Genomic DNA, 43,037 nt, shown 5'->3' on the forward strand with positions numbered 1-43,037 from the left:
GAGCCGCCTGACGGAATCGAACCGTCGACCTACGCATTACGAGTTGATCGCATCATCGGACCAAGGCGCAACATAGCTGATCATGGTGTCGCCCCTCCCCTGCCAGGAACGTCATTATCAACTATGGCAAAGCATGTTCACTTTCGATACTGCAACCTTTTGGTGCAACCCACAGTCAGGTGATTGTCCGCAGGTTGACCGTGTCGCCCTGGTCGTCGTCGCCCCCACCGAGGGCATCCTGGGCGGCGTCGCCGTAACCGCGGTAGTAAGCCTCGCGGGGGGCCCTGGCTACCGCAACGGTGACGTGGCGGACGCTGCCGGTGGCCACCTGGCGCACGTTGACCGCGAGAGCGGCGACGGTGAGCGCTCCGGCCAATCCGACGATCGCCGTGCGGGTCTGCCCGCTGAACAGACCGGTTCCGAGCCAGGTGACGACGGCGGCGATGATCAGGGCGGTGGCGGTCTTGCAGGTGCTGCGCATGGTGCTCCGATCTGGGGCTGTGCGGTGGCGGTCATCGCGGAGGTCGGGGTCGCCTCCAGCCGGGCGCACCACAGGCGGCCGGCACCGTATCCCACCTCCCATTCTGGTGGGCACGGCCGATCAGGCGGGACGCGGATCCAGGTGGGTGCTGCGGGAGACCGGGAGGTCACCGCGAGCGCGCAGGGCATACAGCCGGTGCAGGGTGGGCCAGGTGAGCTGAGCGACACCCTCGCCGGACACCTGGTCGCCGTGCTGCGGACTGCTGCCAGCGACTGCGGTCATACCGCCGGCCTGGGCGACGGGTCCGGCGGGGCCACTCGGGCAGGGCCAGTCGTCGCGGGTGGCGGTGCGGTCGAGCCGGGGCGCGGTGTGGATGTCGGCGCCCTCGCGGATGGTACGGCGCAGTTCGTCGAGGCTGCGCGGCGTGCCGTCGCACTGGCGGACCTCGCCGGCGTGGTGGTCGACGGGGTAGGCGGCGGGGCTGGGGTCGTCGAGGGTGCGGCCGACGGCGGGCCCGATGGGCACGGGCAGGTCGGCCGGCACGGGCTCTGCGGCGGCCGGCGCCGGCACGGTGGCCGCTTCGGTGCCGGACTGGGTGGTGCCCGTGCCGGCCGTGGTGGTCGTCGGCGCCGGGGTACTGGTGGCCGGTGCGGGTGTCACCACGACGGGCGGGACGACGACGGGCGGCGGGGTGGTGATGACCTCGACGACCGTGCCCACCGAATCGACGACCTCGCCCACCGTGCCGGTAACGCCGTCGAGGATGTGGCCGACCGGGTCGGGCTTGCTCTCCGGCTCCGCACTACTGCCGCCGCTGGGGTCGTCGGCCGGCCGCTCCGGGTCGGGCTCGGCGGGCTTGGCCGGCAACACCTGGTCGACGACGTCGCCCACCGCGTCGGAGGTCTGGTCGAGCACATCGCCGAGCAGACCTTCCGACTGCTCGGCGATGGCGGCGGGCCGGTCGTCGGCGCGGGCGGTGTCGGGGTCAAGGGTGGCGAACGCGCACCAGGCAGCTCCGGCGAGGCCGCAGACGAAGGCGGCGCGGGCGATGGCTGGTGCTACGCGCAACGTGCCTCCCCCCGGCGGTGCCAATCCCATGTGACGGGACTGCGAGGCAGCCATCGTGACGCAGATGGGCTGGCAGCGCACTACCAGTGAGATCGATTCACATCAACGCCATCTAGGATATGTGCGCATTTGGATGCATTAGCAGGGGCTGCAATGCGTCATCTGCAAAATGCACCCTGTCACTCACGTGGGGCAGATCCGTCACCCGGGCATGATTCGTTCCGGAATAATTCCCAAGATCGACGATCAACGTCAGCGGATCGTCAGCTCCACGCGGCTCGCCGGATGCACCCCGGTGACCCGGCCGCCCATCGAGATCACCTGCACATGCTCACCGACCGGCAGCCCCAACTCGGCGCGCTCAGCTGCCGTCGCCGGCCGGCTGATCACGGTTGATCCCCGGGCGACGGACACCTGCCTGCGCTGCTCGGCCACCCGCACGCGCGTGCCAAGGCTCGGCTCGGTGACCACCAGGCCCTCCGCGCGCAGGACCGCCAGCGTCCGGCGAACCGTCTCGCGGCTCACTCCGTAGGTCTGCTCCAGCGTCCGGCTCGACGGCAACAGCTGGCCCGGAGCGATGACACCCGACGTGATCGACACGCGCAACGCGTCAGCGACCTGCTGGTAGACAGCACGCTCCGACTGGGGATCGATCACCCTGCGCACGGTACGGAGCAGTTGTCCCCACAGGATCCGGGGATCCGGGGGTCCGGGGATCCCCGGAACGTGGCCGGGGGCCCGGTGACGCGTACCGGGCCCCCGCCGCGCCCGACCCGCGTCGAGGGGCAGCCTCCAGGGTATCGGGACGCACCGACGCTGGTCACTACGCCGGAGCGTGCACGATGAGTACGCTCGATGCCGTGCCGACAGGCATCATTCGTTTCGGCAAGGAGGCCCGGTTGACCCCCAACCCGCTGGCCAGGACCCGCAGACTCGGCGCCGAGCTGCTCAGGTTGCGCACCGAGCGCGGCTACAGCCACGCCGAGCTGAGCCGCAAGAGCGGTGTGTCTGCCTCGGTCATCTCGCGCACGGAAAACCCGCTGGGCGATCCGGGCCGCAAGCCCGGCCTGCTCTCCATACGCAGACTGCTCGACACCCTGGACGTGCCCAGGGGTAGCCGAGAGTGGACCGTCATCGAGAGCTACGCCGAGGATGCTGCCACCAGCCAGTGGTGGGACGCCGCGACATACACGCGGATGGGCGACGGGCAGCGTACCTACGCGCTCGTCGAGGCCGGCGCGAGCACGATCCGGGAGTACTCCGGACTGCTGCTGCCGGGCCTCGTTCAGACCGACGCGTACGCCCGGCATCGTGTGCTGGCCCTGACCGGTGACGCGCCGGTCAGCGACCCCGACCCGATCGTGCGCGGACGCCTGGAGCGGCAGCGGCAGACCATCGGCAACGGCCTGGCCCAGTACCACCTCGTTCTGGAGGAGCAGGCGATCCGCCGCCGGCCGGTGCCGGGTGACGTGATGCTGGAGCAGCTGCGCCACCTCCTGGACCTGATGTCCGGGGACGGGGTGAGCGTGCGCATCGTGCCGGTCGACGCGCAGCCCGGCGACGGGTACGCGCCGCGGGCGCCGTACGCCCACGTGACCTACCCCGACACCGATGATCCGCCGATCGTGGTGGTTGACAACGTCACCAAGGCGTTGCTCGTCACCAAGCCGGCGGAGGTGACGGGGTATGCGCAGCTGCACAAGCGGTTGCGCGAGGCCGCACTGTCTGACGCGGACAGCGCGGCGTACATCCGGCAGGCGGCCGACGAGCTGGCTGCCACGACCCGAAAGGGATGACCGATGTCCGACCCGCAGCAGTTCAGCACGACCGATCCCCGCTTCGTCACCTGGATGAAGAGCCCGGAGTCGGGCGGCAACGAGGGGTGCTTGTACGTCTCGACCGCCACGGATGGCTCTGGTGACGTGGCTCTGTCCGAGAGGGCCGAGGCCGGTGCCGACGCGCCGATCCAGGTGGTCCCGAGAGCGTCGTGGGCCGCGTTCTTGCAGGGCGCGAAGAACGGGGCATTCGACCACATCTGATCTAACTTTTCCCGAGGGCCGGCACCGATTGGTGTCGGCCCTCTTCGATATCGCTGGCCGTGTCGGTCTTGTGACCTTGGGCGAACGATGCCAGGGTGACATATGCCGGAGCGAATCATTCGGCAGCGGATGCGGCGGCACGAACCCCTCAGCCCCAGTCTCGGCTGCGGTCGCATCCACCCAGCAGGGCACGGCGTGAGCGACGGCCCCCCGTCCGCGAGCACCGGGCCCAGGGCAGGGGGCGGCCGGCCGGACGGGACCGGCCGCCCCCCAGTCCCCGAGGCGAGAGGGCAGCGATAGCGATGAGGAATCCGTTCCGCCGGCGCCGCCGGCAACCCGTGCAGCTCGACCAGACCGGCCCAGCCACCTGCTACGAGCAGCGTGCCGGTGCGCATCCCGATGACCGGCCAACGTGGGCCGGCCCGACGATCCCCGTCGCCACCGGCTCTCCGCTGATGACCCGTGGCCAGCGCTACCGCAGCGGCGGCGACCGGTGAGCCAGGGCCAGGGCCAGGGCCAGGCCATCATCCGGTGGGAGACACCCCCGCCGGTCACCCGCCGACCCGCCACACGCGACGGGATGACCCCGGTCGAGCGGGTCCGGCAGATGGCCGCCGAGCTGCGCGCCCGGCCCGGTGAGTGGGGCGTCGTCGCCGAGGGCAACAACGCCCGCGCCCACGTCACGCGCATCCGGGAGGGTGCCGTGCTGGCGTGGCGACCGGCCGGCGCGTTCGAGGCAGCAGCCCGCACCGTCGACGGGCGGATCACCATTTACGCCCGCTACGTCGGAACAGCCCAGTGATGGGCGAAGAGCCGACCACGGTGCGGGCGGCCCGGGACTACCTGGCGCAACGGTCGGTCAGAGCGCTCGGCGAGCGCCTGGAGGGCGAGCACCTGCCCCGCACGCCGACGTGGGACTGCCAGACATGCAAGCAGCCGTGGCCGTGCGCGCCAGCGCGTGATCGGCTGACCGAGACGTACGGCGAGAACCGGGTCAGCTTGTCGATGTACCTGGCGTCGCTGCTGGACGCCGCCCTCGTCGAGATGCCGGACACCCCAGCCGCCGAACTGCACGAGCGGTTCGTGTCCTGGACCCGGTGACCCGCCAGCAACGCGACAGCACTCGGCCCCGCCCTCCGGAAGGAGAGCGGGGCCGAATCGCGCCTACTGGCCGTGCACCTCGCGGCGCGCAGCCAGCTCGCGCAGCACGTCCTCGGGGTGGCATTCGCGGTGCCGACCTGTGCCGGAGATGCGCCGGTAGCGGATCTCCGGCGGGTCGGCGTTGAGCATCCGGACCACGGTGCTCTTGGAGACGACCAGGAGCAGCGCGACGTCGCCAGGGCGCAGCCACTCGCCGGCGCGCACCGCGCGCTCCAGCTCGTCCACCGTCCTGGCCATCGTGCCGATCGTAGCGGGCGTGTCGCGCGTGGCGGTGATCGACACCTGCCCTCCCCTTCGTCATGCCTAATGTGTCTAACGTGCCTAGTGTGTCATACTGATCGGCATGACGATCGACCCGACCAGCGCGGCAGCCTGGCTCGACCTGGCCAGCCGCCACCGCACCGCCACCCTCGTCGTCGGCGGCCTGGTCGTCGGGCTCCTGCTCCTCGCCGCCCGACTCCTGCGTAAGCAGAAGCGCCGCAGTGCCGCCCTGACCTTCGCCGCATCCACGGTGGCCCTCGTCTTCTCCGCCGAGGGCATGTGGGAAGTCGCCCGCGGCGCCCTCCACCTCGCGAAGTGGCAGGCCGTGCTGCTGTTCACGTTCGCCGAGCTGCTGATGCTCTTCGAGGCCGACCAGGCCCGGCGGAAGATCGCCGAGAATCGCGACCCGAGCCGGCACATCCGCGCGGTCTGGATCATCGCCGCCGTCGCTGCGCTGGCCGCCGCGAGTCACGCTGACAACGCCTCCGGGCAGGTCGTCCGGTTCTTCATGCCGATGGCCGTGGCGTGGCAGTGGGCGTCGCGGATCAAGGACGACCTACCTGAGGCTGTCCGGCAGGAGTCCCGGTGGATCTGGACCCCCCGGCGCATCGGCATCCACCTCGGGCTACTCAAGCCCGGCAGCGTCGATGACCTCACCGCAGTGTTCCGGCAGCGACGTATCGCCGCACTGGTCAACGCCGGGGTGGCGTTGTACGCCGAGCAGCAGGCCGCGAAGCTGCACGCCGGAGCCGAGCCGACCGGTCGCCGGTGGTGGCCGCGCCGCGACCGGCTCGCCGCCGCGACCGCCAAGTTGCAGCGCCTGGCGAAGACCACCGACCCGGCCGCCGTCGCTGAGGCGCGCGCTCAACTTCGGCTCACGTTCAGCATCGAGCAGGCACTCCTCGGCCAACCCGGCGAGGTCGACGACTGGACCCGCGAGCAGCTCGACCAGACCAGCGCCGAGGCACGCCGCGCCGCCCTCCGGTCCAAGATCGCGCTGGCCCGGAGCCACGCCGCCCTCACCCGGCCGCCGCGTACTGAGCCGATGGTCGAGCTGGGCGCCATCCGGGTGCCGGCTCACGTGGCCGCCCAGCTCGAGCAGATGACGCCCGACGAGCCGGCCACGCCCTCACCAGCCGTGGCCACCGAGCCGACCACCGCACCGGCCATGGGCCCGACCACGACAGTGGCCATCGCGGCCACGAAGCGGTCGACCGTGGTCACCAAGACGGCCACGAAACCGGCCACCAAGCGCGGTCGGAAGCCGGCCACGAAGGGCACCGAAGCCGAGCGCACGGCCACCGCGTACGTCGACCTCATGGCCACCCTGCACCGGCCACCGACCGGGAGCGAACTGGCCACGGCGGCCGGCGTCAGCCGGTCCTACGCCAACGGCTGGAAGCGCGACAACACCCCGACCGCGAAGGAGAGCTGACCCATGCCCGAGAGCAAGAACCAGAACGTCGCCACGAGCGTAGTCACCCGGCAGGCGGACCTGGACGACGCCAAGGCCATCACGGCCCAGGCCAACCGGACCGACGACCGGACGGAACGCACGGCGCTGTACGCCCAGGCCGCCGAGCTGCGCAAGCCGCACGGACAGTAACCCAAGCCGCGGGTGCCCGGCCCCACCTCCTACAGCCGGACCGGGCACCCGCACTCACTCCCGAAGGAGAACAACCATCATGACAACCGCCCACCTGGACCAGGACATCGACCTGGACCTCGACGAGCCGAAGGTCAGCCGCCCCGGCTCGCTCCACCGCGCCACCCGGGCCGCACTCGCATTGGCACTGGCGTCCGTCTTCGTCGCCGCGCTCGCCGGCCGTCTCACCCTCGACGGCAAGGCCCTGCCGGCCGTGTTCGCCCTGGTCGCGACCCTCGCGGCCTGCACCCTCGCTACCCGCCCTACCAGCAACTGACCCCGAGGAGCATCGTGAATCAGCAGACCAGGCAGCAGACGCGTTCGTTCTTCGCCGGAGCCGACGCGCTCACCGACAACGTGGCCCTGCTGGAGTGGTGCGAGAACAGCCGCCGCATCCTCCACGCCGGGGCCCTCGAACTGGGCATCTGCGCCTCCGAGCTGGACGCCCGCCTGCGCGCGGTCAGTCGGGGGCCGATGGGCGGCATGTCGGGCCGGGCCCGCGCCCGACAGGTCGCCCGCCCCATCCAGCAGGCGTCCGAGGCACTCGTCATCGCGTCTCGCTACATCGTCACCGCCGGCAGCCGCTTCCAGGCTGTCTACCTGCCTGAGCTGGAGACGGCCGGGCACCGGCCGCGCCGCCAGGACTTCAAGTTCAAGGCCTGAACAGGAGCACATGGTGAAGACCACTACCCGGATGCCGAAGAACGCCGGCTACGACGGCGTGGCCACCGTGCACACGGTGAAGCTGCCGCTATGGCCGTACCTGGTCACCCCGGTCAGCGCGGTGGCCGCCCTGCCGATCACCTGGGGTGCCCACCACTGGTACGGCAACTCGCCATGGACCGGCGTCGCGCTCGCCGCCGCCGACGCCACGGTTACCGGTTTCACCTGGTGGGCGGCCCGACCGCGCGGGCCGCTCATGCAGAGCATGTCCACCGGGCTGGCACTCGCGGGCAGCGCCTGGACGACCATGGCCGTCATCGAAGGGCCGTGGAGCAGGGGCATGTTCGGCGTCTGGTTCATCGGGACCGTGGTCGGCTCCGTGGTGGTTGGGGTCCGGCGCATCATGCACAAGGCCGGCGGCGATGGCGACGAAGCGTCGGCCGGTGGCCTGGCCGACGCGGTGAAGAGCCTGCGCGGCGCCCGCCTCGGCCGCACCACAATCGACGGCGCCCGAGCCACCGCGACGGTCGTCCTCGAATCGGGCACCACCGCGAGCGACCTGGCCGCCGACCGGGGTGCGCTCGCCTCAGCGCTCGACGTGCCGGCCACCGCAGTACGGGTCATCCCCAACCCCGACTCTGCCCGTCGGGCCAAGATGTCCGTGGTGCCCGTCGACCAGCTCCGCGAGACCCGCTACTGGCCTGGGCCGTCCGCGCCCGGTGCGTCGATCGCTGACGCACCGATCCGGCTCGGTGTGATCGAGGACGGTGAGCCGCTGGATCTGTGGCTGCCCGGTGACCACAAGGCCGGCCGCAACTCGGCTCACCTGTCCGTGGTCGGCATGTCCGGCGCGGGCAAGACCGAGTTGGTGCTGAACCTCTGCGCCGATGTCCTCACCCGCAACGATGTCCGCCTGGTCGTCACCGACACGCGCAAGGGCGACCAGCTGCCCGAGTGGCTGCGACTCGGCGCGCACGAGACGTACCTGACTCCTGAGTCGGCCGAGGACTACATCGAGGATCTGCCGCGGCTCATCGCCGAGCGGGCCCGCCACCTCGGGCAGCGCGGACTGAAGCAGTGGGTCAAGGGCTGCGGGCTGCCGTACCTCGTGCTGGTGAACTTCGAGGCTGCCCGGCTCGTCGCCGACAGCAGCTCCTTCGTCGACGTCACCGAGTCGGCTCGGTCGGTGGGCATCTTCCTGCTGGTCGAGTTGCAGCGGGCGACGCACGATCGGTTCCCCACCTCCGCCCGGGCGAACATCTCCGCGAAGATTTGCCTCGGTGTCGAGCGTGACACCGACGCGGAGGCGGCGCTCTCGGAGCGCACCCTCGACGCGGGCGCCGCGCCGTGGGAGTGGAAGAACAGCCGCCCGGGCTACCTCTACGCCGAGTTCCCGGGTGTCGATCCGGAGCGGTGGTCGATGCCGGCCCGGGCCTTCATTGCCCGCAGCGAAGAGGACCGGGCAGCCGCCATCGCTCCGTTCCGTCCTGTCGCCGTGTCGGCGCCCGCAGCACGACCTGCCCCCGTTCAGCGTCAGGAAGGACAGCCCGTGAAGCCGAGGGACGACCAGGACGATGAGCGGGAACTCAACCAGGCGCTCAACCTGGCCGAGCCGCCCGACGACGTCGACCCGGCCCAGCCGATCGAGGTCCCCGCCGACATGCCGCGGCTGGCGTTCGGACAGCTACGTAAACCGCCGATGGGCACGGCCGAGGCACGGGCGTGGATGCGGGACTACCTGCTGCGGCTCCCCGAGTCCGGGACCACCGCGGTGAGCCCGGCCGAGTTGGGCGACGTGATCGAAGCGACCGGCCTCACCGCGAGCTGGGTGGGCAAGGAACTGCGGCGGCTCTGCTCGGGGCCCGACGCGATCCTGCGGAAGACCGACCGCGGCGTCTACAAGATCAGGGTGGCCGAGCCAGCGTGACAAACAGCGACCACCAGGGCGTACGGACCGTCCGGACACACACCCGTCCGGACGGCGTCCGTACGCCCATCTACCTGGACCGGGCGAGGAACGTGCGGACAGTCCACACGCCCCCGCCTGCCAAACACGGAGAGTGAATCATGAGGAGCCTCGTCATCGCGTTCAGCGCCGGGGTGATCGTCGGTGCGTTGGTCACCTGGGAAGCCGCCCGCCGGTGGGAGCGGGCCGCGTGGGCGTGGTCCTGGGCGGCGGCCTGGATCGCTGAGGCGGCCTGGCTCGCCGGGCAGGCCGCCGGCTGGATCACCATGGTGGTCGTGACGCTCGCCATCGCGGGCGCGGTGGTCTGGCTCGCGCTTTGACCCCCCAGCACAAAGCGGCCCCGCCTCCAACCGGAGGGCGGGGCCGCGGAGGTCAGTCGTCGGGCTGCTCGGCTGCCTTGATCTCGGCGATGAGCGCGGCGCGGAACGCGATCGAGGTGCCGACCCGGATGCCGGCGATCTCTCCCCGGTTGTAGCGGTTGAGCAGGGACTGCTTGCTGGCGTAGCGCAGCTCGGTTGTGGCCTGCTGGAGGGAGAGCAGGTCGGGGATCTCGGGGTCGCGCACGGGGCCAGTCATGCAGGCAGCGTACACCCAGACTGGACGAACGTCCATAGGAAAGCGCATTCCTGAGGTGACTTAAAAAATGTTCGCCAATTCCCTTTCCTGACTGGACGATCGTCCAGTCCCTGTGTTACGCTATAGGCACAAGGGAAACGGGAGAGGGAGAAAGAAAATGCGAAAGATGACCACCGAGCGAGCCGCCAAGGAAATCCGCCGAGCCTACGGAGCCCTCGCCGGCACCACCCCCGACTACCTGATGAGCCTCGTGGACCTCCGCAACATGGTCGATCTCACGACCGACGAGATCACCGCCGGAGTGATCCACCTCCTCCAGGCAGACCGAAACTTCGTGTGCTGGCCGGAGAGCAACCAGAAGGTACTCAGGCCAGAGGAGCGGATCGCAGCGATCCGGGTCGGCAACCAGCCCAAGCACTGGATCGGCTGGGGCTGACCCCCTCCGGGGGTCGGGCAACCGGCCCCCGGAATTGCTTGATATTCCCCATTCCTGGACTAGACGATCGTCCATTCGCGCTGCTATACTTTAGGCACAGGGGAACGAGAGAGGGAGAAAGAAAATGATCCGCACCAAGGCCCAGCACGAAGAGCTCCAGATCAAGATCGTCCGCCTGCACTACGGCCTGGAGCGGATGCTCTCCTACTCGCCCTGCCAGATCGACCTCTACGGCCGGTACCTCCCGGCGCCGGTGGCCATCCAGTCTGAGGTGACCGCCGCCCGAGGCCTTCGCCTCCCCCGGCGGGTGGTCGTCAACCGGTTCGGCCGCCGGGTGGTGCTGCGGGGCTGACTCCCCGACCGGGGGCCGGGCGGCCGGCCCCCGAGCAGCAGGAAAGCGCTTACCTCTCCCGTTCCCTGAACACGACAACGCCCCACCCGGCCGAAGCCAGGTGGGGCGTTTCGTGCTTTGGTCGGCGCTGCCCGGGACGTCACCGGGGAGCACCGCGCCGACGATCCTACCGGCGGCCCGTTGGCCGCGGCGGCCAGGTCGTCACCGAACGGACCTGCGTGAGCTTCCCGTCCACGTCGTACTCCGCGGTCGACTGGCTCTCGGCCGGCGGCAGCCCGTACACCGGCGCAGCCGGCTTCCCCAACAGCACCCCGAGGAACGGCCACCGCACCTCCAGTCCACGCACCAACGCGTAGTAGGCCAGGACCACGAGCGCCACCACAGCGGCGACCAGCTGGGTCGACGAGTCCCCGTCGAGGACGATCCCGGCCCGCGACGCGAGCCAAGCCAGCACCGAGCCGATCGCTACCGGAACGGCCGTGCGGATGAACGAGATCAGGTAGTCGTGCAACATGACGAGCCTCCTCAGACTCTCGGCGGCCAGCACCAGGTGCCAGGCGGAATGGTGCCGACAGTGGAGTCCGTGTGGTCGGAACCGTCACCGGGCGGCACGTTGAACTCGGCGAAGCCACCAGACGTGCCGGGGGTGAACACCCACAGGTGCACGTGCTCAGGGCTGTCGAGTGCTGGCACGTCGCCGGCCTCGATGCCGCTCGGGTCGAGGCTGTCGATGGTGCCGGTGACAATCGCGGCACGTGGTGCCAGCCGCCCCTGCTTGCCTCGGTAGTGGACGATCCGGCCAAGGGTTGGTTGCTGCACGGTTCCCTCCTCCTATTCGGCGACGCACGCGGCGATCTGCCGCGCCCCGCTGGTGGTGACCACGGTGACCGTCTCCGCCGCCGTCCCCTCCGGGCACTGCGCACCGGCCGGCCCCGCCTCGCCCTGCGGGCCTTGCTCACCTTGCGGCCCCTGCTCGCCGCGCGGACCGGCCGGACCCTGAGGACCAACCGGGCCCTGCGGACCCGTCGCCCCAGCAGCACCCGCCGGGCCCGGCCCGCCGGCGGGCCCCGTCGATCCGGCCGACCCGTCCTCGCCCTTGGCGCCACTCGGTCCGGTCGCACCCGGGGCGCCGTCGGAGCCGTCCGACCCATCGAGGCCAGGCACACCGGGCGGGCCCGGCGGGCCAGCTGGTCCGGCCGGCCCGGGGTCACCACGCAGCTCGGCCGGATCAACGACACACGTGCCGCCGAGCTGCCGCACCTGCTGGCACAGCTGCTCGGCCCCCGACACCGCCGTGTCGGCGCGCTGCTGCTCGGCAGTGGCCTGCCGGCCGAGCGACGCTGCCCACCAGGTGACCGCCGACACGATCAGCGCCGTGGCCGCCACGGCCACGATTGCCCGCCGGCGGCCGCGGCGGTCCATGCGGCGGCGCAGCTGCACAGTCTCATCCGTCACGGCCCGCCACCGTCCGGTCGATGGTGCGGCAACTCCCGCTCCGCCGCGGCGGCCCGATCCTCCGCTGCCCGCCGTGCGGCACGTTCGGCGTCAACGGCCTGCTGGAGTCCGTCCATGCGGGCCTCGGCGGCGGACCTGCGCGCCTCCGCCGCATCGGCACGCACCTCGGCCCGGTCGACGGCGTCCTGGTACTCCTTGCGGTCCTGCCGGTTCGCGTTGAGCAGGTACACGACGACTGCGAGGAGCGTGCCGCCGACGGTGGCCGCGCCGAGACCACCGGCTGGGATGAGGGTCGCGAGGTCCACACGACGTCAGGCGGCCAGTCGGCGGGTCAACTCGTCGACGACCTGCTTGGCCTGATCGGCGGGGAGCGCCTCGACCACCTCGTCCGCGATGGCCGCCGGGGTGAGCGCCGCCAACGCCGCGGTCGCAGCCTCGGATGCACCCTGACGGGCGGCGTCAACGATCTGCTGCAACTCGCCCTCGTCAACACCCGCGACGGCGGCCATTTCGGTCATCCATTTGCCGACGTACGCGCCGGACCCGGACGGGCCGTGAACGAACACCCAGTGCAGGTCACCGAGTTGCCGGGCAAACGCCGCCATGGCTTTGTCCACTCGGGCCAGTTGCGTTGCCTGATCAGGGGTCATGTCGTCGTCCTCCAGGAGTCCGATGGAGCTGAGGTAGCGGCGGAACAGGGGCCGCTGGTCACGGCCCGCCTTGATCGAGTCGCGGAAGAAGCTGAAGTGGGTATGCCAGCGGTGCGAGCTGTCGCCACTGCTGCGTTTGCCGAGGCGGTCCCACCGCTTCACTGTCGAGCCGTCGGGGCTGTAGATGATCTCGCGGATGTCCCGGGTGTCCGGCGCGTTCGCGGCGCACTGGCCGACGCACCAGAGGCTGAAGCTGGCCAGGGTGTGCGTCCGGCCGCCGGAGCGGACCTCGAAGCCGCCGACGTCCAACGCGGCCGCGTCGAGCGTCAGGCCGCCCTGGTCCCGGGGTGACTCCACCACCGAGTAGTCGCCTCCGACCACCCGATCCGATCCGCAGTGGTAACCACCCCGGTGGGCCGGGTCGCCGACGATGCCGACCTCCGCCGGCTCCAGGTCGGCGGCACGGTAGGTCCGCTCGTCGACGTTCAGGTGAGTGAGGAGCAGACTGCGGACCTGGAGAAGGTTGCTCGGGGCGCGGGTCATGGCAGCATCGCCACCCACAGCACGTTCATCGTCGGCTGCTCATCGTTCCCGACGCTGGTGGTCACCCCAGATCCTCCAGTGTGGTAGATACGCATCTCGATGTAGTCGCCAGTCGTGGCTGGGATCAGTTCGGTTCGGGCGGGCACCCGGGTGCTGGTCCCGCTCACCGCGGGCAACAACGAGTCCGTGCCGACATAGATGGCGCTGTTGAGCGACCAGTCGACCAGCCGAAAGCCGGCGGCCGCCGAAAAGGAACAGCCACCGGACACCTGGTAGATGCCGGGATACCGGACCGTGTACCGGCTGATATTGACCGACGTGGAGTGCCCACCAATGCCATCAACGTCGGTATCGAACACCTCCGCGTCGAAGGTAATCGCCACTGCCGTGGCATTCGGGAGGGCCTGGGGCACGGTCTGACGCAGCCGGGCGCGGGGCGGGTTCATCAGGAACCGGATCGGATCCCGCACGTAGGCGTTGAGGTTGGTGGAGTTCAGGGCGTCCAGCTGGTTGGTCCACCCGGCCTTGGTTTCGGGTACGGCAGGCACAGAGCCTCCTCAGTAGGCGATCAGGGCCGCGTTGCCGACAAAGTCACCGACGACCGGGCACGCCGGCGGCGCACCGGGGACCGGCCCGAGCAGTGGGCTCGTGTTGAACTCGAGGAGCCGCCGCCGGTGAGGGCCGATGACGTGCCGGATGCCCTGCACGATCAAGTGCGGCACATCATCCGGGCTCCCCACTGGCATGCCGGTGAGCTGGATCCGGTCACCGACGCGCAGCCGCAACAGCGCCTTCCGGGCAGCGATGGTGCGGTTGAGCAGGTTGATCCGCAGCAGCGGGCAGCGGGTCCGCGGCTGGCCGAACGCCGCGAGCGTCCAGGCCGCCCAGTTGGCGGGGTCCGCGTCGACGTCTGTATCGAGGGCGACGGTGCGGGCCAGCACCCCATACCGGGCGCGTTGGGGCCCGCTGACGCGGCGGGCGGTGCCACCGCCAGTGCGGGTCGCCACCGTGTCCGTGACGGGCCGATCCGGCCGGTATCGGATCCCACCCCGCATCAGCCAGCCGAAGGGGATGGCCAGGGTGACCGGCTGGTTGTAGCGGCGGACCCTTGGGACCAGTGTGATCCGCCCCTGCGGGGTCGTCATCAGGATGTCCTGACCGGTAGTCGCCGCTTCCTGCATGGCCTGCGCCGGCGTTTTGCCGCCCAGTTCCGCGACCTGCATGGGCGTGGACGCCTCAGCTGGTAGATCCAGGTCGGTAGGTGCCAGCCCGGCGAAGGCGGCCAGGGTCGCGATGCGCTCCGCGACGGTCTGCCGGTGCAAGCCCCGGCATCCGTGTGCGTACTGCTCCAGGTGCATTGTCCGACTCATCGTGGTCGCGGCCGGCCCGACGCGAATCTGTATGTTGCCGATCGCCCCGGACCAGCCAAGTCCAATATCGAGGTGGTCAAAGGTCTGAACGCCGGGGGTCACCCCGGTGGCCTGCGACGCGGTGGCGTCGTGGCCAACCCACAGCTCGTGCACGCCCGTGCCGGTGTGCAGGCGGGTCGTCACCAGACGCCACTGGTCCCGAGGCCAGACTTGCCCGGTGTCCATCGTCCGCGTCGTATCGCCCGGGACGTAAACCTGGCCGCCCTGCATGAAAAGGTCAGGGCCGGGCACGCTGAGCGTCCGCCGGATGATGCGCAACGTGGCCGACGTTTGGGCGCTGTAGAGGCTCACAATCCAGCCACCAGGCTCCTCCGACCCGGCCGCCATCTCGTAGGCGCTCAGGTTGACCCATGCGGACAGGGCGATAACGTCACCGGCGGCCACAGTCACCGGCTGCTCGAATGCCGCGAGCAGGGTCGCCTCAGCGAACGACGAGAGGCCGGCGGTGTCGCCGACCGGGTTCCACCTGGCGTACGACTGGTCATCCCCTGGCGGGCCGGCCATGGACGCCGCCGTGATCAGCTCTTCTGGCTCCGCTGCGATGGGCACGGCTCCGCCGAATCCATGGACGACGCGGCGGGTGACCGTACCGGATGTGGTGGACAAGTACTCGCCGGCCGTGGCGGGCTCAGATAAAGGGAACCATTCGACGAGTGGACCGCCGTATGTTCGGATGTGCTCGGCGAGGGTGCCGTCGAAGCTGGGCGCTCCGGCGAGACGACCGAGGCGATCCACCGCGCTGATCGAGCACGGCTGGTCGACATTTGGTGAGTTGACCTGCACGTCAGGGATCTCCAGGAGGCCCGTCGCGAGGTCGATCTCCTCGCCACCGACCGTCTCGGTGATCCGAACCTGCCGGCCCTGCTCCCACGTGCCGTAGTACGGGGAGGCGGGATTGCGGGGGGTCAGCCAACCGTCCCCGTTCTTCAGCACTGCGGCGATGCGGGTCGGCTCGATGTCCTGCGACTCGGTCTGCCGGCCGATGTCGATGGTGAGCGGGCCGCCGCCGTCTCCGTAGTGCAGCCGGCCGGCCAGGTCGGTCCACGAGGCTAGGAGCATGGCAACGTCGATGTACACGAGGTGCCACACGGGGACCAGGCCGGGCAGCACGATCTTCATCTGCCCGTACCCGGCACTGCTCGGCGAGTCGGCCGTGTGCTCGATCTGGGTCCAGACGCCTGCGGTCAGGTCCACCGAGGCCACCGACTCACCCAGGTGCACGGTTGCCGGGTCGTACCAATTGAGGCCGATTTGCAGTCGCCCCGCGACGTTCGCGCGCACCCACGCCTGTACCCGGTGAGTGAGGTTAGGCGTGGTCGGAACCAGTTCGCTGCCGACCGCCGGCCCCGACGTCACCCCATCAGGAGTAAGTAGCCCCGAGGCCGCCCCCTGGTACGCCTGGGTGGTGGATCGGGTGAACGTGGCGCCGTACGGGGACCAGGGGGTGGCGGTCGTCTCGAAGAACGGGTTCGCGTTCAGTGGCTCCAGGAGCGCCACCTTCAACGAGATCTGCGGCTCGGGCACGTGGCCTCCTTAGCTGGCGGGCAACAGCGCTGCCGGGGCGATGCCGATCGAGCTTGCGAAGTCGATGAGCTGCTCGCGGATGACCCGCCCGTCGGGGGTTTGGTAGATCAGCCGCAGCGTCATCTCTCGGCCGCCGGTCCCGTTGGTGTCGCCGGGGCCGAGGGGCTTCACGGACGCGCCCTGCGGGAGGTAGACGGCCTCTTTGCCCCGCTCGGCGATGTACGCCATGCCGGCCCGTCGGGCGGTGCCGCCACCGGCCAGGTACGGCAGATCGGGGGTGGAGAGGGTCATTCCGCCCCAGGTCTGCCCGGCGATCGACACACCGGGGATTCGGAAGCTGAGGCCGTTCCACCGGCCGATGATCCAGTTGACGGCCTGACGGAAGGCGAATTTCATGCCGTCCCACATGCCTGCGAGCCTCACGGCGAGTCGGCCCTTCAAGCCGCCGACCCAGTCGACAAACGCGGCGCCCTTGCTGATCACCCAGTTGAACGCGGCGGCGGCCCCGCTGCCGATGGCGGAGTAGACGCTGGACATGGTGGACCACCAGCGCAGCGCCCCACCCACGACCAGCTCGATCATGAGCCGCCAGTAGGAGAGGATCCCGTCGACCGCCGCAGTCACCCCGGACACGATGGCGTCCCAGACCATGATCCAGAAGTCACGGAACGCGGCCGAGTGGGTCCAGAGCAGGGCGATGCCGGCGACGATCGCCAGGATCGCGAGGACGAACAACCCCAAGGGGTTGAGCATCATGACCACGTTCAGGGCGGTCTGGACAGCGGTCCACACCTTCGTCGCCGCGACGATCAGCATGATCACCCCGGCGAGGGTGCCCAAGGTGATCGCCAGCGGCTCGACGATCGCCCGGTTCGCGCCCAGCCAGCGGGCCAGGCCCTCCAGGTACGGGATGGCCTTCGCAACCTGCTCGACGAGGGCGGCCTGGGCGCTGCGCTTGAAGGCCTCCAGCTTCTGGCTGGCCGACTGCTCCAGGGCGTTGCCCATCCGGTCGGCGGCACCAGTGACGTTGCCGAGCCGGTCGGCAGCGGTGTCGGTGTCCAACGCCAGCAACGCGGCGCCCATGTCCTCCGCCTTGGTGCCGAACAACGCGACGGCGGCGGCATCCCTCTCCACGGGATCTTTCAGGGCGCGCAGCCGGTCCAGGACCACGTCGAGGCCCTTCTGCGCGCCCGCGCCACCAGAGGCGATCTGCGCGGTCATCGTCTTGGCGTTGAGGCCGAGCAGCTTGAAGCCGTCCGCGCTGGTCGTGCTGCCGTCGATCGCCCGGATCGAGAATTCCTTGATGCTGTCCGCGACCGTGTCCACGTCCCTCGCGCCGGCCTTCAACCCCTGGATGAGCAGGCCAGTGGCCTCCTTGCCGTCCAACCCGAGCTTGGCGAACTGGACGGAGTACTCGGAGTAGGTGTCGAGGAGGTCACCCGCCTGGTCGCCGGTCTCCTGGAAGGCCCTGGTCAGGATGTCCATGGCCTCGGCGCCGTCCTTGGCGAGGCCGTTGCGGATCATCTGCCCAGCCGCGCGGGCGGCAGCGGTGACGTCCACAGAAAAGGTCTTCGCGAGGGCAGCGACCTTGACCGTCAACGCCTCGATCAGCTCGTCGCTGTCGTCTTCCGAGACGAGCCCCGAGTTGAGGACTGCCCGGAGGGTGTCGCCGATTTCCTGCGCGCTCTCACCGAAGCCGCGGGCGTACACCCGGCCAGCGATGGCACCCATCTCCTGGGCGTACTCGGTGTTCCCGAGCTGCGCTTCGAGGCGGGTCTGCGCGGCGTCGAGGTCCATTGCCCCGGCCAGCCCGGCCGCCAGGGCCAGGGCAGCGGCGGCACCGATGCCCATGGCGAGGGGTTCCAGCCTGGACCCGAACCGGCGGAACTTGCCCTCGGCCTGGTCGAGGCCCTGCTCCATCGGCCGATCGTCGAGCTTGATGACCGTCGACAGTTCGCCCAGTTTCAACGCCACGCGGTCACCTCCTGGTCGGTTGGTCCGGCGCGAGCGCGCGGGCGACGCGGGTGTCCGCCCGGAGCAGGCCGACGATGCGCACCCGCAGCCACCGCCACGGCCGGGACGCCATCAGCACCTGGTCGCCGACGTCGACGCCCCGGTCTTGCAGGTCGGCCTCGACGAGGTCCCACCGGATCAGGAGGTCGTCCCACCCGATCGAGAGCCCCGACCCCGGTTGCCTCTCCGGCGGAAGTTCGTACCACTCGAAAAGCCCTGTGACGGGGTCGCGGTCGCCGCGCCCGTACTGCTCGATGCCCCGCCCCGGCGCTGCGCTCGGTTCGGGGCTGGCGCTTCCGGGCGGCCGGCCGACGCCCAATACATCTCCGCCACCTCGTCACCGGCGGCGAGCCAGGCGATGGTGGTCATGCCGGCGTGCTGGATCCACCGGCCGGACACCTCGTCGTCGAGCATCTGCTGGTAGGTGTCGCCGAGGACTGCCACGTGCAGCGGGGTGCCCTCGGTGACCCCTGGTGGCAGTGGCATGCGGTTGATGCCGTCCAGTGCCCGTTGGGCGGCGGCGGTGTCGCCTTCCTGGCCAACCCTGACCGCTTGGGCGACGGCCATGCCGGACGTCCAGACGCGCTGGCAGTAGAGGCCGAGGAGGGCGGGCACGTCCTCGATCCGGTACTCGCGCCCGCCGATGGGCAGGATGAGCGCCGGGTCGAAGACGCTGTCGATCTGGCCGAGCTGAAGGGCCATCAGCTGTAGACCACGTCGTTCTGCGCGCCCGCGGTCGCGTTGGTGCCGTTCGGGGTGGTGACGACCACCTCGTACGTGCCAGCGGCCTTCGCCGGTACAACCGCGGAGATGGTGTTCGGGGAGATGACCCGGAAGGTGGTGGCGTTGGTGCCGCCGAACGTGACAAGGGTGGCGCCGGTGAAGTACTGGCCGGAGATGGTGACCAGGGTGCCGCCGGCGGTGGCCAGACTGGTCGACGGGCTGATGGAGGTGACGACCGGGTCGGCCGCCGGGTCCAACGTGATCGGGTTGGCGATCTCGGTGCGGGCACCGCGCCCGGTGATGGTCACCTTCGCCGCGTCGAGGTCCGGCACGCCCGTGTTGGCCCGCTCCCAGGTGACCAGCCCGGTGCCTTGGTACGCCTCGGGCTTGCCGTCCTTGTCGTACCACTGCACCTCGACCCGGGAGCTGTCGCCGAACTTGTCGGAGGCGAGGCGCATCTTCTCGACGCCTGCGTTGAACAGGCCGCCCTCCTCCTTGAGGAGAATGGTGGCTTCGATCTGCCAGCCCTGCGCGGTCTTCTCGCTGGAGTTCCACCCGTCGGTCTCGTAGTCGGAGTCATCCTGCAACGTCGGCGAGATGCTCGGCTTGAAGTCGGTCAGCCCGGTAACGACCACCCAGACGGGGCTGCCGGTGGTGCCGGTGTTGACCCGCATGCGGTAGCGGCGGGCGAGTGCGGTCGATGCCACGGTGCTCTCCTTGCGATCAAGACGGGCGGTGCACCGTGGGGCGCTCCGCATCCAGGTAGTAGTTCTCGCTGCGTTCCCACCGGCCGTTGCCGTCCTTGCCGAGGGACGAGTAGGACTGGCGGTAGATCTGACTGACCCCGACTCCGCCGAGGGTGAGCGGGCCGGCGGAGTCGAGCAGGTCGAAGATGGCGTCGGCCAGGTCGTCGACCTCGCGCGGGTCCTTCCCGGCTCGCAGCCGGATCTGAACGCCCTGGGTGGTGCTGGCGTTGCCATGCCCGCCCCCGACGACGTACGCGGCGAGGGTGATCAGCCGATCCGGCGTGGTGGGGATGTCTCGGATGACGATCGCGGTGTCGTCGGCCTGGTAGCTGCCGGTGGGCCGCCAGGTGCCGACGCCGGCGGCGTGGAGGTGCTCGGCGAGGCCAGTGATCAGGCGGGAGGTCCAGCCGTCCCCAGTGGCCACGTCAGCCGTCCAACTCGTCGCGCAGCGGGCCCGCCGCCAGGGCGAGCATCGTGTCCCGCTCGGTCAGCATGGGCTGCTCCAGGTATTTGGCCTGCTTCCCGTCGTCGTGCCGCCAGGTCATTTCTTCGTGCTGACGGACGGCGTACGGCCGGTCATAGCTGACCGCGACCGCGCCGGCGCCCGGATCCTTGGACACCTCGCCGGAGCGCTCCAGGTCGCCCTCCTCGTGCGGGGCAAGGTCACTGGACACCTGGAGCAGGTGCTCGGCGGCCAGCTCGATGCCGTCCATGCCGGCACCGCGTAGCCGGGCCAGGATCTGCGGGCCGTTCCACTCCAGCTCCACCGCTACTCCAGGTTCAGCTCGATGTGCTCGGGCAGGCTCAGGCCGTGGTCAGCCAGGTACGAAGCGGCGAGCACCTTCGCCGTGCGCCCGGCCCAGGGCAGGGTGACCAGCGACCCCGGTGGGGCGACCGTGGCCGGCGGGACCAGCACCGTGGTGGAGCTGACCGCCTCGGAGCCCTCGGCGTCCTGGGTCTGCACGGTGACGCGGCGGGCTGTGTCGTCGACGACGCACGGGGCCACGTCGACGGGGTTGGCGTGCACATCGCCGTACGCGCCGGAGCCGGTCAGGGCGGCCACCTGGACGGTCTTCGGCTCCGGGATGTACGCCGCGATGAACTCTTCCCAGGTCATCGGTCACCTGCTCTGCGGTCCGTGGCCGGTCAGCCCGGCGGCCTGAAGAACCATCCACGCCTGCTCCCACAGGGTGCCGATCCGAACCGGTCCGCCCTCGGGAGGTGTGACCGGCGCGGACTCAACTGAGACACGGCCGATGCTGAAGCCGCCGCGGCGGACAGCACCGAAGCCCGTGACGTTCCCCGCGTCGAGGTTCGCCGCGACCTGCTCCAGCGTCGCCTCCCGCAGCGCGGCGACTACCACCGGGTCAGTCGCGTCGTACACGGTCGTGAGGAGCGCCCGGTCGACGTCCCGGGAAGCGCGGGTGAGCAGCTGCTCGGCGTTGGCCGGCGTGCGGCCGAGGTGGTCGTTCAGCTCGGTCACGGTCGCGTACGCCACGGGCCCTCCTCGCAGGTGGTGACCCCCGACCGGTGTGGGCCGGTCGGGGGTCGGTGTCACTCGGCCTTCGGGCCGTACTGCTCGCGCAGCTCGTCGCGCTTCGCTGCCCGCACCGTGGCCTCGTCGACGCCCTCGACGTTGCCGATGACCCAGTCCGCCCACGCCTCCTGGGACGCGTTGCCGGCCGGCGGCTCGGCGCTGTCCGGCAACGCCGTGTCGTTGGCCAGTTCAGCCGTCACATCGGGCACCGGACGCTGCTCGATGAACACCTGCTCGGCTGCGGTGGTCTCCCGACGCTGCTGCTCTGCGGTGTCGGTGATGACGACCTGGCCGCCGTCCTCGGTCTTCTCCAGGCGGCCGACCGGGCCGGGCACGATCGGCCCCGGGCCGGACACGGCGTGGATGCCGGGGGCGACAACCTCGGGGCCGTGCGGATCGGCTTGGCCGGCGTTGACCGGCGGCAGGAAGTCATCGGGCTTCGGATTGACCGCCGCGTCTCGCAGCGGCGCGGCCAGCTGCTCGTGCGTGTGAGAGCTGTCCACCTCCACCTGGGGCAGGGCGGCCGGGCTGGCCGTCTCGCCGTCGATCTCGTAGCCGGCTGACCGGCAGTACGCGATGACTGCCGGGTTGTCGGTCTCCGCGACGCCGTCCCGGAAGATGACGTCGGCGATGCCGCCCTGGTAGTCCCGGTTCGGGGCCTTGATGATCGCCATCAGGCACCAACCTTCAGGTTGCGCAGGACGCCCGCGGCCTTGCTGGCCTTGAGGACCACCGCGACCGGACCCATCTCCACCTCGCCGGTCTTGACGGCGCCGCTCGTGCTGAAGTCCGGCATCCACTGCTGCACCAACGGGCGACCGGCCATGGAGACGCCGTGGAAGCCGTCGAGGCCGAACCGCACGGCGTAGATGTCGGACAGGTTGGTGATGTTGCCGCCCGCCCCGCCCGCGTCGGCGTCGCGGGTGGCGGTGCCGATGACGGGGTTGTTGCTGCCTGCCTTCTCGCCGAGGTCGACGAGCTCGATGCCGCGGTACTGCTCGATCGTCTGCCCGAGGTCGTTGGTCGACTTGTCGATCATGTCGGCCCAGGCTGCGACGAACAGGAAGTACGCCTTGGTCAGGGAATTCATGAGCAGGGCGTCGGGCTTGCCGTTGAGCTTCCCGAGCCAGGCGTTGACGTGCAGCATGAACTGCAACGCCTTCTGCTTGGTGTCGATCGTGGTCATGTCGATGTAGCCGGTGGCGACGCCATTGTTCAGCGGCAGGTACTCGGTCGTCGTGCCGACCAGCATTTTGTTAAGGCCGTCGAAGCCGTTGGCCTCCACCGCACTGTCCGCGTTGATCACCTGGTCGCAGAAGAACGCGTTCGAGGCCTTGATCTTCTGCGACATCTGGAGCGCGGTCTCGGCCGCGGCGGCGATGCCGTTGAGGACGCGGTCGATCTGGAATGACCCACCGAGCGGCTTCAGGTCCACGGTTGCGCGAACCTTGGTCACCTCGGCCGGCGTGTACTCGGCGTTGATCGCGCGGTAGCCAGCGGTCGGCTGCGAGTTGAGCCGGGTGTATCCGTAGGTCAGGGTCGCGCCGCTACCGGCCTGGTTGACCACGTCGTCGAAGGTCAGCTTGTCGAGCAGGTAGCTGGACTTCTGGAACTCGTCGATGACCTGGACGTCGATGTCGTCCGTGGCGTTGAGTTTCGCCTGAGCGAGGGAAACGGGCATGGCGTGCCTCTTCGGGTCTAGCCGCCGAGACGGGCGGCGATGGCTTCAGTGAGGTTCTTCGGCTTGCTCTTCTGGCTGCCCCCGCCGTTGTGGTCGGCGCCTTGCTTGCCGGCCCCTTGGGCGGCGGTGGCGGCGAGCCGCGGGTTGGCCTTGAGGGCCTTCTTCATGGCGGCCACGACCTGGTCGTCGTAGTCGGCCGCGTCCGGGTCCAGCTCGGCCGTGGCGTCCCGGAAGCTCGACGAGTCGATGACGGCGGTGGCGTCGACGCCGGCCTTGTCGGCGTTCTCCCGCACCGCGAGTCGGAGGCTCTTGTCGCGGAGCTTCTGGGTGGCCTTGTCCCGCTCTTCGGCGGCTGCCTTGAGCTGCTCGGCGGGGTCGGTCTTGCCGTCCGAGGTGAGGCCGGCGGCCTTGAGCACGGCGGCAACACGCTCGTCGGCCGCCTTCTTCTCGGCCTTGGCCTTCTTCTCGCCCTCGCGGGCGGCGGCCAGGGCGCGCTCATGGCGCTCCTTGTCGAACTCCCCGACGATCTTCGGGGTCTTGGTGCCGTCGTCGTCCTGTCCGGTGTCGCCGGCCGGGTCGCCGTCGGTGTCCCCACCGGTGCCGGTGCCGGTGTCGCCTTCGCCGGAGCCGCCCGCGATCACGCGGATCGGTCGGCCGTCGCGCCGGTAGCCCAGGATCTTTCCCGGGACGGTGCGGTGGCCGGTGTGCGGGTTGACGAAGCCGAGGTCGGCGGTCGGCAGGGTTCTGCGGTCCACGGAGGTGCCTCCTTGAGGCGGTCGTGTCGGGTTGGTGACCACGGGTCCTTGCCGGTGGTCGGTACCGTGCCCCGGTCACCTACAGGAGGTCCCGATGAAGGCACGGACAGTTGGGTTGGTCGCGTTCGCTCTGATAGCGCTCGCGTTGGTGGGGGCGGCGATCGGCGCGTTCGCGGCCGGCGGCGAAGATCCGACGCCAGCAGGGAAGCCGACGACGGCAAACGCTCAGCAGCTCGCCGACGAGATCGCGACGAAGTGGCCTCTACCCAACCCGCGCGACACATCGGACGGCTGCCGGGCGAAGAAGGGCGACAGCGCGAAGGGCTGCGACTCCCGTGTCACCACCGACGCCGTGACCGTCGTCGCGTTCGACGATGAGACCACCGCCGCCCGCTGGGCGAAGGAGCTGAGCAAGGCGGGTGACACCCGGCAGGCTGGCCGGTACGTGCTGTCTTGGACGGCCCAGGAGCAGGCACTGACCAGCGACGAGGCGCGGGCAGACATGGTCACCATCGCGAAGAGCTTCTAGCGGGAGACGCTGCCCGCGCCGATCTGCTCCCGGTACGGCAGGCGCTTCAGCTCGGGGTTCGCGGCGAGGTGCTCGCGCATCGCGCCCTGCCACTGCCGGACCCTCGCCGCGGCGGTCGCCTTGCCGACGTCGTCGAGCGCCCCCAGCTCGCGTTCCTTCCACCGGCGGATGTGCCGCTCGATGGCCCGCTGCTTGACCTGGGCCTCGTAGCCCTTCGGGTTGGATAGGTCCCCGGTCGGGATCTTGGTCGCCCCGGGCAGGTACGCGCGGAGGGCGTGCGTGCAGTTTGGATGCTGGAGCCCATCCGCGCGGGCCTGCTCAACCGTTCCGGCAATGTCGACCGTCACCGTGCCCGATCCGACCCGGCTGCGCATCTCCGTCCGGCCGGTCCGGGCGCCGGAGATGGAAAGCACCTTGCCCTCCCACGGCCGGCAACGCTCGCACTCGCGCGGGGAGTTGGAAACGATGACCAGGTCGATCCCCAGCGTCTGGAGACGATCGGTCTGCCCCTGGACGGCGGCCCGCTGGGTAACGGTCCGGACGGCCATCTCGACGTAGCTGGAGAGCCGCCACACCCGGCCCCGGGCGTCGGTGAATGAGCTGACGCCCTGGTCGATGAACGCGCGGTAGGCGTGCTGGCTGGCCTGCCGTCGGGTTTGGCCGCCGGCCACACTGACCGCGGTCGCCTGCTGGATGACCGTGCGGTAGACGTCGAGGACGTGCCGGAGCACGTTGCTATGACGGGCGCCCACGTCCGCGATCAGCGCGGCGGCGAGGTTCTCGATGACTCCGGCCCGGGTGACCACGTCGGCGGCCACCGCGGCAGCGCGGACTGTGTCCGGATCGCGCGGGAGAAGCTGCGCGGGCAGTCCGGTGGTGGCCGCTGCCTGACCGGACCGGTACGCCCGGGCCAGGGCTTCGCGGATCTGTTCCGCCCCCGTGTCCTCCACGAGCTGGAGGACGCGCTCGACGGTGCGGCGCAGGGTGGCCAGTGCCCCGAGGCGATTGACGGCCCAGTCCTGGGCGTCGATGCCGGCGAGGAGCTGCCGGGTGACCTCCCGGACGATGGCCTGTTCGGCGGTGCGGTACAGGTCGACGGTGCTGCGGGTGATGGCCTCGATCTGCTCGCCGGTGAGGGCCATGGGCTACTCCTGGGCGGGTGGCCCGTCGTCGGCCGGCGGTGGTTCGTTGCCGGCGAGCGCACCGAGGGAACTGCCGACGTCGACGACCGGCGGGGCGTCGCCCTTGATCCGCTTGACCTCCGCCGTGACCTGGGGGTCGTCCCAGTCGGGATGCACCATGCGGACCATCGTCTCCACCGAGACGGCGCCGGCGGCCGAGAGGAGTTGCAGTGTGCGGGCGGTGGTCTCCGGGGCCTCGCTGACGCTGTCCCCGAACTCGACGTTCGGCTTTGCCGGCTCCGGGTGGTCGCCCTTCAGGTCGGCGCGGCGGGCATACTCCAGTTCCAGGAGCAGCTCGATGGCGTCGGCGATGGCCGGCCGCCACGTCTGGATCCGGTTCCCGCGGGTCGTGAAGGACTGCCGTTCGCGGGCCTGGACCTCGGTGGCGGTGACTGCGACGTCGCCTTCCTCGCCGAGGGTCTGGCTGGAGAGGCCGGCGTGCCGTAGGGCGGTCTCAACGATCGCGTCAGCGGTGGCCTTGTGCTCGACGTGCCGGATTGCGAACTGCGACAAGGTGATGCCCGCTCCGGCCTGGTCGGGCAGCGCGTTCAGGGCGGTAAAGACCTCCTGGTCGGCGTCCCAGGTCGCACCTCGGCCCGGACCGAGGGACTGGAGCATGTAATCGGGCACCATGATCCGGGAGCGGGCCAGCCGCAGGTCCCGCATCCAACCCGTCCAGGTGTCGTCCAACGCGTCGAACCACTGCTCGTTGCCGCAGAAGTCGGACCGGCCGAGGTACTTCAGGCCAGGCTCGGTACGCCAGGTGCGCTGCGGGCCGGCGTTCGGGATCCGGACCACATCGAGGCGCCTCAGCCCGGTCGCCTGTGCGCTGTTGGCGTCGACCAGGTCGGCGAGGTACGCCGACGTGGTGTGGTCGGTGAGCGGCACCGCCCGCCCGAGCTTGTCGCGGGTGCCCTCGTGCAGGGCGTACACGATCCTGCCGGCCCCGTTGACCACCTCGTGGTGCTCCAGCAGCCGGAGGTGCTGGTCCCCGTTGACGTGCAGCGTCGACCAGAACGTGACCTCGATCAGCTTGCCCCAGCGGATGAGGGGGATCGCTCCGTCGGCGTGCACGGCGGCCAGGAACGCGCGGTCCGGGCTGACCTCCAGGTCGATGACGGGCCGGAGGTACACGTCGCCGAGGGCGGATCCGGCCTCGGCGGCATGGAGAAGCATGGTGGCGAAGCCGTCCTCGACGAGCTGCTCCAGGCGGGCCATCACCGCCTCGTCTTCGTGGTCCAGCGTGGGCGGCTCGCTGAACAGGAGGTTGGCGGAGGTCGCGGCGAGGTCTGCGGGCAGCGGCACGTGGAGTCGGCCGTCGCGCTGGCCGGCAGGGGTCGGGGCACCCCAGAGCCAGCGGGACACGAGCCCGTAGAGGCCGCCTGCGCGCTGGCCGGGGCGGACCCGGGGGTTGGCGGTGGTCCGGTTGGCGTACACCTCGCGTAGTCGGTCGGAGTCCCCGGCGTACCAGGCGTCCCAGTCGCGGTAGGCGTCGTAAGCGGGCTGGACGTGGGGCGGCGGCCAGGCGCCATCAGTGGGGATCGGCACCGAACCTCCTCGGGCTATTCGCCGGGTGCTTTGACGTCGACGGTGAAGACGGGCAGCGGGCCGTAGACACCGAGCCAGATGGTTCCGCCAGCGGCGAGCTTCTCCAGGTCGCCGGGCTCCAGCTCGAAGCGCACGCACGCGCGGGCCACGCCGGTGCTCTCGCCGCGATCCATCAGGACCTCGACGGGGGCGACGTCGGTGTCGGTGAGGTCCCCGGAAGGACCGGAGAGGACGGCCCGAAAGGATCCGGGCCACACCTCGTTGTCCGGGATCGGGGTCGGCCGCATCAGACGTTGGAAAGTGCTCGGACGATGGCCAGGAACAGCCGGTCCTTGGTCTTCTGCTCTTCGGGCAGTTCGTGGTACTTGACCAGGCACGGGTGCGTCTTGGCCTCGGCGTCCTTGACCTCCCCGTACGTCCAACCGTCGGCGATCTTCTCCTCGCACCACAGCTCGTGCAAGCGTGCCGGGCGCGCGCCGGCCCGCGCGCTCTCGACGCCGTTGATGGCGGAGTCGCGCTGCCAGGCCGGGGCGTCGTCCCAGGGCGGCGAGACGGCGGGGTCATCGGTGATGATCTGGACAGCACGGTTGGCCTCGTGGCAGACACGCGCGATCGCAGCGGAGTCCATGGTGGTCCTCTCGGGTCAGGCGGCGAGGGTGTGGGCGCTGCGCAGCATCGGCCGCCACAGCACCTCAGGGGTCTTGATCGCGTACCGTGCGGCGTCGATCGAGTGGTCGTCGGCCTTGATCGGGGCGTCTTCGCCGCGCTCGGCGGCCTTGTCGTCCCAGGAGTAGCCGGGGATCTCGTCGATGAGCCCCTTGCAGGACTGGTGGACGCGGAGCTGGTCGTTGCCGAGCAGCGACGAGACGAGGCGGATGCCGTCCAGGACGGCGTTGTCGGCCAGGGCCGGGGTCATGCCGTCCTCGTGCAGCTGCAACCGCAGCGAGGCCGCGGCGGGGTCGACGACGGTCCACTCCGGGCGGACCCCCTGGAGGCCGGTGGCGCCGGGGACCTGGACGTCGGCGAGCCAGGCGCGCAGCTCGCGGGAGAGCGCGGCGTCGGTGAGCTGCCGGCGGGCAACTGCGGGGTCGTGCCGCCACTCGTGGGTGAGGTACAGGCGCCCGTCGTCGCCCACCCCGAGGATGAGCGCGGCGGTGGCGTTGCGGGTGCCGTAGTCGATGCCCAAGCTCACCCAGCGCTGGATGCGGGGCAGCTCGGCGACGACGTGACGGTCCTCGTCCCACATATCGAAGACCGCGCCCTCAGCCTGAACCCAACGACCCTCGATGAACCGCTTGTACCAGAGGCCCACATACTCGCGGGCCAGGTCGGCGACGTACTGCGGGTCCAGGTGCGGGTTGTCCCGCAGGGTGGAGTGCCAGGTGCGGAGATTCAGCTCGCCTTCCCGGAGCAGGTACTTCTTCCGCAGCCAGTGCGCCGGCGAGTCCGGGTTGGTGGTGCCGAACAGCTGCGCACCGGGCACGGACAGGCGGGCGAGGATCTGGGTGAAGAACGCCTCGGGGATGGTGGTCAGCTCGTCGCCGTACGCCAGGCACAGCGTCATACCGCGGACCTTGGGCTCGGCCTTGGCGTCGTTGGCGCCCAGGACGTCGACTTCGCGACCGAGGATCGAGCCGGTGGGCGCGCCCGGGTTGTACTTGACCAGGCGGGCCAGGGGGCCGAACAGGGCCGGATCGGTGAGGACCGCGAACACGTTGCGGTTGACGCTCTCGCGGGTCTTCCCGAAGAGCAGCACCCGCCCGGAGGTGGGCGCGTTGGCGATGGCGATCAGCAGCCGCAGCAGCGACGCGACGGTCTTCCCGGACCGAACCGAGCCCTGCCAGATGTTCAGACGGGCGGTGGACTCGACCAGGCTGCGGAGGTGGATCGGGGCGAGCGTGCGGCCCAGGGTGTCGAGGTCAGCCGGCATCGGGGGTCTCGGTCTGCTGGTTGAGCTGGTCGTAGGCTGCGCCGAGGCCGGCGGCCAGGGCGCCGAGCATGCTCTTCGCGGCGTCGATGCCCGGGTCGGCGTCGTACTCGTCGAGGCGGACCGCCTTGTCGATCGCGATGCCGGTCGCCTGCATCAGCTTCAGCTTGTCGGCGAACGTCGGCTCATCGAGCGTCCAGTCGACGCGGTCGTACTCCTTGCCGCCATGGTCGACGTAGCTGGCCCGCTCCCAGAGCTGCGTACGGAGGCGTGCGGCGTCCTCGAGGAGGGCGACGGCGAGGGTGGCCCGCCGCTCCCGGGCGTCGACGACCTTCGCCGCGGTAGCCGCCTTCGTGCGGCTCCGGTCGAAGGCCAGCCCCAGCTCGTCGGCGATGTAGCTGATGGTCTTCCCAGAGCGGCGGAGGCGGCGGGCGATCTCGTTGCGGCTGAGGTTCTGGCCGTGGAGCGCGCGGACCTGGTCGTAATCGTCCTGGGTGACGGGGCGGGAGCGGGGCATGGGTCACCTCTTCCCGGCGCCTTGTCCGGTCAGGGGGGGGTTGAATGGTGGGACGTTGGTGGGTGTGCGGGCAGGCCGGCCACCACAGCGGCCCACCCGCGACCCCCCGCCCATGCCGGTCCTCGGTCAAGCGGCCCCACGTCATCGCGCGGGTGCGGCTCCAGGAACGGCAGCAGCCCGGAGGCGCTGAGCGCTCTACCGGGCTGTGGGCACACTCCGCCTGTGGCGGTGAGTGATCAAATCATGCGGCGGCGTCCAGGGTGGCGTCAAGCTGACGTGGCCGACCACGCCCGCCGAGCCGCTTGTCCGCCTCGATCTCGGCCGCCTGGTCGAGGGGCGAGTAGACCGTCCGGCCGACCCGGTGGCATTCGAGGCCGTCGCGGCGTCGCCAGTTGTTGATCGTGCCCGTGGTGAGGTCACCGCCGATTTGGTGGATCAGCTGGTGTGCGGTGCCGTACTCGCGCCCGTCGTGTCGGGGGTCCAGGAGCGGCAGTGTGCCGGGGCAGTAGCCCTCGCCGTTGAGGCGGGCGCGGCAGCGGGGGCAGCGAATCACTGGCGTTCCGGATCGCTGGGGCAAGGGTCCCGCCACACCTTCCCGTCCGGGTCCCACACCATCCGCGCCTCGCGTTCGCGATCCTCTCGCCGACGCTGCCGCATCCACTCCGATGTGGCAGCTTCGGCGGCACGGTCGCGGATCTGGGCGAGCGTCGTGGCCGGGTCGGCGCCGCTCTTGCCGGCCAGCTCGGCGAGGGCGGCCAGTTCGGCGCGCAGGATACGGACGTGCCGCTGGTAGGGCGACGGTCGGTAGGTCACGGCTCGATTCTCCCTCACGCGCATCTTCCTAGGCTGATTCCGTGGGTGGCACACCATAACGGCGATTATTGGGCCACATACCTTGTGGTTACCTGTGAACGGTTGACCTTGAAGGCGCGGAACGCGAGGTTCGCGGCCTTCCGGGACACGTACGGTGACTGCCTGCGCCGTGCGAGACGGTGACGGAGGCTGCGCGTCACGGCTGGGCCCGGGTGGCGCTGTCGTGGGCGAGGATCGCCTCGGGTGTCCAGCCGTTGATCCGCAGCTTCGGGGCCGCCTCGTACGCCAGACGGACAGCCGTCATCTGGTCGAAGCGGTGCGTCGCCTTCCACTCGTCTGTGCGGTCCGACGGGATGGGCTCAAGCTCCCACGTGCCGTCAGCGCCGAGGCAGAGGCGACCGCGCAACACGGCCCACGACCCAGGGCCTCGGTACGCGACCTTGATGGTGAACATGCCCGCGTCCATGTGGTCCTCGGGGAGCGCGCACACGTCGTACTCGGTAACTCGGACGTGGATCTTCACGGCTGATCCTCTCGGGTGGTGGTTGGTGCGGCCCCCGCGACCGCACCGAGTACGTCGCTCCGGAGCCAGATGTGCGCCACGCCCTCGACCCGGTATGCCGTCCCGCACGCGCACCCCTGCCCATCGAGGCCGACCCCGGTGCAGCGGCAGCCGCGCCCACAGATGACGGTCTGCTCGTCGAGCGGTGCGGCGGTCTGGACGTAGACGAGCCGGCGACGGCACGCCGGACAGGTGACGTCCGGCAGACGCTCCAGGGCGGGGCGAAGCCGCAGGATTCGGCGTACCCGCTCGTCGAGGCGGTCGAGGAGCCGGGTGGTGCCGGCCGCGGTGCCGGGCTGCATGCCGGGGATCGAGGCGCGGATCCGGCCGAGTGGGTTGATGTGCTCGGGGTGGGGCAGGTGGTGGGCGACGGTGAGCAGCTGCTCCTGGACGTCGGCGTGCAGCAGCTCGTACCGGTTGGGTCGGGCGCGGGCGGAGCGGGTGGCGTTGATGGCGTCGCCGGTGGGGTCGCCGTGGCCGCCGAGGGCGTACCGGCGGCCCCAGCTTGGGGAGCGGAGGGGTTCGGCGGCGGTGGCGACCTGGGCGCGGATGGCACGGGCTTCGATGGCGGCGGTGGCGTGCAGGGTGGTGAGGGCGGCACCGAGGGACCATGTGGCGGCGGTGGCGTGCAGGTGGTGCGGTGAGGTCACGGACGGTCCTTCTGGCTGCCGAGGAGGTGGGCGACGATGAGGTATTGCGGGAGGAGGCCGGCGGCGAGGGCGAGCATGGTGGCGTCGCCGGGGGTCCATTGGAGGTTGGTGGCTGCGGTGGTGCCGAGGATGGCGGCGATGGCTCCGATGTAGAGGGCTGCTGCGGCGGTGAGGACGCGGACCATCGGTCAGCTCTCCCGCTCGACGCAGCGGATGTCGTGCTGGTGACCAGCAACCCCGTCGCCCCGGCAGAACGGACTGCGGTGGCCCTCGTACTGGCGGCCGGAGCCGGTGCGGAGGCGGACCCAGTCCCGGCTCTCGTTCTGGGCGTGAGGGGCGCTGGTGGCGCGGGCGAACCGGCTCGGCACGGCGATGACGCTGGAGACGGTCTGCTTCGACTCGTGCGGCTCGCGGTTCCCCACCTCGGCCTGCCGGCGGGCCTCGGCCGGCACCAGGGCGAGCAGTGCGGCGTCCTGCGCGCGAGGCGACGGGGAACCGAGGGGGGCCTCCGCTTCGTCCTGCTCAATGTCGATGACCAGGACGGCTCGGGTACCGCCGAACGTCTCTTCGATGGCGTCGCGGGTCATCGGTTCGAGGTAGCGGGTTGTCCAGAGTCCACCGTCGCGCGGCCACCACACGCTGTCGTCGCCGTCGATGAGGGCGCTCTCGGCATGCTCCAGGGCGTCATCCGGGTTGTCGCCGTCCGGCTCGACGAGTGCCGCCGCGCCTGCGGTGTCGTGCTCGGCCCACACCCGGTCGCGCTGCTCGTCGAGGTTCCGCAGCCGGACCAGCAGGGTGCCGTTGGCGCGGAGTTGGGCGGCCTGTGCGGCGATGGTCTGCCTGGCGGTCTCGAGGTCGTCGGCGAGCCGGGTGATGTGTTCGGCGATGCTGCCGGCGTTGGCGCGTCCGGTGGTGTTGATGGCGGCCCAGGCGTCGGTGATCTCGGCACGGGTGTCGTCCAGCTCGCGGTTGAGGCGGCGGCACTGGGCGTTGGCCTCGTCCAGCTCGACCCTGAGGCGGTAGATCTCGGTGCCGGCCTGCTGGGCGATGGTGCGGGCGTTGTCCCGTTCGGCGGTGAGTCGGCCGATGGCCTCGGCGACTTCAACGTTGGGGTCGGGGTCGACTACGCCAGCGCGGGCTAGGGCGTCCCAGGCCTGCGCCAGTTCGCGGCTGGCCCCATCGCGCTCGGCCTCCAGCGCCCGGATGCTCTGCTCGGTGAGGTTGGTGCCGTCGATGGGCTGGGCGTCAGCGGGCTGGTCGGTCATGGCGGGGTCCTTCCGTCAGGCGATGTTGGCGGCGGGCAGGTGCACGGTGGTGATGGGCCGGTCGAAGCAGGGCTCGTCGACGTGCCGCCGGCACGGCACGGTGTCGAGCGGGTCGACGTGGCGGGCGGGCTGGGTCCGGCGACGACGGGGGCGGCGCGGGGTGGCCCGCTCGTCTGGGGTCTGGCCATGCAGCGCCTGGACGCAACCGGCGCAGCTGCGAATTTGCCGCCATCCGGTGCCGCTGAGGATGGCCAGCTCGCCCTGGAGGGCGGGCTCCGGCGGAGTGGCGGTGATGACGTACCGGTCGCCGGGTCGGATGAGCCGGGTGCAGCCGGTGGAGCGGATGCCGCAGTAGTGGGTTTTGCGGGCGGTTCGGGCAGTGCGGATGGCGCGGGTCTCAGCCATGGCGGCGGGACTCCTCGACTTCGTGGCGGATCTGGCGTGCGCGGGCGGGTGTGACGTACGGGTACTGCCGGCCCAGCTCTTCGTCAGCGTCCAGGGCGGGCGGCGGGGTGGTGTGGGCGAGTGCGCGGGCGATGGCGGTCTGTGCGGACGCCTGGGCGCGGCGCTCCCCTGCGGTGCGGTGCCGGTACGGGGTCGTCATCAAGCGGCCTGAGTGCGGCGTCGACGAGAGCGCTCGGCGGCGACCCGGCGCCGGTCGAGGCGGCGCCGCTCGTGCTCGACGCGGTCGACGACGTGCTCAGCGGGGACCGGGGGCGGCTCAGGTTGAATGCCGACCAGGCGGTTGAGGAGGGCGGAGTGCTGCGGGGCGGGGAGGTCAGGCACGGCTGGCTCCTCAGGCGCTTCTGACGACGGTGAGCGGGTGGCAGCTGGGGCAGCGTCCGATTCGGCCGCCGGGTAGCTCGATCAGCCGGTTCGGGCCGCACTGGTCGCACTTGACGGGAAGGTCGGCGGCGGGCGGCCGGCGTGCGGCGCGGAGTTCGTCCAGGAGTTCGGCAAGGTCTCCGACGGCCATGCCGCGGATGTAGGCGGCGACGCCTCGTCGTGGCTGGTATCGGGTCCTGATGGTGTTCATGAGGAGTCGTGCTTCTTCGTCATCGGCGTCGGTGTGGTCGAGCAGGTAGGTGACGGTCGGCGTCCGCTGAGAGATGACGGGTTCGGCTACGTACGGAGATGGGGGCGCTGTGGCGTCAGGCTGACGGTGCTGTGGCTCCGCCTGCCGGAGTTCTGGCTCCGCCTGCCGGAGCTGTGGCTCCCCCTTCTCGTCTAGGGGGAGCTGGGTCTCCTCCTTCTTGACCTGCTCGTTTCCGGCAGGGGGAGCTGGGTCTCCTCCTTTAGGGGGCGCTTCTGCTCCTCCTTCTCGGCAGGTCTGGCAGGTGCAGCCGGGCGGCGGGGGGAAGGCGGGGAGGACCCATCGCGGGGACTTGCCGGGAACGGCGTAGAGGGGTCGGCCGTTGCGGTCGAGGCCGATCGCGACGCGGACCTTGATGCCGTTCTTGCCGAGGCGGGTCACGGCGTCTCGGAGGCCGCGGCGGTCGAGGCGGGCGCGTCGGGCCAGGTCTTCGACGGGTATTTCCCGCTGCTCGCCGCGTGCCCGGGTGCTCTCGCCGATCGCGACGAGGATGAGGACCTCGGCGGCGGTGAGGGTGTTCGGGGCGTGGTCGAGGACCTCGGCGACGAGTTGGTACATCCGGTCCGCCTGTTCTGTCGTGCGGTCTGTGCGGGGTGGCCGGCCGGGCCCCGGTGTGAGGCCCGGCCGGACCGGTCAGGCGTCGGGGTCGGTGAGGACCAGGCCGTGCTGGCGGGCGATGATGCGCAGCACCGGCACGGCGGTGGCGGTACGCGGGTTGCCGAGGCAGCGGACGGCCCACTCAATGAGCGCGATGTCGCGGTCCTCGTAGAGGGGCAGCTCGTGCTCCTCGTACGCGCGGTGGTTCGCGGCGCGCTTGCGGCACCACGCGGCCAGGTCGGGCTCGGTGACCGGTTCGCCGGCCTCGGCCGCCGGCCATTCGACGGTGACGGTCGCCTTGCGGATCAGGTCGTTGAGCTCCTGAGCGACCGTGCCGTCCGGGTCGTCGACGGCGTGCTCTTCGAGGTGCTCGCCGATGCCCATCAGGTCGATGTCTCCGGCGGCGGAACGGATCAGGTCGGTGGCGATGGTGCGCGGATCGGTGTTCATGCGATTCCGGTCTCCTTTGTGCGGCTGGCGGCGCTGGAGCGGCGGCGGGCTCGCTGCCGCTGGACGGTGCGGCAAGTGATGCCGAGACGGACCGCCACCTCGGCGGCGGTGTAGCCGAACGAGTCAAGGCGGTCGATAGCGGCGCGACGCTCGACAGTCGTCAAGCGCAAGGTGCGATCCCCGGCGACGGCACGCTCCACGGCGATCGGGTCCAACCCGGACCGGCCGCCGGCCTTGTTGCTGTTCCGGCCCCGGATGTACGGCCTGCACCGGTTCTTCTCACGGCTGCGACGCCGGTCGTCCTCGACCGCCTCGGGGCACTGACACCCGTAGTTGCGCAGGGCGTACCAGGTGCCGTGACGCGCCGCGGAGCAGATGGCGATGATCACCGGTCGTCTCCGATCCGGCGCCGGTGCTCGGCCTGAGCGGCGGTGGTGTCGGGCAGGTCGTGCCGGGGGTGCCGACGTGCGAGCCCACACACGCACAGCGGGTGGTCCGGATCGGCCGGGTCGGGCATCGTGACGTCGCGCCGGTAGACGCACGGGGCAAGACGGGACTTGGGCGTCTGCTTGGTGCGGCGGGGCTTCGGGCGGGTGCGGGCCATCACGCACCCGCCACATCGGCGACCGCCGCGGCGTCGGCTCGGGCCTTGCACTCCAGGTGCGACAGGCCCATCGGGTCGGTCAGCCACACCGTGGCGTCGCCGACCCGGAGCGGGTCGCCGTAGATCTTGCAGCGGCCGATGACGACCGGCACGGCGACCCGTTGCCGGGCCAGGTTGGGCAGGGATCGGGCGCTCACGAGACACCTCCGGTGAGCCGGTTCAGCTCGTCGGCCAGTTCCTGGCGCAGTTGCTCGACGCGTGCCACCTCGGCCAGCCACTTCGGGCTGTCGTCGGCGACCGCGCGGGCGAGCAGGGCCGCTTCGCGCTCGCGGCCGGGGGTGTCGCGGGCCTCGCAGTATGCGATGTACCGCTCCCCCATGGCGTCGAGGTCGGCGGGGGCGGGGCGGGGCCCCGGGGCCGGCGCGCGGCCGGCCCCGGGGAACTGGATGACGTCAGCCACGGCGGGCTCCGGCGGGAAGCGGGGCGGGCCAGGTGGCGACGACCGTCGGGTCACTGAGGAAGGTCGGCCGCTGCGCAGGGCGGGCGGGCTCGGGCGCCGGGGTGGGGACCGTCGGCGCCTCGACCATGTCGGCGAGCGGGTCCGGGGCGTCCGGCAGGATCGCGTGCGCCGGGTGGTGCTTGGCCACCAGGCGCTCCGGCTGCGACGGCGCACCCCGCACCAAGATCGGCACCCCGTAGCCGGCCAAGTCACCGGCCCACCGGGCGGAGAAGTCGTCGAGCACATCAACCGCGCGGGTAACCCCGACGTAGAGCAGCATCAGCTCGGAAGCGTCCAAAACGACCGCCCGCCGACCGGACCCCGGCGGCCACTCCCGGGGGAACGGCTCACGGAAGTCCGAGCCGATCTTTACCGTGCCCCACTGTCGGCCCTTGGACTTGTGCGCGGTCGACACGGTCACCTCGGCCGCAGCCTCAGACGCGAGCGAATCCGCGACCCGCACGATCTTGTCCGGACCGTGCTCGTCGACGAGCTTCACGATCGTGGCGAGGGTCGCCCCGTCGTCCTGCGCGGCGTACTGCCGGACGGCCTCCCACGACTCGAACGCGATCAGTTCCGGGTGGTCGGCTCGCTGGCCGTCCATCAGCCGCAGTGCGGCCTGGGCGAACCGCTTGATGTCACTGGCCCCGCCGACCAGGTGGACTTTCCGGCCGGCGTCGACGTGCTCCATCACCCGGGCCATGGCGCCGGCGTTGGACCGGCACAGGATGGCGTCGGCCGCGTTCAGCGGGGTGACGGTCGAGTTGATGCGGTTGAAGCCGATGACGCGCTGCGCAGCGCCGAGCAGTCGCAGCCACTCGTTGGCGCGCTCGGCGACCATCGGCCCGAAACGGAACGACTGGGCGAGGGTGAGCCGGTGGGCGGCCGGCCAGGTGGCGAGGGCATCGACCGCGCCCCGCCAGGCGTACAGCTGCTGGTACGGGTCGCCGACCGCGACGAGCTGCGTGTGGGCCTGGTCCCGCAGCACCCGGGACAGCACCGGGTTGGCGTCCTGCGCCTCGTCGAACAGGATCGCGTCGGCGGCGATGCGGGGCCGGGACAGCGCCCACATCTTCAGGTAGATGTCGGGCTGGAAGCGGAGCTTCCCTCGGGGGTGGGTCAGGTCTTTCCAGGCCATGCCGGCGATCGGCAGCACGATGCCGGCCAGGGCTTCGCGGGCGTACCGGTCGGTGACGCCGTTGACCAGCGGGACATGTTCCGCGCTGATTTCGTCGGCGTCGGACTGGCAGTACCGCTCCACTGTGGTCAGGGCCAGGCGGGCGATCTGGGCGGGGGTGAGGAGCACGTCGGTGGCGACCTCGACCGGCGCGTTGAGGATCCGGGTCTCGGCGTACCGGCCGCCGGCGTACATCAGTTCGGCGGCCTTCTTGCCGGTCATGCGGGGCGCGTCGAGCCGGTGCGCCAGGTCCCTGCCGTGCGAGGCGAACGCCACGCTGTGCGCGGTCCGGCAGTCGACCCCGGCCGGGAACGCCGCCCGCGCTTCCTTGGCCAGTGACGAGTTGTAGGCCACGTAGAGGCCCCGGAAGGTGGGGTGCTGGGCGATGCGGGCCTCGGCGGACATGCGGAGGGTGGTGGTCTTGCCGGCTCCGGCGACCGCGACGGTGACCAGGGAGTCCCCGGCCACGAACGCATCGATGACGGCCTGCTGCTCGGCGGTGGGCTTGTGACTCATCGGGCCGCCTCCGCCTTGGCCTGGTTGCGGAGCTGGACCTGCCGGGCCGCCAGGGCGGCGATGACGTCCTCCACCTCGGCCGCGGAGATGTCCTTCGACGACGTGATGTCCCGCTTGAGGACCCTGCCGATGACCTCGCGGTACTTCGCCGGTTCGCCGTAGCCCAGCTCGGTGAGCAGGGCGAACATGCGCTTGCGGCGCCGCTCCTCGTGCTCGGTCGGCGCGGCAGCCTGGGGGCGCGGGTCCAGCTCCTTGGCGCGGCGGGCCATCAGCACCGACAGCTGCTCCTGGTCGCCGTGCTCGTTGGTGACCTGCGTAGCGGCGACGGCCGGGTGCTCGTTGAGCAGCCGCCCGGCGGCCTGGCGGATGCCCTCCGCGGTACGGTCCGACCTCAGCGTCCAGTCCCGGACCCCGGTGGCGGTCGGGACCGGCTTGGGCTCCGGCGCCGGTGGAGCAGAGACCGGACGGGTCTGCTGCGGTTCCTGGTGCTCGTCGACGGCTGCCGACTCCGTCCCCGGCTCCGGCAGCACCGGGGCGTCGTCGTGCGGCAGCTCGGCACTGGCGTCTCCGCCAGCCGGGGCGGGCGGACGAACGAGCGAACCGTGAACGACCGGCTCCGGGTTGCCTCCGTTGTAGAGCGCCAAGCCGAACTGGTCACCCAGGTTGACCGCGCACCGCTTCAGCGCCTGCGAGAGGGCAGTCTTCATCGCGAAGTCGTGGGCGTCGCCGACGCTCGGCATGTTGATGCCGTCGCCGGTCGCTCCGTCCTCGTACCGGGCCAGCACCGTGCCGTCGGTGGCCTTGATGGTGAGCCGCACCTCGGCGCGGTAGACGATCGTCCAGCGGGACCGGTCGCCCTGCTTGGTCTCGATCTCCTTGACCAGGTCGCAGCGGATCGTCTCGATGTCGAAGCCGCCGAAGCCGAAGACCCGGATGAGGTGCCGGCGGATGTCCCACGCCTCGACGTGGGACTGTCCCTGCTTCTGGCTGACGCGGTTGCGGCCGAGGCCCTGGATGAGGAAGTCGTACTGGGCGGTGGTCAGCGCGGTCATGCGGCTGCTCCAGTAATGGCGTCGGCGATGTAGGCGGGCTGCTGGGGGCCGATCGGCAGCACGCCGAGGTGCGGCACGTCGACCAACTGGTAGGGCACGGCGGCCAGGGCGAGCGCGGGTCGGCGGACCGGCGGGATCTCGGCGGTCACCTCGGCCGGGCTGGCGGTGGTGAGCAGGGAGGCCCGGAGCAGGTCGGCCCACTCCGGGGTCGCGCCCTCGTGCTCCGCGCCCGGGTTGAACCGGTCCGCGAGCGCGGTCCGGATCGGGTGCGCCCGATGCCGGCCACGCCAGCGGCGCGGCGCGGCCTGGTCGGAGAGCAGGTTGGTCGGCCAGGCCGTGGTCTCAGCACCGGTCCCCGGTGCGGTCAGGTGGGCCACCGTGAGGTCGAAGTCGATGCTCACCGGTTGTCCTTTCGAAAGTCGGCCGGAATGGCCGTCTGGATCTCGCGGAGGGCGCGGTAACCCCAGCGAGGCCAGGGCTTTTCGGCGTCAGGGGTGAGCGCGGCCTGGGCGGTGGATGCCTGCGCGGTGAGCTTGTCGACGGCCTCGCCGAGGAGCTTGGCCTCGGCCGACCGGTCGGTCAGCTCGTCGCGGTAGTGCCGGATCCGCTCGGCCAGGCGGTGCAGCCGGACGGCCCGGGATTTGAGCTCCCGGTCGGCAGCCCGGCACGCGAGGCCGAACAGGAGCGCGACCAGCACCGCCAGGGCGGCCACGGCCAGCGCGGCGGCGGCCATCACGCCGCGTCCCGCAAGGCCGAGTCGGTCAGCGCGGTCAGGCCGGGCGCGTGGGCCGGGAGGATGATCGGCGCGTTGTCGAACAGGCCGCCGATGAACTCGGCGCAGTCGCAGTACTCACCAACCAGGACGGCTCCGCAGCACTCCTTGAAGGTCACCGGAATGACGAGGTGCTGGGTGGGGACGAAGGGGACGACGTCGGTGATCTGCGGGCCGGGCCGGTTGCCGGTGTTCGGGCCGGTCGGCGGGATGTGCGGGGTCGGCGGCTGCGTCATCGGACACCGCCGATGTGCGTCGTGCAGCCGCAGCGGACGCCGTCCTTGCGGGCCGCGCAGCCGGTGTCGTGGCGGTGCTCGGCCTCGTGGTGGCAGTCCGGGCAGCGCCACGGGTCGTTGGCCACGTCCCGGCGGTCGATCGGGTCGACTCCCTGGCGGGTCGCACCTCCCGCGGCGAGCCGCGCCTCCAGCTCGGCCACGCGGGCCCGGAGGGTGTCCTCGACGTCGACCGGCTTCGTCACGTTCGCGTAGGCCGTCACCTCGAGAGTGCCGACCGTTGCCGTCGCCCGGTGGCCCCAGGTGCCGGTCTGGTTGTGGTCCTCGGTGGTGGCTTCGACGCTGAACGCCTTGGCGATGGTGTTGACCATCGGGACCGCGCTGGCTTCATCCCACCGCAGCAGCCCGGCGCAGACGGTGAAGGTGACGTAGCTGGGCTTGCCGGGCGTGCCGGCGAGGGTGGCGACCCGGTCAGCAGCCTGGCGCAGGTCGTCGGCGAGGTCCAGCCAGTAGTCCGGCTTCGGCTCGATGCGGGTGATGGAGCCGTGCTCGATCACCTCGCCGTCGGCCAGCACCTTGACGGTGCCCAGCTCTACGCCGTACGCCACGTCGAACGTGTGCCCCTTGTCGATGACGTCAGCAGCGAGGAACGCCTGCCGGAGGCGGTCGGTGATCTGCTCGTACGGGGTGTCGGCCGGGAAGGTCAGCGGCTCGACGCCGGCGAGCGCGTCGAACACGACGCGGATCGTGGCCGCCTGCTTGTCGGGTAGGGTCTGCGGGTGCATCGGGACTCCTAGCTGGTAGGTGGGTGTCCGGGTGGGAAGCCCCTTGGCCGTTCGCGGCGGCCGGGGGCTTCGTTCGTTTCAGGCCGCGGGGACCAGCTCGGCGCTGGACTCGCGGGCCGCGCGGGCCTTTGCCTTCTGCCGCGCGACGTACGCCTCGCAGGAGAGCCGGCAGACCATGCGGGTTTCGCCGATGTAGACCGGCTCCAGCTCGCCCTCGGCGATGAGCCGGGCGACGGTCTGGCGGGTGATGCCGCCGAGGAACTGCCCGGCGGCCGGGAGACGCAGCACGAGAGGCGGGGTCTGGATGACGAGCACCGGACCGTTGCCGCGTTCGGCTTCACGATTGCCGTTCATGGCACTGACAATAGCGGCCATGTTGCAGCATTGCCAACTATGGCAACGCTCATACTTTCGGACAGTGATTGGACGTCCGACTGGCCTTACCCTGAGGCCATGACTCTGGTCGATGTCCCCATGACTCCGCTCCCGGTAGACGTTGGTCGGCGGAGCCGTGTACGGCAATCGAGCCGCGATCGGCAATTGGGTACCGAGAGCGGCACTTATGGTGAGGACGTGCCGAAGCAGAGCCAGGATCCCCGCGTGCGCCTGTTCGGCGAGTTCATCAAGCGCGCCCTGGGGGATGCCAAGGAGCGCGGCCTGGACATTGAGGATGTCGAGACCACGACTGGCATCGGCCGGGCCACCATCTACCGCTGGGTCAGGGCAGAGTCACCGAACCCACGCCGCGAGAAGGTGATCGCTTTCTGCGAGGGCCTGGGGATCCCGGTGAAAACCGCCACCCAGATCTTGGGCTGGGACGGCTCCCGGCAGCCCACCGCCCCGGAGCCGATCGTCGACCCCGACATCCGCGCGATCCTGCGCAAGCTCAACGACCCCAACACCCCGGCCGAGCAGAAGACCTCGATCCGGGCGACGCTGAGGTACCTCGCCAAGGAGTGATGCGCCCATGCCTCGTCAGCCCAACGGCCGTCCGTCGATCTACCTGGGCAGCGACGGTTTGTACCACTGTTGGGTGACCCTGGGCACGAAGCCGAACGGCAAGCTGGACCGTCGGCACCGCAAGGCCAAGACCGCCACCGAGGTAGCCGCGAAAGTCGACGAGCTGCTGGAGAGCACGAAGCGCGGTCACGGGGTGCCGCAGAAAATCGAGACGGTCGAGCAGTGGCTCATCCACTGGCTGGAGCACGTGGTTAAGCCACGACGCGCGTACAAGACCTACACCGCGTACCGGTCGCTGATCTACAACTACGCGGTGCCGCACATCGGCGGGTGGCGGCTCGACGGGCACCGCCGGCGCCTGGAGCCCGAGCACCTCGACGCGATGTACACCGCGATGGCGTCCACGAAGATCGTGCGTGGCAGCCGCGCGACCGGCACCATGCCGACACTCTCCGACTCCACCATCCACAAGACCCACCGGATGCTGAACGTCGCGTTCAAAGCGGCTGTTCGCCGCGGCAAGACGAGCCGGAACGTCTGCGACATGGTCGACCCGCCCACGATGCGGGGGAAGAAGGTCGCCTCGTTAACGGTGGCGGAGACCGAGGCGGTCATCAAAGCCGCTCTGGACGACGACATGGCGGCGCGGTGGCTCCTTGGCCTGCTCGCCGGGCCTCGGCAGGGTGAGACGTTGGGCATTCGGTGGCCGAAGGTGCACCTCGACCCGGCGCCCGGCGAGGAGCCGTTCGTCGAGTTGGAGACGCAGTTGCAGCGCCGGTCGTGGGAGCACGGGTGCGACGACCCGGTTGCCTGCGTGGCGGAGCGGCACCGCAAGCCGTGCCCACCGAGCTGGGTGCACGGGTGCAAGGACCCACAGTCGTGCCGGATCCAGCCGTTCCGCTGTCCATCGCGGAAGCAGGCATCTGGCTGCCGGCTCCATCGTCGGCCGTGCCCGCGACCCTGCTTGCCGGGCTGCGTGGGTCACGCCCGCCACTGTCCGCAGCGGGTCGGTGGCGGCATCGTCGAGGTGGACCTGAAGACGGAGAAGTCCGTACGTCCGCTGGCGTTGCCTGCGGTGCTCGTCGAGTTGCTGCGCCGGCACCGGGAGCGGCAGCAGCAGCAGTTCCGGCTGCTGGGCCTGGAGTGGACGCCCGAGGAGTTGGTGTTCACGTCGCCGTGGGGGAAGCGCCTCGACGCCGCGCAGGACCACAAGGCGTGGGAGGCGCTGCTGATCCGCGCGGGTGTGCCCGACAAGAAGTTGCACGCGGCGCGGCACACTGCCGGCACGATGGCCGTCGCCGCGGGCGCTGACCTCAGCGTGGTCCAGGACATGCTCGGGCACACGCAGATCTCGACGACGCGGATCTACGTGGACGTCGCGAAGAAGACGCAGCGGGAGGCGCTCGACCGGGCGGTGTCGGCGTTGATGGACGGAAACCTCGCGGCGCTACTGCAACCGAAAGGTGCAACCCAGCAGCCCTGAAGGTGATCTTCGACGGTACGACGAAGGCCCCGTGACCTTGGCTTATCGCCTGGTCACGGGGCCTTCGCCTTCGTGGAGCCGCCTGACGGAATCGAACCGTCGACCTACGCATTACGAGT

65 protein-coding genes and 1 pseudogene are annotated in these 43,037 nt (G+C 70.7%); 16 read left to right on the forward strand and 50 right to left on the reverse strand.

The window, feature by feature from the left end:
* Window positions 1-175: 175 nt before the first annotated feature.
* The 3 genes from AB0A95_RS30715 to AB0A95_RS30725 all read right to left on the reverse strand — a co-directional run bounded on the left by AB0A95_RS30715 (window position 176) and on the right by AB0A95_RS30725 (window position 2,215).
* Complete coding sequence (locus AB0A95_RS30715; RefSeq protein WP_357559224.1) at window positions 176-481, reverse strand: hypothetical protein; 306 nt, start codon at window positions 479-481, stop codon at window positions 176-178.
* A gap of 120 nt (window positions 482-601) precedes the next feature.
* Window positions 602-1,549: a hypothetical protein gene (locus tag AB0A95_RS30720; RefSeq protein ID WP_357559225.1), complete on the reverse strand. Its 948-nt coding sequence runs from the start codon at window positions 1,547-1,549 to the stop codon at window positions 602-604.
* A 252-nt stretch (window positions 1,550-1,801) separates the two neighbouring features.
* Window positions 1,802-2,215: a GntR family transcriptional regulator gene (locus tag AB0A95_RS30725; protein WP_357559226.1), complete on the reverse strand. Its 414-nt coding sequence runs from the start codon at window positions 2,213-2,215 to the stop codon at window positions 1,802-1,804.
* A gap of 176 nt (window positions 2,216-2,391) precedes the next feature.
* Here AB0A95_RS30725 and AB0A95_RS30730 point away from each other — a divergent pair, with 176 nt between their 5' ends.
* From AB0A95_RS30730 to AB0A95_RS30750, 5 genes are all read left to right on the forward strand, one after another.
* Window positions 2,392-3,345 (forward strand): helix-turn-helix transcriptional regulator, encoded by a 954-nt coding sequence (locus tag AB0A95_RS30730; RefSeq protein WP_357559227.1) that lies wholly within the window; start codon window positions 2,392-2,394, stop codon window positions 3,343-3,345.
* Window positions 3,346-3,348: 3 nt separating this feature from the next.
* Window positions 3,349-3,588, forward strand: a complete 240-nt coding sequence (locus AB0A95_RS30735) for a DUF397 domain-containing protein (RefSeq protein WP_357559228.1) — start codon at window positions 3,349-3,351, stop codon at window positions 3,586-3,588.
* A gap of 302 nt (window positions 3,589-3,890) precedes the next feature.
* Window positions 3,891-4,085 (forward strand): hypothetical protein, encoded by a 195-nt coding sequence (locus AB0A95_RS30740; protein WP_357559229.1) that lies wholly within the window; start codon window positions 3,891-3,893, stop codon window positions 4,083-4,085.
* Window positions 4,082-4,390: a hypothetical protein gene (locus AB0A95_RS30745; RefSeq protein WP_357559230.1), complete on the forward strand. Its 309-nt coding sequence runs from the start codon at window positions 4,082-4,084 to the stop codon at window positions 4,388-4,390. Before AB0A95_RS30740 ends, AB0A95_RS30745 begins: the two co-directional genes overlap by 4 nt.
* Window positions 4,390-4,689, forward strand: a complete 300-nt coding sequence (locus tag AB0A95_RS30750; protein ID WP_357559231.1) for a hypothetical protein — start codon at window positions 4,390-4,392, stop codon at window positions 4,687-4,689. The genes AB0A95_RS30745 and AB0A95_RS30750 overlap by 1 nt, the downstream gene beginning before the upstream one ends.
* A gap of 63 nt (window positions 4,690-4,752) precedes the next feature.
* Here AB0A95_RS30750 and AB0A95_RS30755 read toward each other — a convergent pair whose 3' ends face one another.
* Window positions 4,753-4,986: a hypothetical protein gene (locus tag AB0A95_RS30755; protein WP_357559232.1), complete on the reverse strand. Its 234-nt coding sequence runs from the start codon at window positions 4,984-4,986 to the stop codon at window positions 4,753-4,755.
* A 106-nt stretch (window positions 4,987-5,092) separates the two neighbouring features.
* Here AB0A95_RS30755 and AB0A95_RS30760 point away from each other — a divergent pair, with 106 nt between their 5' ends.
* The 6 genes from AB0A95_RS30760 (at window position 5,093) to AB0A95_RS30785 (ending at window position 9,604) form a co-directional block, all read left to right on the forward strand.
* On the forward strand, window positions 5,093-6,445 hold the full coding sequence (locus AB0A95_RS30760; protein ID WP_357559233.1) for a hypothetical protein: 1,353 nt from the start codon (window positions 5,093-5,095) through the stop codon (window positions 6,443-6,445).
* A gap of 3 nt (window positions 6,446-6,448) precedes the next feature.
* Entirely contained in the window at window positions 6,449-6,616 is a 168-nt protein-coding gene (locus AB0A95_RS30765; RefSeq protein WP_357559234.1) for a hypothetical protein, read from the forward strand.
* 79 nt (window positions 6,617-6,695) lie between these two features.
* Complete coding sequence (locus AB0A95_RS30770; RefSeq protein ID WP_357559235.1) at window positions 6,696-6,932, forward strand: hypothetical protein; 237 nt, start codon at window positions 6,696-6,698, stop codon at window positions 6,930-6,932.
* A 14-nt stretch (window positions 6,933-6,946) separates the two neighbouring features.
* Entirely contained in the window at window positions 6,947-7,318 is a 372-nt protein-coding gene (locus AB0A95_RS30775) for a hypothetical protein (RefSeq protein WP_357559236.1), read from the forward strand.
* Window positions 7,319-7,328: 10 nt separating this feature from the next.
* Complete coding sequence (locus AB0A95_RS30780) at window positions 7,329-9,245, forward strand: conjugal transfer protein TraB (RefSeq protein WP_357559237.1); 1,917 nt, start codon at window positions 7,329-7,331, stop codon at window positions 9,243-9,245.
* Between the two features lie 140 nt (window positions 9,246-9,385).
* Window positions 9,386-9,604, forward strand: a complete 219-nt coding sequence (locus AB0A95_RS30785; RefSeq protein WP_357559238.1) for a hypothetical protein — start codon at window positions 9,386-9,388, stop codon at window positions 9,602-9,604.
* A 52-nt stretch (window positions 9,605-9,656) separates the two neighbouring features.
* On the opposite strand, the gene AB0A95_RS30790 is transcribed toward AB0A95_RS30785, so the two are convergent.
* Window positions 9,657-9,860, reverse strand: coding sequence for a hypothetical protein (locus AB0A95_RS30790; RefSeq protein ID WP_357559239.1), 204 nt, complete (start codon window positions 9,858-9,860; stop codon window positions 9,657-9,659).
* Between the two features lie 166 nt (window positions 9,861-10,026).
* On the opposite strand from AB0A95_RS30790, the gene AB0A95_RS30795 reads away from it, so the two are divergent.
* Window positions 10,027-10,296: a hypothetical protein gene (locus AB0A95_RS30795; protein WP_357559240.1), complete on the forward strand. Its 270-nt coding sequence runs from the start codon at window positions 10,027-10,029 to the stop codon at window positions 10,294-10,296.
* Window positions 10,297-10,420: 124 nt separating this feature from the next.
* The gene (locus AB0A95_RS30800) at window positions 10,421-10,648 is read left to right on the forward strand and encodes a hypothetical protein (protein WP_357559241.1); all 228 of its coding nucleotides are present in this window, start codon (window positions 10,421-10,423) and stop codon (window positions 10,646-10,648) included.
* A 277-nt stretch (window positions 10,649-10,925) separates the two neighbouring features.
* On the opposite strand, the pseudogene AB0A95_RS30805 reads toward AB0A95_RS30800, so the two are convergent.
* The 17 genes and pseudogenes from AB0A95_RS30805 to AB0A95_RS30885 form a co-directional block, all read right to left on the reverse strand.
* A pseudogene (locus tag AB0A95_RS30805) lies at window positions 10,926-11,162 on the reverse strand (hypothetical protein); the annotation flags it as partial.
* An 11-nt stretch (window positions 11,163-11,173) separates the two neighbouring features.
* Window positions 11,174-11,467 (reverse strand): hypothetical protein, encoded by a 294-nt coding sequence (locus AB0A95_RS30810; RefSeq protein WP_357559242.1) that lies wholly within the window; start codon window positions 11,465-11,467, stop codon window positions 11,174-11,176.
* A gap of 12 nt (window positions 11,468-11,479) precedes the next feature.
* Window positions 11,480-12,103, reverse strand: coding sequence for a hypothetical protein (locus AB0A95_RS30815; protein ID WP_357559243.1), 624 nt, complete (start codon window positions 12,101-12,103; stop codon window positions 11,480-11,482).
* Window positions 12,100-12,408, reverse strand: a complete 309-nt coding sequence (locus tag AB0A95_RS30820; protein WP_357559244.1) for a hypothetical protein — start codon at window positions 12,406-12,408, stop codon at window positions 12,100-12,102. Before AB0A95_RS30820 ends, AB0A95_RS30815 begins: the two co-directional genes overlap by 4 nt.
* 6 nt (window positions 12,409-12,414) lie before the next feature.
* Window positions 12,415-13,296, reverse strand: coding sequence for a hypothetical protein (locus AB0A95_RS30825; protein WP_357559245.1), 882 nt, complete (start codon window positions 13,294-13,296; stop codon window positions 12,415-12,417).
* The gene (locus AB0A95_RS30830) at window positions 13,293-13,844 is read right to left on the reverse strand and encodes a hypothetical protein (RefSeq protein ID WP_357559246.1); all 552 of its coding nucleotides are present in this window, start codon (window positions 13,842-13,844) and stop codon (window positions 13,293-13,295) included. The genes AB0A95_RS30825 and AB0A95_RS30830 overlap by 4 nt, the downstream gene beginning before the upstream one ends.
* Window positions 13,845-13,853: 9 nt before the next feature.
* A complete protein-coding gene (locus AB0A95_RS30835) occupies window positions 13,854-16,250 on the reverse strand; it encodes a hypothetical protein (protein WP_357559247.1) in 2,397 nt (798 codons plus the stop codon).
* A 9-nt stretch (window positions 16,251-16,259) separates the two neighbouring features.
* On the reverse strand, window positions 16,260-18,224 hold the full coding sequence (locus AB0A95_RS30840) for a phage tail tape measure protein (protein WP_357559248.1): 1,965 nt from the start codon (window positions 18,222-18,224) through the stop codon (window positions 16,260-16,262).
* A 177-nt stretch (window positions 18,225-18,401) separates the two neighbouring features.
* Window positions 18,402-18,965: a hypothetical protein gene (locus tag AB0A95_RS30845; RefSeq protein ID WP_357559249.1), complete on the reverse strand. Its 564-nt coding sequence runs from the start codon at window positions 18,963-18,965 to the stop codon at window positions 18,402-18,404.
* A complete protein-coding gene (locus AB0A95_RS30850; RefSeq protein ID WP_357559250.1) occupies window positions 18,965-19,693 on the reverse strand; it encodes an IPT/TIG domain-containing protein in 729 nt (242 codons plus the stop codon). The genes AB0A95_RS30845 and AB0A95_RS30850 overlap by 1 nt, the downstream gene beginning before the upstream one ends.
* Window positions 19,694-19,709: 16 nt before the next feature.
* On the reverse strand, window positions 19,710-20,156 hold the full coding sequence (locus tag AB0A95_RS30855) for a minor capsid protein (protein WP_357559251.1): 447 nt from the start codon (window positions 20,154-20,156) through the stop codon (window positions 19,710-19,712).
* A gap of 1 nt (window position 20,157) precedes the next feature.
* Window positions 20,158-20,445 (reverse strand): hypothetical protein, encoded by a 288-nt coding sequence (locus AB0A95_RS30860; protein WP_357559288.1) that lies wholly within the window; start codon window positions 20,443-20,445, stop codon window positions 20,158-20,160.
* A gap of 56 nt (window positions 20,446-20,501) precedes the next feature.
* Window positions 20,502-20,849, reverse strand: a complete 348-nt coding sequence (locus tag AB0A95_RS30865) for a hypothetical protein (protein WP_357559252.1) — start codon at window positions 20,847-20,849, stop codon at window positions 20,502-20,504.
* 3 nt (window positions 20,850-20,852) lie between these two features.
* Window positions 20,853-21,230 (reverse strand): hypothetical protein, encoded by a 378-nt coding sequence (locus AB0A95_RS30870; protein WP_357559253.1) that lies wholly within the window; start codon window positions 21,228-21,230, stop codon window positions 20,853-20,855.
* A gap of 56 nt (window positions 21,231-21,286) precedes the next feature.
* Entirely contained in the window at window positions 21,287-21,943 is a 657-nt protein-coding gene (locus AB0A95_RS30875; protein WP_357559254.1) for a hypothetical protein, read from the reverse strand.
* Window positions 21,943-22,950, reverse strand: coding sequence for a major capsid protein (locus tag AB0A95_RS30880; RefSeq protein WP_357559255.1), 1,008 nt, complete (start codon window positions 22,948-22,950; stop codon window positions 21,943-21,945). Before AB0A95_RS30880 ends, AB0A95_RS30875 begins: the two co-directional genes overlap by 1 nt.
* 17 nt (window positions 22,951-22,967) lie before the next feature.
* Window positions 22,968-23,705, reverse strand: a complete 738-nt coding sequence (locus AB0A95_RS30885; RefSeq protein WP_357559256.1) for a hypothetical protein — start codon at window positions 23,703-23,705, stop codon at window positions 22,968-22,970.
* A gap of 94 nt (window positions 23,706-23,799) precedes the next feature.
* Between AB0A95_RS30885 and AB0A95_RS30890 the strand changes: the two genes are divergently transcribed.
* Window positions 23,800-24,234: a hypothetical protein gene (locus tag AB0A95_RS30890; protein ID WP_357559257.1), complete on the forward strand. Its 435-nt coding sequence runs from the start codon at window positions 23,800-23,802 to the stop codon at window positions 24,232-24,234.
* Here AB0A95_RS30890 and AB0A95_RS30895 read toward each other — a convergent pair.
* The 28 genes from AB0A95_RS30895 to AB0A95_RS31030 all read right to left on the reverse strand — a co-directional run bounded on the left by AB0A95_RS30895 (window position 24,231) and on the right by AB0A95_RS31030 (window position 40,829).
* Complete coding sequence (locus AB0A95_RS30895) at window positions 24,231-25,376, reverse strand: phage minor capsid protein (protein ID WP_357559258.1); 1,146 nt, start codon at window positions 25,374-25,376, stop codon at window positions 24,231-24,233. The two genes, AB0A95_RS30890 and AB0A95_RS30895, sit on opposite strands and share 4 nt — an antisense overlap.
* A gap of 3 nt (window positions 25,377-25,379) precedes the next feature.
* Window positions 25,380-26,963, reverse strand: a complete 1,584-nt coding sequence (locus AB0A95_RS30900) for a phage capsid protein (protein ID WP_357559259.1) — start codon at window positions 26,961-26,963, stop codon at window positions 25,380-25,382.
* 14 nt (window positions 26,964-26,977) lie between these two features.
* The gene (locus AB0A95_RS30905; RefSeq protein ID WP_357559260.1) at window positions 26,978-27,250 is read right to left on the reverse strand and encodes a hypothetical protein; all 273 of its coding nucleotides are present in this window, start codon (window positions 27,248-27,250) and stop codon (window positions 26,978-26,980) included.
* The gene (locus AB0A95_RS30910) at window positions 27,250-27,591 is read right to left on the reverse strand and encodes a RyR domain-containing protein (protein ID WP_357559261.1); all 342 of its coding nucleotides are present in this window, start codon (window positions 27,589-27,591) and stop codon (window positions 27,250-27,252) included. Before AB0A95_RS30910 ends, AB0A95_RS30905 begins: the two co-directional genes overlap by 1 nt.
* Before the next feature lie 15 nt (window positions 27,592-27,606).
* The gene (locus AB0A95_RS30915; RefSeq protein WP_357559262.1) at window positions 27,607-28,893 is read right to left on the reverse strand and encodes a phage terminase large subunit; all 1,287 of its coding nucleotides are present in this window, start codon (window positions 28,891-28,893) and stop codon (window positions 27,607-27,609) included.
* The gene (locus AB0A95_RS30920) at window positions 28,883-29,407 is read right to left on the reverse strand and encodes a helix-turn-helix domain-containing protein (protein ID WP_357559263.1); all 525 of its coding nucleotides are present in this window, start codon (window positions 29,405-29,407) and stop codon (window positions 28,883-28,885) included. Before AB0A95_RS30920 ends, AB0A95_RS30915 begins: the two co-directional genes overlap by 11 nt.
* A gap of 241 nt (window positions 29,408-29,648) precedes the next feature.
* Window positions 29,649-29,960 (reverse strand): hypothetical protein, encoded by a 312-nt coding sequence (locus AB0A95_RS30925; RefSeq protein ID WP_357559264.1) that lies wholly within the window; start codon window positions 29,958-29,960, stop codon window positions 29,649-29,651.
* Window positions 29,957-30,220, reverse strand: coding sequence for a hypothetical protein (locus tag AB0A95_RS30930; RefSeq protein WP_357559265.1), 264 nt, complete (start codon window positions 30,218-30,220; stop codon window positions 29,957-29,959). The genes AB0A95_RS30925 and AB0A95_RS30930 overlap by 4 nt, the downstream gene beginning before the upstream one ends.
* 196 nt (window positions 30,221-30,416) lie before the next feature.
* Window positions 30,417-30,743 (reverse strand): hypothetical protein, encoded by a 327-nt coding sequence (locus AB0A95_RS30935; protein ID WP_357559266.1) that lies wholly within the window; start codon window positions 30,741-30,743, stop codon window positions 30,417-30,419.
* Window positions 30,740-31,432: a hypothetical protein gene (locus tag AB0A95_RS30940; RefSeq protein WP_357559267.1), complete on the reverse strand. Its 693-nt coding sequence runs from the start codon at window positions 31,430-31,432 to the stop codon at window positions 30,740-30,742. The genes AB0A95_RS30935 and AB0A95_RS30940 overlap by 4 nt, the downstream gene beginning before the upstream one ends.
* The gene (locus tag AB0A95_RS30945) at window positions 31,429-31,617 is read right to left on the reverse strand and encodes a hypothetical protein (protein ID WP_357559268.1); all 189 of its coding nucleotides are present in this window, start codon (window positions 31,615-31,617) and stop codon (window positions 31,429-31,431) included. Before AB0A95_RS30945 ends, AB0A95_RS30940 begins: the two co-directional genes overlap by 4 nt.
* A gap of 3 nt (window positions 31,618-31,620) precedes the next feature.
* Window positions 31,621-32,697, reverse strand: a complete 1,077-nt coding sequence (locus AB0A95_RS30950) for a hypothetical protein (RefSeq protein WP_357559269.1) — start codon at window positions 32,695-32,697, stop codon at window positions 31,621-31,623.
* 15 nt (window positions 32,698-32,712) lie between these two features.
* The gene (locus AB0A95_RS30955; protein ID WP_357559270.1) at window positions 32,713-33,102 is read right to left on the reverse strand and encodes a hypothetical protein; all 390 of its coding nucleotides are present in this window, start codon (window positions 33,100-33,102) and stop codon (window positions 32,713-32,715) included.
* Window positions 33,095-33,301 carry a hypothetical protein gene (locus AB0A95_RS30960; RefSeq protein WP_357559271.1) on the reverse strand — a complete coding sequence of 69 codons (207 nt, stop codon included), beginning with the start codon at window positions 33,299-33,301 and terminating at the stop codon, window positions 33,095-33,097. Before AB0A95_RS30960 ends, AB0A95_RS30955 begins: the two co-directional genes overlap by 8 nt.
* On the reverse strand, window positions 33,301-33,483 hold the full coding sequence (locus AB0A95_RS30965) for a hypothetical protein (RefSeq protein WP_357559272.1): 183 nt from the start codon (window positions 33,481-33,483) through the stop codon (window positions 33,301-33,303). Before AB0A95_RS30965 ends, AB0A95_RS30960 begins: the two co-directional genes overlap by 1 nt.
* A 10-nt stretch (window positions 33,484-33,493) precedes the next feature.
* Window positions 33,494-34,348, reverse strand: a complete 855-nt coding sequence (locus AB0A95_RS30970; protein WP_357559273.1) for a hypothetical protein — start codon at window positions 34,346-34,348, stop codon at window positions 33,494-33,496.
* A 75-nt stretch (window positions 34,349-34,423) separates the two neighbouring features.
* Entirely contained in the window at window positions 34,424-34,837 is a 414-nt protein-coding gene (locus AB0A95_RS30975) for a hypothetical protein (RefSeq protein WP_357559274.1), read from the reverse strand.
* Window positions 34,834-35,226, reverse strand: a complete 393-nt coding sequence (locus tag AB0A95_RS30980; protein WP_357559275.1) for a hypothetical protein — start codon at window positions 35,224-35,226, stop codon at window positions 34,834-34,836. The genes AB0A95_RS30975 and AB0A95_RS30980 overlap by 4 nt, the downstream gene beginning before the upstream one ends.
* Window positions 35,223-35,441 carry a hypothetical protein gene (locus AB0A95_RS30985; protein ID WP_357559276.1) on the reverse strand — a complete coding sequence of 73 codons (219 nt, stop codon included), beginning with the start codon at window positions 35,439-35,441 and terminating at the stop codon, window positions 35,223-35,225. Before AB0A95_RS30985 ends, AB0A95_RS30980 begins: the two co-directional genes overlap by 4 nt.
* Complete coding sequence (locus AB0A95_RS30990) at window positions 35,441-35,638, reverse strand: hypothetical protein (protein ID WP_357559277.1); 198 nt, start codon at window positions 35,636-35,638, stop codon at window positions 35,441-35,443. The genes AB0A95_RS30985 and AB0A95_RS30990 overlap by 1 nt, the downstream gene beginning before the upstream one ends.
* Window positions 35,635-35,901, reverse strand: a complete 267-nt coding sequence (locus AB0A95_RS30995; RefSeq protein ID WP_357559278.1) for a hypothetical protein — start codon at window positions 35,899-35,901, stop codon at window positions 35,635-35,637. Before AB0A95_RS30995 ends, AB0A95_RS30990 begins: the two co-directional genes overlap by 4 nt.
* Complete coding sequence (locus tag AB0A95_RS31000; protein ID WP_357559279.1) at window positions 35,894-37,633, reverse strand: UvrD-helicase domain-containing protein; 1,740 nt, start codon at window positions 37,631-37,633, stop codon at window positions 35,894-35,896. The genes AB0A95_RS30995 and AB0A95_RS31000 overlap by 8 nt, the downstream gene beginning before the upstream one ends.
* Entirely contained in the window at window positions 37,630-38,685 is a 1,056-nt protein-coding gene (locus AB0A95_RS31005; RefSeq protein ID WP_357559280.1) for a Rad52/Rad22 family DNA repair protein, read from the reverse strand. Before AB0A95_RS31005 ends, AB0A95_RS31000 begins: the two co-directional genes overlap by 4 nt.
* Window positions 38,682-39,086: a hypothetical protein gene (locus tag AB0A95_RS31010; protein WP_357559281.1), complete on the reverse strand. Its 405-nt coding sequence runs from the start codon at window positions 39,084-39,086 to the stop codon at window positions 38,682-38,684. Before AB0A95_RS31010 ends, AB0A95_RS31005 begins: the two co-directional genes overlap by 4 nt.
* Entirely contained in the window at window positions 39,083-39,418 is a 336-nt protein-coding gene (locus AB0A95_RS31015) for a hypothetical protein (RefSeq protein ID WP_357559282.1), read from the reverse strand. The genes AB0A95_RS31010 and AB0A95_RS31015 overlap by 4 nt, the downstream gene beginning before the upstream one ends.
* A complete protein-coding gene (locus tag AB0A95_RS31020) occupies window positions 39,418-39,693 on the reverse strand; it encodes a hypothetical protein (protein ID WP_357559283.1) in 276 nt (91 codons plus the stop codon). Before AB0A95_RS31020 ends, AB0A95_RS31015 begins: the two co-directional genes overlap by 1 nt.
* Complete coding sequence (locus AB0A95_RS31025) at window positions 39,690-40,475, reverse strand: hypothetical protein (RefSeq protein ID WP_357559284.1); 786 nt, start codon at window positions 40,473-40,475, stop codon at window positions 39,690-39,692. The genes AB0A95_RS31020 and AB0A95_RS31025 overlap by 4 nt, the downstream gene beginning before the upstream one ends.
* A gap of 78 nt (window positions 40,476-40,553) precedes the next feature.
* Window positions 40,554-40,829 carry a hypothetical protein gene (locus AB0A95_RS31030; RefSeq protein WP_357559285.1) on the reverse strand — a complete coding sequence of 92 codons (276 nt, stop codon included), beginning with the start codon at window positions 40,827-40,829 and terminating at the stop codon, window positions 40,554-40,556.
* A gap of 219 nt (window positions 40,830-41,048) precedes the next feature.
* Here AB0A95_RS31030 and AB0A95_RS31035 point away from each other — a divergent pair, with 219 nt between their 5' ends.
* Together AB0A95_RS31035 and AB0A95_RS31040 are read left to right on the forward strand one after the other, a co-directional pair.
* Complete coding sequence (locus AB0A95_RS31035) at window positions 41,049-41,435, forward strand: helix-turn-helix transcriptional regulator (RefSeq protein ID WP_357559286.1); 387 nt, start codon at window positions 41,049-41,051, stop codon at window positions 41,433-41,435.
* A 7-nt stretch (window positions 41,436-41,442) separates the two neighbouring features.
* Entirely contained in the window at window positions 41,443-42,918 is a 1,476-nt protein-coding gene (locus AB0A95_RS31040) for a tyrosine-type recombinase/integrase (protein ID WP_357559287.1), read from the forward strand.
* Window positions 42,919-43,037: the final 119 nt, after the last annotated feature.

The organism is Micromonospora sp. NPDC049230 (genome assembly GCF_040647875.1).
Classification (GTDB): domain Bacteria; phylum Actinomycetota; class Actinomycetes; order Mycobacteriales; family Micromonosporaceae; genus Micromonospora.

Excerpts from the sequence above, each read along its gene's own strand:
- AB0A95_RS30730 (WP_357559227.1), top strand. The coding sequence starts at position 2,392 with ATGAGTACGCTCGATGCCGTGCCGACAGGCATCATTCGTTTCGGCAAG.
- AB0A95_RS30795 (WP_357559240.1), top strand. The coding sequence starts at position 10,027 with ATGACCACCGAGCGAGCCGCCAAGGAAATCCGCCGAGCCTACGGAGCC.
- AB0A95_RS31020 (WP_357559283.1), bottom strand. The coding sequence starts at position 39,693 with ATGACGCAGCCGCCGACCCCGCACATCCCGCCGACCGGCCCGAACACC.
- AB0A95_RS30765 (WP_357559234.1), top strand. The coding sequence starts at position 6,449 with ATGCCCGAGAGCAAGAACCAGAACGTCGCCACGAGCGTAGTCACCCGG.
- AB0A95_RS30740 (WP_357559229.1), top strand. The coding sequence starts at position 3,891 with ATGAGGAATCCGTTCCGCCGGCGCCGCCGGCAACCCGTGCAGCTCGAC.
- AB0A95_RS30970 (WP_357559273.1), bottom strand. The coding sequence starts at position 34,348 with ATGTACCAACTCGTCGCCGAGGTCCTCGACCACGCCCCGAACACCCTC.
- AB0A95_RS30760 (WP_357559233.1), top strand. The coding sequence starts at position 5,093 with ATGACGATCGACCCGACCAGCGCGGCAGCCTGGCTCGACCTGGCCAGC.
- AB0A95_RS30975 (WP_357559274.1), bottom strand. The coding sequence starts at position 34,837 with ATGAACACCGATCCGCGCACCATCGCCACCGACCTGATCCGTTCCGCC.
- AB0A95_RS31030 (WP_357559285.1), bottom strand. The coding sequence starts at position 40,829 with ATGAACGGCAATCGTGAAGCCGAACGCGGCAACGGTCCGGTGCTCGTC.
- AB0A95_RS30960 (WP_357559271.1), bottom strand. The coding sequence starts at position 33,301 with ATGACGACCCCGTACCGGCACCGCACCGCAGGGGAGCGCCGCGCCCAG.
- AB0A95_RS30955 (WP_357559270.1), bottom strand. The coding sequence starts at position 33,102 with ATGGCTGAGACCCGCGCCATCCGCACTGCCCGAACCGCCCGCAAAACC.
- AB0A95_RS30825 (WP_357559245.1), bottom strand. The coding sequence starts at position 13,296 with ATGACCCGCGCCCCGAGCAACCTTCTCCAGGTCCGCAGTCTGCTCCTC.
- AB0A95_RS30950 (WP_357559269.1), bottom strand. The coding sequence starts at position 32,697 with ATGACCGACCAGCCCGCTGACGCCCAGCCCATCGACGGCACCAACCTC.
- AB0A95_RS31000 (WP_357559279.1), bottom strand. The coding sequence starts at position 37,633 with ATGAGTCACAAGCCCACCGCCGAGCAGCAGGCCGTCATCGATGCGTTC.
- AB0A95_RS30715 (WP_357559224.1), bottom strand. The coding sequence starts at position 481 with ATGCGCAGCACCTGCAAGACCGCCACCGCCCTGATCATCGCCGCCGTC.
- AB0A95_RS31040 (WP_357559287.1), top strand. The coding sequence starts at position 41,443 with ATGCCTCGTCAGCCCAACGGCCGTCCGTCGATCTACCTGGGCAGCGAC.
- AB0A95_RS30915 (WP_357559262.1), bottom strand. The coding sequence starts at position 28,893 with ATGCCGGCTGACCTCGACACCCTGGGCCGCACGCTCGCCCCGATCCAC.
- AB0A95_RS30945 (WP_357559268.1), bottom strand. The coding sequence starts at position 31,617 with ATGGTCCGCGTCCTCACCGCCGCAGCAGCCCTCTACATCGGAGCCATC.
- AB0A95_RS30780 (WP_357559237.1), top strand. The coding sequence starts at position 7,329 with ATGGTGAAGACCACTACCCGGATGCCGAAGAACGCCGGCTACGACGGC.
- AB0A95_RS30865 (WP_357559252.1), bottom strand. The coding sequence starts at position 20,849 with ATGACCTGGGAAGAGTTCATCGCGGCGTACATCCCGGAGCCGAAGACC.
- AB0A95_RS30880 (WP_357559255.1), bottom strand. The coding sequence starts at position 22,950 with ATGCCCGTTTCCCTCGCTCAGGCGAAACTCAACGCCACGGACGACATC.
- AB0A95_RS30890 (WP_357559257.1), top strand. The coding sequence starts at position 23,800 with ATGAAGGCACGGACAGTTGGGTTGGTCGCGTTCGCTCTGATAGCGCTC.
- AB0A95_RS30785 (WP_357559238.1), top strand. The coding sequence starts at position 9,386 with ATGAGGAGCCTCGTCATCGCGTTCAGCGCCGGGGTGATCGTCGGTGCG.
- AB0A95_RS30920 (WP_357559263.1), bottom strand. The coding sequence starts at position 29,407 with ATGCCCCGCTCCCGCCCCGTCACCCAGGACGATTACGACCAGGTCCGC.
- AB0A95_RS31015 (WP_357559282.1), bottom strand. The coding sequence starts at position 39,418 with ATGGCCGCCGCCGCGCTGGCCGTGGCCGCCCTGGCGGTGCTGGTCGCG.
- AB0A95_RS30875 (WP_357559254.1), bottom strand. The coding sequence starts at position 21,943 with ATGGCGATCATCAAGGCCCCGAACCGGGACTACCAGGGCGGCATCGCC.
- AB0A95_RS30905 (WP_357559260.1), bottom strand. The coding sequence starts at position 27,250 with ATGCGGCCGACCCCGATCCCGGACAACGAGGTGTGGCCCGGATCCTTT.
- AB0A95_RS30790 (WP_357559239.1), bottom strand. The coding sequence starts at position 9,860 with ATGACTGGCCCCGTGCGCGACCCCGAGATCCCCGACCTGCTCTCCCTC.
- AB0A95_RS30985 (WP_357559276.1), bottom strand. The coding sequence starts at position 35,441 with ATGGCCCGCACCCGCCCGAAGCCCCGCCGCACCAAGCAGACGCCCAAG.
- AB0A95_RS31025 (WP_357559284.1), bottom strand. The coding sequence starts at position 40,475 with ATGCACCCGCAGACCCTACCCGACAAGCAGGCGGCCACGATCCGCGTC.
- AB0A95_RS30755 (WP_357559232.1), bottom strand. The coding sequence starts at position 4,986 with ATGGCCAGGACGGTGGACGAGCTGGAGCGCGCGGTGCGCGCCGGCGAG.
- AB0A95_RS30750 (WP_357559231.1), top strand. The coding sequence starts at position 4,390 with ATGGGCGAAGAGCCGACCACGGTGCGGGCGGCCCGGGACTACCTGGCG.
- AB0A95_RS30770 (WP_357559235.1), top strand. The coding sequence starts at position 6,696 with ATGACAACCGCCCACCTGGACCAGGACATCGACCTGGACCTCGACGAG.
- AB0A95_RS30845 (WP_357559249.1), bottom strand. The coding sequence starts at position 18,965 with ATGGCCCTTCAGCTCGGCCAGATCGACAGCGTCTTCGACCCGGCGCTC.
- AB0A95_RS30735 (WP_357559228.1), top strand. The coding sequence starts at position 3,349 with ATGTCCGACCCGCAGCAGTTCAGCACGACCGATCCCCGCTTCGTCACC.
- AB0A95_RS30800 (WP_357559241.1), top strand. The coding sequence starts at position 10,421 with ATGATCCGCACCAAGGCCCAGCACGAAGAGCTCCAGATCAAGATCGTC.
- AB0A95_RS31005 (WP_357559280.1), bottom strand. The coding sequence starts at position 38,685 with ATGACCGCGCTGACCACCGCCCAGTACGACTTCCTCATCCAGGGCCTC.
- AB0A95_RS30895 (WP_357559258.1), bottom strand. The coding sequence starts at position 25,376 with ATGGCCCTCACCGGCGAGCAGATCGAGGCCATCACCCGCAGCACCGTC.
- AB0A95_RS30860 (WP_357559288.1), bottom strand. The coding sequence starts at position 20,445 with ATGGACGGCATCGAGCTGGCCGCCGAGCACCTGCTCCAGGTGTCCAGT.
- AB0A95_RS30910 (WP_357559261.1), bottom strand. The coding sequence starts at position 27,591 with ATGGACTCCGCTGCGATCGCGCGTGTCTGCCACGAGGCCAACCGTGCT.